Origin of the sequence: Mobilitalea sibirica (assembly GCF_015999265.1) — a bacterium.
Classification (GTDB): Bacteria; Bacillota; Clostridia; order Lachnospirales; family Lachnospiraceae; genus Mobilitalea; species Mobilitalea sibirica.
The window spans coordinates 56,721-114,391 of sequence record NZ_JAEAGR010000013.1 but is presented as its reverse complement, the minus strand read 5'-3'; the positions used below and the strand labels follow the sequence as shown (position 1 = coordinate 114,391).

The window sequence follows — 57,671 nt, the reverse complement described above, 5'->3', positions numbered from 1 at the left end:
GGGAACATTACCAAAGATACTTAAAGCCAGTTCGGTTCTGCCGGCCCCCATTAATCCTGCAATGCCAACGATTTCACCTTTACGCACATTAATATTGATATCATGTAAAATCTCCCGTTCGGACACCGGATTATATACGGTCCAATTCTTTATTTCCAAAAATACAGGCCCCGGATTTTTTTTCTTTCTTTTTGGATATATGTTTTCTATGGCCCGTCCAACCATATTTTTTATAATTTCGTGTTCTGATATTTTGGTTTTTTCGGCATCCATTGAGGTTATGGTAGCACCGTCCCGTAAAACAGTAATCGTATCTGCAATTGCAACCACTTCCTTAAGTTTATGGGATATCATAATACAGGTGACTCCCTGATGCTTTAACTGTATGAGTAGCTCTAAGAGATTTTCGCTGTCATCTTCATTTAAAGCTGCGGTAGGCTCATCCAACACCAATAGTTTTACATTTTTGCTTAATGCCTTTGCAATCTCGACCAGCTGTCTTTTACCTACCGATAAGTTCTTTATTTTCATGGAGGGATTTACATTAAGTCGTACCTTTTGAAGCATTTCTCGTGCCTGTACAATGGTTTGATTCCAGTTAATTATCCTTCCCTCTGTAACTTCATGTCCAAAGTAAATATTCTCATAGATACTTAACTCAGGTATCAATGCCAGTTCCTGATAAATAATTGCAATACCTACCGCCTCACTATCCGCTATGGATTTAAACTTTTGTTCTTCATCGTTATATATAATTTGTCCGCTATAGGTGCCATAGGGATGAACGCCGGATAGTACCTTCATTAAGGTAGACTTACCGGCACCGTTTTCACCAACCAGACAATGGATCTCTCCTCTTCGGACTTTAAAGTTCACGTTATTTAGTGCTCTAACTCCGGGAAATTCTTTTATGATACCCCTCATTTCCAGAATATTCTCACTCATCAGTTTTCCTCCTTTAACGCAAGACCGGTTTAAATAAATTCGATTTGCATTAAACCGGTCTTCGATGAGTTATTGCTTCGTTTCGTCAGCCGTTATTCTAATCCTGTAAAATCATCTGCATTATAATATCCGGAATCTATCAAGGCTTCCTGTACATTATCTTTCGTAACAACAACGACAGGGGTTTGCTTGGAAGGTACATCGATAATTAAATTATTATAGGTGGTATCCGTAGCCGGAGTATTACCCTCAATAATACTGATTGCCATATTCATGGCATCCGTTGCCAGAGTTCTGGTGTCCTTAAATACCGTCATGGACTGTTTCTCATCTATGATATATTGGATGGAGGCTTTTTCGGCATCCTGTCCTGTTATATAATATTGTTCTACATCATTATCAGCAGCAAATACATCCGCTATAGAACGAGCTGTACCATCATTCGGCGCTAAGATATAGCAAGTACCTTTTTGCTCGGTTGTAGCTGCAGTGAGGTGAGCCTCAGCCTTCGACCTTGCCTCATTAAAATCCCAGTTTGTTGTAACCTGTCCGATAATACCGGACATCTCATCTCGGGTAAGGGTTGCTTTATCTTTAAGACCTACGGCAGCAGAGGAATTAATAATTTCAAAAGTGCCATCTGCAATTTTTGGCTGTAAGACATTCCATGCTCCTTCAAAGAATAAAAATGCATTATTATCTGTGGCAGCGCCGGCATAGAGATACAAAGGATTACCGGTACCGGTTGCATTATCAACCAGATATTGTCCCATTGCTTCACCAACTGCAATGCTGTCAAAGGTTACATAATAGTCAAGGGCATCTGTATCGGTAATTAATCTGTCATAAGAGATAACAGGGACTTCAGCATTCTCTGCTGATTCAACGGAGGCTGCGGCTGCAGCAGCATCATGTGCACAGATAATCAACACTTTTATATTTTTTGCAATCAAAGTTTCTACATTTGTCTTTTCATTCGCCGGGTTACCTTGGCTGAATAATACTTCAACTGAATACCCGGAGTCTTTGATTGCTTCCTCAAAGCTGGCCTGATCCTGAAGCCATCTGGGTTCATCCTTAGTTGGAAGAACAATACCAACATCAATGGATCCTCCCTTACCGTTTTGATTTCCATCATCGTTTTGATTACAACCGGATAGGGATAAAAGTACTACAATACATAGCAATATAGAAATAATTTTTTTCATAAATCACATACCGCCTTTTTCTTAGATTTAGTAAATCATACATACTAGTGTTTCAAATTTCTGCCACGTTATGCAAATTAATAAACTTGATATAACGGTTGCAATTTATTTCTGTGTAGGTTTATAATAACAACATTGGTTGTAAACAATAAATTCAAATTATTACATGTAAGGAGGTTTCAACTTTGGAAACCGTAATAGAAGTTTTCGGATATCTGGCATCCGGTCTAGTCGCTTTATCCTTTTTGATGAAGTCCATGAATAAGTTAAGATTTGTAAATATGATTGGAGCTGCTCTCTTTGTGATATATAGTGTAGCTATTAAAGCGTGGCCGGTAGCCCTTATTAATTTATTCGTTGTGGGGGTTAATATTTTTCATTTGAGAAGAAGCGGAGATGGAAGCAAGGCAGAATAATGCGGATGAGATTATGATAGAATTTTCTTTTATGCGAGGTTGTTACAGGATGTAATCAGATTCTGTAGCAACTTTTTTCTTAACTAAATAGGATAAGTAAAATGGTTTATTTGGAAGTAATATTATTTTTAGTAAAAAATCTTATAGAGCTAAATTGTTAAATTAAAGAATAAAAATTAGAATGAAAATGTTAGAATAATTTAAATAATACCTATTTTAAATTTCTCCTTCCTGTGCTAATATAAATTTACAATATATGGAAGGAGGATATTATATGAAAAGATTAATATCTGCTTTTATAGCAGGGCTACTAATGATTACGCTTGTGATAACAGTACCGGTAGAGGAAGCCAATGCAGAAGCTAAGGTAAAACCGGTCTGGAATGAGGAGTATTATGGCGACCGTCTTGACATTGACGGACACTTAAGTTATCTGGATAAGGATGAGGCCTTTTTAAATCGCGCAGAAGAAAAAATTAAGGGACAAGCAGACTTAATTAGTGATGAGACTATAACGGCGCAAGAAGATGCTGCGGACAGTAACTTTACATATGATGGAGGTACAAAGTATTTCCTAAACAGAGATTTGGATTTTAAAGCCTTTACCCTTCGAAGTGAAGGAACCAATGTAGAGGTATGGGTTGCTGATGAGTTGGCATTTCCGGAGGGCGATCCCAGACCGGTACCCCAGATTAACCAAGAACAAGTGGACAAGCTTCGGGATGAGTTTGACAGTAACATCTATCCGACGGCAACCGCATTCTTTGGAGACCCTGATATGCATGACGGATCGCAATCTTTACTGACTGAGTGGGGACTGTTTCCGGAAGGATATTATGAAGGAAGTGAAAAGGTAATTATTCTGGTGGATAATATTATCGATGAAAATTATTATATGCCGGAATATCCTTTCTTTGTAGCAGGGTTCTTTTGGCAGACCTTAGAAATGTATATTGACAGAAACATGATAACCATTGACACAAACACCTGGGAGGAACGTTTAGAATCTACATTCTATCCAACCACCATTCATGAGCTTCAACATCTGATCCATTCGGATCATGATCCCCATGAAGAAAGCTGGATTAATGAGGGAATGTCCACCTTTTCAGAGTTTTTGGGAGGTTACGGATTGGATGCAGGTTCTGTTAATTTTTATCTGGATCATCCGGAGAACTCACTGGTAAAATGGGATGATCATTATTCGGCTCCAACAGGACCGGAGACCATAGCAGATTATGGACAGGTTTATCTGTTCACCATGTATATGAATGATAAATTAGGACAGGATTTTATCCGTGAACTTGCCGTAAGTCCGCTACAGGGAATTAACAGTATTAATAACGTATTAAGCAGACATCAGGCAAATCTGGACTTTACAAAGATCTATCAGAATTTTATCACTGCATTAGTAATTGACAGTGATAATCCCGGAAACGGTGTGTATAACTTTGACAGCATTAATCTTCGCGAAATACCAATTAATAAGGAGGGTACAATCAGAGGGAAAACCGTTGACTTCGAAAGTGCCTTAACCTATGAAAAAGAGGGTGTTCCTGCTTGGGGCGGAGATTTTAAGGTATTAGACTTCCAACAGAAAATTCATGGCATCACCTTTGATGGTGTAGACTTTTTACCAATTCCATGGATTACTGTGGGTGATCCTCTGGGATCGGATAATCAGGTTCTTTGGGGTAACGAAGGCGATGAAGCAGACAATATGCTTATCTTTGAAGCAGATTTAACCGGAGTATCAACGGCAACGCTTTCCTTTGATAACTTATTAGACATTGAGGAGCAGTGGGATTTTGGATTTGTTCAAGTTTCCACGGATGGAGGTTATAATTGGACCAGCCTTGCCAATGAAAATACCAGATCCGATCTGGTGGAAGAAGGTTATCCGAAGATAAGGGAGAATCTGCCCGGCTTCACAGGGTATTATGATAATTGGCAAAAAGAAAGTTTTGACTTAAGTTCCTATGCCGGACAGAAGGTGTTAATCTCCTTCCGATATATAACGGATTGGGGCTATAATGATTTAGGTTGGTTTGTTGACAATATTGAGATCCCTGAAATAGGACTTATCTTTGATGGAAGTTCGACAGAAGGCTTTGTGTCTCTCAGTTCGATCTTAGGTCAATATGTAAACTATACGGTTACCTTTATCAATGAGACTGAGGTAGGTAATAAGAAGGGCAGGAAAACGCAGTTCAGAGTAATTACTGTGGATCCTTTTGATGTGACGCAGGAGGATGCATTACAAATCAGAAACTTATTTCAAAAAGGAAAGAATTACATGATAACAACCTTTGCGGCACCGCCGGGGGAAAGAGATTCCGTTTCTTTTACCTATGAGGTTATCATTAAAGGAAACCAACATAAAAATAATGGTAATAGAGATCATGACAATAAGAGAGATCAATGGAGGAATAATTGGAGAAACAATAAAAATAATAACAATAAAAATAACGGTAGAAATAGCAGAAGATAGCAGAACCGGCCCAGAGATTCGTTAATCATGGAATGAGACGGTAACATATTTAAATTAGATTAAGATGGAACATAGGGATTACCTAAATACATCATAAGGAGATTAGTATCTTTACTTGTTTGTCTATTATGAACATGTATATTCGAATGAGACGAACAAAGTAAGGGTATGTACTCCGGTGAAAGTGTATGGTGATCCTTATGTTCCTCTTTATTATGAAACGGATCATGTAAACACTGTCTTGATTTATATCCTCTAAAAATAAGTGGAACCATTTCCCTTTTTCTGTTGTCTAATTAATATAAATTTTAAATGGCCATTTAAAATATAGGAGTTAATCTTATAAAATGGGAGGACATTTTTATGGAGAAAAGAAAAATATCAATTATATTGGTGTGTATATTAATTATGACAGTAATATTTACCGGTTGTTCAAAAGGAAATGATTTATCGGTTGAAACAACAAAAGAGGAAGATGCAGAAACTAGAGATACAGTGATGAAATATGGTTCGGAGAATAGGGATGTAAGTAGGAGTTCCAAGGCGGATGACCTTGATGCCACAGGGGTAACCGAGGATCAGGAAATATTCGATATTGAAGTTACAGAGAGTAGTATTAACACAAATGAGATTATGATAGGAGACAGTTATAAAATGACTGATTCCAGTGCTATCTTAAATAGTGTGGAGAGAGATAAGGCATATGGGTATCAATACGATGGTTTGTACCCAAACACAGAAGAGTATACTAAGATATTTGAAAAAGGCTTTATGGACACTTTACAAAGTCCTTTATCTACTTTTTCTATCGACGTTGATACAGCATCCTATGCTAACATTAGAAAAAATATTAACTATGGATTATTGCCTGAGATGGATGCGGTTCGAATTGAGGAAATGCTGAATTACTTCAACTATGAGTACGATGAACCAACCGGGAAAAATCCGTTTTCAATCAATACGGAAATTGGAAGATGCCCATGGAATCAGGATAACTACTTATTGATGGTAGGTGTTCAGGGAAAGGATGTCGATAAAGCCACCTTACCAAAGAGTAATTTGGTGTTTTTGATTGATGTATCCGGATCTATGGATCAGGAGGATAAATTGCCACTCCTTAAAAATGCATTTTCACAGCTGGTAGAGCAGCTCACAGAAGATGACAGAGTATCCATTGTGGTTTATGCCAGTAAATCCGGAGTCGTTTTAGACAGTGTACCGGGCAATGAAAAACGAATTATCTTAAGTGCTTTGAAGGATTTAACCGCCGGAGGATCAACCGCCGGTGCAGGAGGAATTGAGAAAGCTTATGCCTTAGCGCAAGAGAATTTTATAGCAGGAGGAAATAATAGGGTGATTTTAGCCACAGACGGTGATTTTAACGTAGGGCCATCTTCCCCTAAGGAATTGGAAGAACTCATAGAACAGAAGAGGGAGAGCGGTATATTCTTAAGTGTATTGGGCTTTGGAATGGGGAATATTAAGGATAATCGGATGGAGCTTCTTGCTGATAAGGGAAACGGAAATTACGCATATATTGATTCTTCGATGGAAGCTAAGAAGGTTCTCGTCGATGAAATGTCAGGGACACTCTTAACCATAGCAAAGGATGTAAAGATTCAATTAGAGTTTAATCCTTATTCGGTAGAATCTTATCGTTTAATAGGATATGAGAACAGGGCGTTAAATAATGAGGATTTTAAGAACGATAAGGTGGATGCAGGAGAACTGGGTGCCGGTCATAGCGTTACTGCAATTTACGAAATCGTTCCTAACAGGAAAGACTCTTTATTATATGGACGTGAATCCTTAAAATATCAGACGAAAGAGCAGGTTATAAATAAAGAGTATCAAGATGAGATTACGGAAGTGAGACTACGTTATAAACTTCCGGATTCGAACAAAAGTAACGAAATCCTTCAGGTGGTTTCTTATGATAATACACCGGTGAATAAGATTTATTTATCAGAGGATTTTTACTTTGCAGCGGCTGTTGCAGAGTTTGGAATGCTACTTCGGAACTCGGAATATAAGGGAACTTCTTCGATCGAGAATCTTCTTATGCTAGCTGAAAAAGGTCTTGGAAAAGACGAGGATGGATATCGAACAGAGTTTATTAATTTAGTTGAGAAGTATGAGGAGCTGATAAATAATCGCTGGTAGAAGTTATAGTATCTTATCCGTAGTGCGAATTATAAAAAAATTGATAAATATAAAACAAAGAGAGATGTTTTATGATATTGGTTTTTGTTAATCCATGTAAAACGAATATATAGATGAGTTATACCTAATACATTATATGACGGGGCAGTTTCAAAATAAACTGTGGGAATATGATTTACCTCACACACAGATTGACGGACATATTTTCGATTTTGTATGCCTAGTTCGAACACTTCAGTTCGCACTAGGCATAACAAAATCAGCAACATATCCGTCAAACAGTGCATTACGGTAAAATCATATTTCCAGTTTAACTATTTTGAAACTGCTCCGTCAATATTTCTTAGAGAAGTTATATTCTCAAGGAAAGGTATATGAGTTAGGAAACTTATGCAACAGCCTCATATTTACAAAAGAAAAAGGAACAATGGGTATACTAACATTATCATTGAAGGAAGGCTATTAATGGGTTATTTACACATATTCTTTCTTTATTTATTTTTATATGATAATAAGTGATAAAAAAATAACATAAAATAAACTAATTGACATATATATAGTGTTTTTGTATAATTTAAACACAAGATATAGTGTCTGTGTGCGTACATATAGTTATATAACAATTTTGTTGTTTACTTTGGGTATTCTTAAGTAATGCTAGGCTCATGATAACAAGTAGGAAAAGACGGATGATATCGCTTAATTTCGATTTCATGTTATAAATATGAACCTATTGAACGAAAGAAAAGGAAAATCACTCCTATAATTAGGAGAGTTTTCAAAAAGACAGGAGGAGCAATCCTCCAAAAAGACAGGAGGATTGGGATGAAACACATATTATCAGAAGAATTTTTAAGTCAATATAAACATTTAAATAGTCCACTCAGCCATATTGGTGAGTTTGTATATCTTAGAACTTATTCCAGATATCTGGAGGAAAAGAAACGGAGAGAGACCTGGTATGAAACGGTTTATCGGACTACGGAGTATAATATAAATTTGGGTTTAAATTATAAAAAAAGAAACGGGCTCTTAATCACGGATGCGGATACAGTGAAAGAGGCGGAGTTTTTATTCGACAACTTATTTCATCTTAGGACCTTTACATCCGGAAGAACTTTATATATGGGCGGAACTAAGATTGTCGAAGAATATCCCCTTTCGAATTATAACTGTGCGTTTACCAATATAGAGAAGTTCAGAGATTTGGTAGATGTATTTTATCTGCTTATGGTTGGTAGTGGAGTAGGTATCCGTATTGATCGGAAGTTTATGGACCGTTTTCCTAAGGTAAGGTTTGCTAAGCTTGAAGGTGTATATAAGGTGGAAGTACGCCAAAATACCTCTAAGGAAGATATGGAACATACGTTATGCGATATTGATTCCAAGGATAATACGGTTGCAACGATTACCGTGGGAGACAGCAAAGAGGGTTGGTGTTCTGCCTTGGAGAAATATTTTAATCTGCTTACACAGCCAGAATATAAAGACATTAAAAAAGTAATCATCGACTACAGTTTTGTAAGACCGGAGGGTGAACGACTGAAACGTTTCGGTGGAAGAGCTTCCGGACATAAATCAATACAAAGAATGTTTGAAAAAATGAATCGAGTATTTGGTCGTAGAGAAGACGGTCAGCTGACAACCCTTGATATTCTGGATATCGCTACCATCATTAGCGAGAATGTGGTATCCGGAGGAGTAAGACGGAGTGCTATGATGGTAATCTGTGACGAGGAAGATGAAGAAGTTATTACTGCCAAGAGAAATATATACAGAGTAGTTGATGGGAATTGGATTGAAGATCCGGAGATATCCCATAGAAAAATGAGTAATAATTCCGTATTATATACGCATCGTCCTTCACTTGAGAGGATTAAAGAAATTATCAATTCCATTAGAATAAATGGAGAACCCGGATTTATTAATGGCACGGAAGCATTCAGACGAAAAGAGGCTTTTCAGGGTTGCAATCCCTGTGGTGAGATTTTATTGCAGTCGAAACAATGTTGTAACCTTACAACCAATAACCTAATGGCATTTGTCAATGGAGATACTCTGGATACGGACAGACTGGAAGAGGTACTTAGACTATCTACCCGTGTGGCTATCAGAATGACCCTGGTTGATGTTGAGCTACCGGAATGGAATAAGGTGATGCAGGAGGACAGGATTATCGGGATCTCCTTAACAGGAATGATGGATATGGTAAATAAAACGAATATGAGTTTTAAAGAACTGGAAACCCTTCTAAAAAGACTGAGAGAGGTAGTTCATACAGAGGGTAAGAGATACTCTGAAGAACTGGGTATAGAAGCACCGAAATTAATGACTACAATTAAACCGGAAGGCAGTCTTTCGACACTACCCTGCGTAAGCTCGGGGATTCATTTTGCTCACTCGAATTACTATATCCGCAGAATAAGAATATCAGCTACAGATCCTTTGTTTAAAATGATAGAACAGCAGGGTTGTTATCCTATCTACAATGAAATAGGGCAAACCGATGATAATTGTTCAATTAAGGTAATTGAATTTCCGATTAAAGCTCCGGAAGGAAGAACCAAATATGAGGTAAGTGCGATTGAACAGCTGGAATTATACAAGATGTCTATGATGCATTGGTCAGATCATAACACCTCTATTACCGTTCATGTAAGGGAGCATGAATGGGAAGAAGTGGCTCATTGGGTATATGAAAACTTTGATTATGTTGTGGGAATCACTTTCCTTCCCTTAATGGAGGAGACCTATCCGTTGTTACCTTATGAAATTACAACGAAAGAGGATTATGAGCACAGAATTAAGCAGGTGAAACCGATCGATTATGAGCTTTTGGCCAGATTTGATGATGATGAGGAGCATAACATCATTGATGCGGAATGTGATACCGGTGTATGCCCGGTAAGATAAGGTGATAAAGATAACCAGTTGCCTAAAGTTACATGCAAGGATCTTGCGTAATAAATGAAACGAATTACGTTTATTTAAATATGCTAGCATAAAATATTTATTATATAGAAAACAGATAGCAAATTATGTTAATAAAACACTTGACAATACCGTATACTGTAGCTATAATATCCTTCATTATAATATAATATCTATAATCCATATATGCCAATTTGTAGTGACACAGGCGTCTTAGAGAAATCTAAGGCGCCTTTTTTTATATAATAGGAAAGTCCTTTGGATTTCCTATTATATAAAAAGCACTCCGTGCAGGATACGCACTCGCGCGTATAGAAATTATCTGCCTTTGGTAGGATGCACACTCGCACCTAAGTAATTTTGTCGGTTTTACCGAGCGAGCCAGACGCGAGAGTTTGCCAAGGCAAATTCTTTGTTCTGTTTCTAGGATGGAAAGGGAGATGCTAAATGGAAAGGTTTGCAAGAAAAGCAATCATATTTATATTACTCATGATGATTATTATGTTACCTACTTCATTAACTGGTTGTGAAAAAGAGGATAATAATAAAAAAGAGATCTTGATTGGAGCTGCTGCCAGCCTGAATACAATAATGGAGGAAGTAAAATTGTTATATCAAGAACAGTATCCGGATATAACGGTTAATTTTACTTTTGCAGGATCCGGTTCTCTGGAACAGCAGATCAGACAGGGTGCTCCGGTTGATCTTTTTATATCAGCAGCTATGAAACAAATGGATAATCTGATAATGGATGGATACATACTTGCGGATACGATGGTGGAACTATTAGAGAATCAAATTGTTTTGATTGTTCCTACTAAGAGCAAGTTTGGCATAAGCTCATTTGAAGATATTATTAAGGCTCAGGTCATTGCTGTTGGAGATCCGGACATTGTACCGGCAGGGAAGTATGCCTTCGAAATTTTTGCATCTATGGATATTCTAGATGAAGTAAATACAAAAGCCAATTATGCCAATGATGTGACCGAAGTATTGGCTTGGGTAAGCTCCGGCAATGCAGATGCAGGTGTTGTATATTCAACGGATGCAGCTCTTAGTAAGGAGGTCACGCAGATAGCCTATGCACCGGAAGGGAGCCACAACAGAATCGTTTATCCTGCAGCCGTTGTTAAGGATGCGAAAGAAGAAACAGCAAGGGCCTTTCTTGAATTTCTTACTACAGAAAAAGTTCAGAAGATATTTACGGAGTATGGATTTAAAACGCTTCCATAAAGTCAGGGATCTATGCATAATCCAATAAAATAAATTAGGGAACTGATGTATAAAGTGATATCATGGGTTACACTGTGGATTTATACTGACGCCAAGATTTAAGATATTTTTAAAAGAAATTTTATCTTCTAAATGGGAGGGATGGAGATGAATTGGTCACCCTTATGGATTTCATTAAGTGTAGCAATACCGGCTACTATGATTACCTTTTTTCTGGGAATATTTATTGCCAAAAAGGTAATCAGTGCAAATGCGCCTGTTTCCAAACTTCTGGATGTGATTTTTACATTGCCATTGGTACTTCCGCCAACCGTTGTAGGATTTCTTCTTTTAATTCTTTTTGGTAAAAATGGATTGATTGGACGGTTTCTGTATTCGGTTGGAATACAAATTGTATTTACCAGATTAGCTGCAATAATAGCAGCCATAGTGGTATCGTTTCCTTTGATGTACCGTTCTGCAAAAGCGGCTTTTGAGCAACAGGATGGGAATTTGATACAGGCAGGAAGAACGCTGGGGCTGACAAAAATTCAGATTTTTTGGCGGATTGAGATGCCTCTTGCAGCACCGGGTATTCTATCAGGTACAATTCTAACCTTTGCCAGAGCATTGGGAGAGTTTGGTGCTACACTTATGATTGCCGGAAATATACCCAAGATAACACAAACTATGCCAATGGCGATCTATATGAATATTCAGAGAGGAGAGACTAAGATTGCTTCTGTTTGGGTATTGTTGATGATTATGCTATCCTTCTTTATGATATTATTTTTGAATTTCATTAATATAAAGAAAGAAGAAAAGGGCATACATAATATAACTTCGTAGAGGAGGTCGTTCCTATAAGCCTGTCAGTTAATATCAAAAAAAAATATAAGAATTTTGTCCTGGATATTCATTTTAATAGTAATGAGAGGTGTCTGGGGATATTGGGGGCATCCGGTTGCGGAAAAAGCCTGACATTAAAATGTATAGCAGGGATAGTGACACCGGAGGAAGGTAAGATTGTCCTTAACGGGAAAGTATTATTCGATTCAAAATTAGGGATCAATATACCTCCTCAACAAAGAAAGATTGGACTTTTGTTTCAGAACTACGCATTGTTTCCCAATATGACAGTTCGGGAGAACATCGGAATAAGTTGTAATAAAAAGAACAGGAAAAGTATAACAGACCGCCTTTTAAAAGAATTTCGGTTAAATCAACTGGAAAGCAGATACCCCGGACAGTTATCCGGCGGAGAACAACAGAGGGTAGCAATGGCAAGAATACTGGCATATGATCCGGAAGCGCTTTTGTTGGATGAACCGTTCTCGGCACTGGATTCCTATCTGAAGGAGGAGTTACAGCAGAATCTGATCGATTTTTTGCGTAAGTTTAATAAAGATATTCTCATGGTATCCCATAGCAGAGGAGAGCTATATCGTTTCTGTGACTATATAGCGGTAATCGATCATGGCAGTCTTATGGAGACAGGTAATAAACGAAAGATTTTTGAAGATCCGGAAAAATTTATTACTGCCAGATTAACCGGATGCAGAAATATTTCCAGAGCAATCCGGATTTCAGATTATGAAGTGAGAGCAATTGATTGGAGCGTTAATCTTCACACAAACAAGCGAGTAGAAGATAACATACGCTACGTTGGAATTCAATCTTGTTATATAAAACCCGGTGAACAACATGAGGAAAATACAATCCCAATAAACCTTTCAGATTCTTTGGAGGGACCGGATCAAGTAAAGTTTGTATTAACAAAACAGGAAGATGCAAATTATAGCCATAACAGTAATTTGCTATGGACCGTTGCAAAACAGGAATGGAGACATCTTTACCAGCTTAAATTTCCGGAATATATACAAATTCCAAAAGAACATATTCTGTTATTAACAGAGAGTGAAAAAAGAAAGATTTGTTAAATTGTTCAAAAAATAATCGATTTCATGATAAATATTTGACAATTCAATGTATTGAAACCTTTATCTGTAAATGATAGAATGTCACCTATAGTAATCGTTGGCAATGATTGTTAATTCCGACCGATATAAAATTATAGAAACAGATAGATATTCCTATTTTATGAACAATGCCGTTCCATGGACGACATTGTTTTTTTCGTAGAGATATATTCGCACAATGTGAAACTCACACATAGATATGGCTAACTTGAAGGAAAGGGAGGGAACCCTTGGATTTTAGATACATCCATACTATGATTTAGGCGAGTGATAAAATTATATGTTAATAAACAGTCAGTGTTATACGGACAGAGACGTCATTACTTTTATCAGTAATGACGTTTTTTTATAAAGATAAGGAGGGATATGTATGAGACAGGTTGCGATTTACGGAAAAGGTGGTATTGGTAAGTCAACCACCACACAGAATTTAACAGCCGGATTAGGTGAAATGGGAAAGAACATTATGATTGTCGGTTGTGATCCAAAAGCTGATTCTACAAGATTAATTCTGGGAGGGTTGGCTCAGAAGACAGTTTTAGATACCCTGAGGGAAGAAGGAGAGGATATTGATCTGGAGCTGATTATGAAGCGAGGATTTGCAGATATCCGTTGCGTTGAATCCGGAGGACCGGAGCCCGGGGTCGGATGTGCCGGTAGGGGTATTATTACTTCGATTAATCTGTTGGAGCAGTTGGGAGCTTATACCGATGACCTTGATTATGTCTTCTATGATGTATTGGGAGATGTTGTATGCGGAGGTTTTGCAATGCCGATTCGCGAAGGGAAGGCACAGGAGATTTATATTGTTGCCTCCGGTGAAATGATGGCCCTTTATGCAGCAAATAATATTTCAAAGGGTATTCAAAAATACGCCTCCACAGGGGGTGTAAGATTGGGCGGAATTATCTGTAATTCCAGAAAGGTTGATGGAGAAGCAGAATTGGTAGCTGCATTTGCGAAAGAGCTGGGTTCACAGATGATTCACTTCGTACCAAGGGATAATATGGTACAGAGAGCTGAGATTAATAAGAAGACGGTTATTGACTATGATCCAACGGCAAATCAGGCGGACGAATATCGTGCCTTAGCACAGAAAATAGACGGAAATGATATGTTTGTTATCCCCAAACCAATGAAACAGGAAAGACTGGAAGAACTGTTAATGGAACATGGAATTTTAGACATATAAATAAGTCAAAGCAAAGAAAAGTAATATTATTTTAAGGAGGTGCTCTTATATGGTACTGGTTAGATCAATCATTCGCCCGGAGAAAGTGGGGATTGTATTATCGGAATTATTATCCGCAGGTTTTCCTGCAGTTACGAAAATGGATGTATACGGCCGTGGCAAACAAAAGGGTGTTAAAGTAGGCGAAGTCTTTTACGATGAAATACCGAAAGAGATGCTTTTGATGGTAGTAGAAGACAAGGATAAGGATGATGTTGTAAGAATTATCATGAAATATGCAAGAACCGGTGAAGAGGGACATTTTGGAGATGGCAGAATTTTTGTTAGTCCGGTAGAAGAGGCATATACCATCAGTACAAAGAAAAAAGGATTATAAGGGGGGTTGGTTATGAAGGAAGTTATGGCCATTGTGAGACAGAATAAAGTAAACGTAACCAAGGAAGCCTTAGCCGAAGCAGGAATGCCTGCATTTACCTGTAGAAAAGTTCTTGGAAGAGGGAAAAAGCTGATTGATATGACACTACTCAGATCCATTGTTGATTCCGGAGAAATACCACTTTCGGCTACCGGTGAACATCTTACAGAGTCGAGCCGTTTGATACCAAAACGGGTGTTTACCTTAATGGTAGAGGATGAAGATGTAGATGTGGCAGTTAATACGATAATGGATGTAAATTCCACAGGTAATCCGGGAGACGGTAAAATCTTTGTCCTTCCGATCTATGAAAACTATAGGGTTCGTGATGGTGAAATGACGACAGAAGCGTATTAACTATATGAGGTTCAACGAATCCATCGACTTTGTAAAAATTGAGATGCTGCCCGATTTCACGGGTTGGCACTAGAATGGAGGGATTACAATGAAGGAAATGAACAGAGTGCTTGACCACTATAATTCCAAGGTCTATAAAAACCGTAAGGAGCATATGGTCGCGGTAGGGAACAATGACAATAATAATGAGATTTTAGCGAATGTACGAACCATACCCGGTATTATAACACAAAGAGGGTGTTGCTATGCAGGCTGTAAAGGGGTTGTACTGGGGCCGATTAAAGATGCATTTATTATTACCCATGGACCGATCGGGTGTGCCTATTATTCCTGGGGAACCAGAAGACATAAAGCAAAAAAAGGAGAAGGGGAAGATAACTACCTTCAATATTGCTTTTCCACAGACCTTCAGGAGTCGGATATCGTCTTTGGAGGGGAGAAAAAGTTAAAGCAGTCCATAGAAGAGGCGATGGATTTATTCCATCCCCATACGATTTTTATCTGCTCTACCTGTCCCGTGGGTTTAATCGGGGATGACATTCATGCGGTAGCGAAATGGGCGGAGAAGGAATATGGTATCAAATGCATCGCCTTCAGCTGTGAGGGATATAAAGGCGTTAGCCAGTCAGCCGGTCATCATATTGCGAATAATCAGTTGATGAAATATGTTATCGGAGAAGGGGACCGGGAGATTACGAATAAATATTCTCTAAATCTGCTCGGGGAATATAATATTGGCGGTGATGGCTGGGAAGTTGAGCGGTTGCTAAAAAGAATTGGTTATGAGGTGATTTCCACTTTTACCGGAGGCAGCAGTATGGATGATTTAAAGAATTCTCATCAGGCAAACTTAAGTCTGGTGCAATGTCATCGGTCCATCAACTACATTGCTGAGCTGATTGAGACAAAATACGGAATTCCATGGATGAAAATTAATTTTATCGGTGTGGAGGGTACAATTAAAAGTCTCAGGGACATAGCGAAATATTTTAATGATCCTGCGCTAACAGCAAGAACAGAGGCTGTTATAGCAGATGAGCTTGATTTTATAGAGCAGGATATTGAGTATTATAAAAGTAAGTTAAAAGGTAAAACAGCTGCCATCTATGTAGGTGGTTCCAGGGCTCACCATTATCAGTTTTTATTAAATGACTTCGGGGTAAGGACTATTTTAGCAGGATATGAATTCGGACACAGAGAGGAATATGAAGGGCGGGAGGTATTACCTTTTATAAAACCGGATGCAGACAGTAAAAACATCGAGTCAATTACAGTGGAACCGGATCCTAAGAAATACCATTTATATCTGTCAGAAGAGGATATCAATAAGTTAAAAGAGGAGAAGCTCATTGGATATTACGGCGGCATGGTAAAGGATATGAAAAACGGTACGTATATGGTGGATGATTTAAATCATTTTGAAACTGAGGAATTCTTAAAAATATTAAAACCGGATATCTTCTTTTCCGGTATTAAAGATAAATTTGTTGCACAAAAGGCAGGGGTTTTATCGAGACAGCTACATTCCTATGATTACAGCGGACCATATTCCTGTTTTCGGGGGGCTGTAAATTTTGCAAGAGATATTGCGATGGGAATTTACACTCCGGCCTGGAGTTATGTGAAAGCCCCTTGGAAGGCTGCTCCCATTTTAGAGGGCACGGTAGGAGGTGAGGAAGCATGCTAGACTACACAAAAAAAGAAACCTATGACAGAAATGCCTTAAGAGTAAATCCGGCAAAAACCTGTCAACCGGTCGGTGCCATGTATGCCGCATTAGGTGTTCATGGTTGTATGCCCCACAGTCATGGTTCCCAAGGCTGTTGTGCATTTCACAGAATGTTTTTAACACGACACTTTAAAGATCCGGCAATGGCGTCCTCCAGTTCCTTTACTGAGGGCGCTTCTGTTTTTGGAGGAGGTTCGAACCTAAAGACCTCTGCTAAGAATTTATTTGATATTTACAATCCCAAGATCATTGCTGTGCACACCACCTGTCTTTCAGAAACGATTGGCGATGACTTGAATGCATTAATTCAAGGTATTGATATACCGGAGGGTAAATATATGGTGCATACCAATACACCCAGCTATAAAGGTTCTCATATTACCGGTTTTAGCAATATGACAGCCAGCTTTATACAGTACCTGTCAAAGGCATCCGGTAAGACGAATAGGAAGGTGGCTATACTACCGGGATTTGTAAACCCGGGAGACATGAGAGAAATGAAACGGATTGCCAGTGTCATGCAGATACCATATACGATGCTGCCAGATACGAGCGGTGTTATGGATAGCCCGATGACCGGTAAATTTGAACTCTATCCGAAGGGCGGAACCAAGGTGGAGGAGATTAAGTCTCTTGGAGATTGCGAGCTGACCTTAGCCTTTGGGAAGATTACGAGTGAAATGCCAGCAGAAACCCTTTATAAGAAATGCAATGTACCTTTTAAGATACTTCCGCTACCGATCGGCATCGGTCGGACAGATGAATATATTATGGCATTACAGAGCTTGACCAAGGCAGAGGTGCCGTATGAACTGGAGGAGGAACGGGGACAGCTGGTAGATATCTTAATTGATATTCATCCCTATACCTATAATAAGAAGGTAGCAATCTTTGGTGATCCCGATACTGTACTCAGCTTAGCGGAATTTGTACTAGAGATGGGAATGGTACCGAAGTATCTTGTAACCGGTACGCCTGGGGAATATTTTCAGACAGCGGCAGAGGATTTGTTCCTAAAGTTTGGAATGAGTGGGTGTAAAGCAAAAGCTTCCGGTGACTTATACGAATTACATCAATGGATTAAAGAGGAAGGTGTGGATTTACTCATAGGTGGAACCCATGGGAAATACATTGCCAGAGCGGAGGATATACCGTTTGTCAGAGCCGGTTTTCCGATAATTGACCGCTATATCCATTCCTACTTGCCCCTAGTGGGCTATAAGGGTGGTATGAGATTGGCAGAATTAATTACCGGTGCATTGATGGATCGTATGGATCGGGATAGTGCAGAAGAAGATTTTGAGATGGTTATGTAGAGAAGCCCCCTTTTGTAGCGTCGGCGCACCATGTTTCACATGATGCGCCATAAGGCGCATTTATTTTATATAATAGGAAAGTCCTTCGGATTTCCCTATCATATAAAAAGCACTCCGTGCAGGATGCACACTCGCGCGTAATGAAATTATCTGCCTTTGGCAGAACGTGCTCGGTGCGAGAGTCTACCGAGACAGACTCTATGTTCTAGAAAAGAAATATTGGTATTAATTTATGAGTGGAAGGAAGTGTATCGGTATGATGAATTCAATAGTCTTGGAGGAGAGAAAGGATTTTATATTACAAAAGCAGGAAGGTTGCCAAGGGAGCAGTATGCGTTGTGATGCAAACAGTATATCCGGTGCCGTAAGCCAGAGGGCCTGTGTATATTGTGGAGCCAGAGTCGTATTAAATCCTATCACCGATGCATTTCATATTGTTCATGGGCCGATTGGATGTGCCAGCTACACCTGGGATATCAGGGGAAGCTTAAGCAGTGGAGATGATCTATATCGCAACAGCTTTTCCACGGATTTGAGAGAAAAAGATGTAATATTTGGCGGGGAGAAGAAATTGACGGCTGCGATAGAAGAGATAGCCAAGAAGTATCATCCGAAGCTGATTTTTGTTTATGCTACCTGTATTGTTGGGGTAATCGGAGATGATGTTGAAGCTGTATGTAAGAGTATGTCTGCCAAGTATAAGATGCGTGTAATTCCGGTAAAATCGCCGGGTTTTTCGGGGAATAAATCGGTAGGCTATAAGATGGCTTGTAATGCTATTATGGAATTAATGGGACCGCATCGTCCGGAGAAAAAGAATGGCGTCAATATTCTGGGAGATTTTAATCTTGCCGGAGAAGTATGGATTGTTAAGGATTACTTAAAAAAAATAGGAATTCCGGTAATAAGTACGATTACCGGAGATTCGAATTACGAAAGCCTAATCAATGCTCCGGCAGCACAGCTAAATATTGTTCAATGTGCCGGCTCCAGTACCTATCTTGCGACTAGGATGGAGGAGGAGATGGGGATTCCTTATATTAAGATTAGTTTTTACGGAATTGAGGATACCATTGATTCTCTGGTACGAATTGCCGAGGCGATGAAAGAGGAAGCGGCAAGAAGAAAAGCTGTGGAATTTGGAGAGGCTGAAAAGGCAAAGCTACGAAACTTTCTGGAGAGCTACCGAAAAAACCTGGTGGGAAAGAAAGCAGCAATATATGTCGGTGGAGGTTTTAAGGCGATCTCCTTAATAAAACAGTTTCATTCTCTAGGGATGGAGACGGTTGTTGTTGGAACGCAAACCGGGAAAAAGGAGGATTATGAGGTTATTGAAAGCATGGTGAATGAGAATACCGTTATCTTAGATGATGCTAATCCGGCCGAGCTGGAGACCTTTATCCGTGATAAGGGAGCAGATATCTTAGTAGGAGGGGTGAAGGAAAGACCTTTGGCTTACAAACTGGGAATTGCTTTTTGTGATCATAACCATGAAAGAAAGCACCCTTTGTGCGGCTTTGAGGGTGTTGTAAATTTTACAAAGGAAATCAATCTGAGTTTACTTAGTCCCGTATGGAAGTATATCAAACAGGAGGTGGTTGTATGAAAGGAACATTGGTGAACTTGAATGTAAACCCCTGCAAGATGTGTATGCCTATGGGAGTTGCAACGGCATTCTACGGTATTAAAAAGTGCATGACGATCCTTCATGGTTCCCAGGGCTGCAGCACTTATATAAGAAGACATATGGCAACCCATTATAATGAACCGGTGGATATAGCCTCCTCATCTTTAACAGAAGAGGGAACGGTATACGGAGGAGAAAGGAGTCTGATACTGGGTTTACTTAATCTGATTAAGGTATATGAGCCGGAGGTGATTGGAGTAGCAACGACCTGTCTGGCCGAGACCATAGGAGAAGATATTTCTCGCATTATTAACAAATTTTATGAGCAATACCCTGAGCACAAAAAGGTTACAATTATACCGGTATCCTCTGCGGGTTATGGCGGTACCCAGTTTGAGGGCTATAGCAATACGCTCTATCAGATTATCAAATCAGTACCCATGGATACAAGGAAGAATGGTAGGGTAAATATAGTCACCGGGATGCTTTCACCGGCAGATATAAGATACTTAAAAGAGGTATTAGAAAGTTTTCAGATTGACTATATCTTATTTCCCGACCTGTCGGAGAATTTGGATGGAGGATATCATCCTAATTACGATAAATTGCCTCAGAAGGGAACGGATATCAAAGACATCGCGCAGATGGCAGGAGCGGATTATACAATAGAATTAACGCCATTTGTAGAGGAAAGTATATCGGTTGGTACCTATCTCCAAGAAGTTTACAATGTACCCTGTAAAAAATGTAATCCTCCGGTGGGATTAAGAGATAACGATTATTTTATTCAGCTGTTATCCGTAATAACCAAAATACCGGTACCAAGAGCTCTAAAGGAAAAGAGAGCCCGGTTGTTGGATGCCATGATTGACGGACATAAATATAACAGTGAAGCAAGGGCTGTGATCTATGGAGATCCTGACTTTGTATACAGCTCAGTCAGAATGTGCGTAGAAAATGGAGTTGTGCCCATCGTTACAGCCACAGGCACCCTATGCAGTGGCTTCAAGGATATGATTTTAATGGAAATAAAGGATTTAATGGACCACTATTTCATTGACAGGTATGACATTCTTGAGGATGTGGATTTTCAAACCCTTGAAGAATTAGCTAAGGAGAGAAAAGCGAATGTTTTTATCGGAAACTCTGATGGTAGAAGAATGGCTGAGAAGCTGGGTGTCGATTTAGTTCGAAGAGGCTTTCCTATTCATGACAGGGTAGGAGGTCAGAGGCTTAGAATGGTAGGTTATGAGGGTTCTCTCACATTTCTTGATGATATTACCAATGTAATAATAGGAAGAAAGGAAACCGGTTTTCGGGAAGAATTATTGAAACTTTATTATAAACCGGAGGGGACATATCAAGCCAAAGAGTTAGGATACGATGAACTAGAAGATAGCATAGCATTAACGAATGGAAAAACTGTAGAGAGCGAACAGAAAGATATAAACAGTTCGGCAATAAAAGCATCAGAAAACAGAGACCGGGATCAGGACGCATTAGTACATAAGAATACGAATAGAAATATGAAAGAAAAGACAATTGAAGAAAAGACAGCTACCCATCCATGTTTTTCTTGCGGTGCAGCGCATCAATATGCAAGAATGCATCTGCCTATAGCACCAAAATGCAATATAAGCTGCAATTATTGTGTAAGAAAATATGATTGCCCGAACGAAAGCAGACCTGGTGTTACTACTCACGTCTTAAACCCGATGGAAGCCCTTCACAAGTTCTTGGAAGTCAAAGAAAAGGTTTCGAAACTATCTGTTATCGGTATAGCGGGCCCCGGAGATGCATTGGCTAATTTTAAGGAAACCAAGAGGACTTTAGAGCTCATTCGGGAGAAGGATGCGGATATTACGTTTTGCTTATCTACCAATGGTCTCATGCTTCCCCAATATGCAGATGATCTTGTTAAATTAGGGGTATCCCATGTAACCGTTACAATGAACGCGATTGATCCGACAGTCGGAGCACAGATATATAAGTATGTAGATTATATGGGAGTGAAATATTATGGAGAGACCGGTGCTGCTATCTTGTTATCAAACCAACTGGCAGGGATAAAAATGCTGACAGAGCAAGGAATCGTCTGTAAGGTAAATATCGTTATGTTAAAAGGTATTAATGATTATCACATACCGGATATCGTTAAGAAAGTAAAAGAACTGGGGGGCAGTATAACTAATATAATGCCGCTAATACCGGTAAAGGGCAGTGTCTTTGAGAATCTGCCTTTAGTCAGTAAGGATGAATTAATGGCAATGCGATCAAATTGTGGTGAAACCTTGAAACAGATGTTTCATTGCAGGCAATGCAGAGCGGATGCAATCGGTACCCTTGGAGAAGAATTATCTACCATCAAAAACCCGTCAGTTCATATTGCAGTTGCCACAAAGAATGGTACGCTTGTAGATCAGCATTTTGGCCAGGTATCAGAATTATATATCTACGAGTATAAAAACGGTGCCTCATTTTATAAGGAAAGAAGGCCGATAAAGAAGTACTGCGATGGTGCTTCGGAATGTAATAACAATGAGTATAAAATAAAAGCCATTATGGAAGCAATTTCAGATTGTACCGCAGTAATTACGATGCGAATTGGAGAAGGTCCGAAAAACCAGTTAAAACAGCAGGGTATTAGGGTGTTTACTATGTATGACAGGGTCGAGGATTGTGTACTTCAGGCGGCAGCTTTAATTACCGATGGGATAAAAAACAGAAAGAAAGATAAGGAGGTTCTTTATGATAAAGCTTAAATATCATGTTTTTGTCTGTACCAGCTGTAGGATTAACGGGCAGCAAAAAGGGCTATGTTATTCGAAAGATTCGGTAGACATTGTACAGAAATTTATCGAAGAGATTGAAGATTGTGAATTGTCCGGTGAGGTTATGATTACCAATACAGGATGTTTTGGAATCTGTGAGAAAGGGCCTGTAGCCGTGGTATATCCTGAGGGAGTTTGGTATGGAAACCTTACCGAGGAGGATGTTGAAAAGATAGTGGAACAACACTTAATTCAAGGAGTGCCTGTTGAGGAGCTGAGGATATAAGAGTGTTACCGCTTTGAACACTTTGTATGGATAAGTAAGCGATCTGTATTAGTAGGCTATCTACTGCATATTATGTGTACTCAGATAAGTTCTGAGTAAAATGTGATGAAACAGGGGGGAGAAATTTGATTCAAATAATCGATAATACGCTTACGGCTATGGATCAGTTTCTACCAACCAAGGAGGATCTGCATAGCTTCTGTGAGCTACTAATTACCATTGGTGTTGATATGATTGAAATGTCCGTGACAGCATATAAGCGGATGGAGTTTCTTCCGGAGGAAGGGAAGTTCCTACTTAATATATCAGATAGAGAGGATAAAAATCCTTATCCCGGTTTTTATCGATATATCAGCCGTTACGGGGAGGTCAAGGATGATTTCATACCTGAGATACAATTGAATGATGTCAGAGAAATAGTAAAGCTTAGAGAATTTCATGGACAGAAAGATATACGTATTGTCGGTTTGGATGACTTAATCTGTTACTCCTATGATAAAGTCATGAAGGAAATAACACGAAGTCTGCCCGGCTGTAATATTATTTTTTGTCCAGAAAACTCGTATCAATGTGCCGGTGCATTAGCAATTCATTGGGCTATGAATTATGGTAAATCCTTAACCACAAGCTTTGCAGGTTGTAAAAACAATGCTGCTACGGAAGAAGTCATTATGGCATTACGCTTAGCAGCCAGGCATAAACCAAACCGCAATCTGACGGTTTTGCCCCGGTTAACTGCGCTTTATGAAAAAATCACAGGTCAAAGAGTCGGCAATAAAAAACCAGTCATAGGGGATAAAATTTTTCATGTGGAAGCAGGAATACATGCGGATGGTATTATCAAAAATCCGAATACCTATGAAGCATTTTGTCCCTTATGCGTCGGAAAGAGTTCTAAGATAATTATTGGGAAGCATTCCGGTACCAAAGCCATTAAATTAAAATTAGCGGAAATGAAACTTCCAATACCGAATGAATCAGGGATACATAGTATTCTAGGAGAAGTTAAACTAAGATGTATGACGGAAAGAAAAAGCCTAAGTGATCAAGAGTTTTATAATCTGGTTTTGGAGGTGACATCCAATGAAAGAGGTCAAACATATCGTTGATACTACCTTAAGAGATGGAGAACAAAGCCCCGGTATTGCATTGCAGGTAGAAGATAAGGTTAAGATAGCAAAGCTACTGGATGATATCGGTGTCTATGAGATCGAGGCGGGAATTCCGATGCTTGGGGAAGCAGAGGAAGAAAGTATCTATCGAATCATGGAAAACAGAAGAAAAGCTAAGATATCGGTTTGGAGTCGTATGAATATTAACGATGTCAAACGCTCCCTTATCTGTAGACCGGATATTATTCATATCGGAACTCCGGTCTCCTACATACAGATATATAGTAAACTAAAGAAGAATAAGGGATGGGTGCTAAAAAACATTCTTGAATGTGTCATGGAGGCAAAAAATCAGAATGTAAGTGTAACGGTAGGGTTTGAGGATGCCTCAAGGTCAGATATCGGTTTTTTGTTAAGCTTAACCAAGGAACTCAAAAAGGAAGGTGTTGATACCATCCGGATCGCAGATACAGTAGGGGTGTTAACACCCTCAAGGACGAAGGAGTTGCTCGAAACCATTCGAATGAATACAGATATGAAATTAGAGATACATATTCATAATGACCTTGGGATGGCTGTATCCAATTCTATCGTAGGTGCGAAGTATGGAGCAGATCTTATTGATTGTACTCTATTCGGTATCGGTGAAAGGGCCGGTAACTGTAATTTATATGACTTTGTCCATAGCAGTGAATCCATATTTCAATTTGCCATGAGTAAGAAAGAAATCCGCTTTGTTGAAAAGCAGGTTTTGGAGGAACTAAAGGGAGCAGTATAACGAAAAAGACAACGCTAGTTCAATTTTTAACAAAAAAAATAAAAAATGTCTTGACAAATCAGAAAATGGACAGTATACTTTGTCAATATAAATAATAGCAAAGGCGCAGTAGTAATAACTACCGCGCTTTTTCTGTTTGGCAATAAAATGTCCGCGGCATTCTATTGCACCATAATGACGCAAAGACGTGTAATCAGTGATGAGATTTTCATCCCGATAACACGTCTTTCTTATTATATAATAGGAAAGTCCCTCGGATTTCCTATTATATAATAAGCACTCCGTGCAGGAGGCGCACTCGCGCGTATTGAAATTATCTGCCTTTGGCAGAACGCGCTCAGAGCGAGAGTCTGCCGAGGCAGACTCTTTATTCTTAAGTATTAAGACACAATTTTTCTTGAGAGGAATTACTGAAAATTGCTTCCTGGAATGAAATAAGAAGAGAAGCTTAACAAAAATAATAGGAGGGATAATTATGTTTTCATCAGTTAACACAATGTGGGTTCTAATTGCAGCAGCGCTTGTATTTTTTATGCAGGCAGGATTTGCAATGGTAGAATCGGGTTTTACCAGAGCGAAAAACGCCGGTAACATCATAATGAAAAACCTTATGGACTTTTCACTAGGAACAGCAGTTTACTGGCTGTTAGGATTTGGAATTATGTTTGGAGGAAGCAATCTTTTACTTGGTAGCTTCGATCCAATGGTAAGAGGAGATTATTCAGGAGTTTTACCTGACGGAGTTCCGTTAATGGCATTCTTAATCTTTCAGACGGTATTTTGTGCTACAGCAGCGACGATTGTATCCGGTGCTATGGCAGAAAGAACCAAGTTTTCATCCTACTGTATCTATAGTATGGTGATCAGTGCTATCATCTATCCCGTATCCGGTCACTGGATCTGGGGTGGTGGCTGGTTGGCACAGAGAGGCTTCCATGACTTTGCCGGATCCACTGCTGTACACATGGTTGGTGGTGTGGCAGCCTTGATTGGAGCAAAGATGTTAGGTCCCCGTATTGGAAAATACGACAAAAACGGTAAGTCAAAAGCAATCCCTGCGCATAGCTTAACGCTTGGTGCTTTAGGTGTATTCATTCTATGGTTTGGATGGTTCGGATTCAATGCAGGCTCCACAGTTTCGGCAACCGGAGACAGCGTGATTGAAGCTATGTCAAGTATCTTTGTTACTACGAATATGGCAGCAGCTATGGCATCCATAGCGGTTATGGTAATAACCTGGATCCGTTATAAAAAGCCGGATGTATCCATGACCTTAAACGGCTCTCTGGCAGGTTTGGTTGCAATTACCGCCGGTTGTGATGCGGTGTCACCCTTTGGTGCTGCCATGATTGGTCTACTGGCAGGTGTTGCAGTAGTATTTGGTATAGAGTTTGTAGATAAAGTATTAAAAATTGATGATCCTGTTGGTGCTGTAGGCGTTCATGGTATATGCGGAGCGTTAGGAACAATTTTAGTCGGATTGTTTGCTTTGGACGGCGGTTTATTCTATGGCGGAGGAACTTCTTTGCTGGTTACACAGGTCATCGGTGTGATTGCCGTAGCAGCTTGGGTAGCAGTAGCGATAACAGTAACTTTCTTAATCATTAAGTATACCAATGGACTTCGTGTATCAAAAGAAGAAGAGATTAACGGTCTTGATATCCATGAACACGGGTTGGTTAGTGCATATGCAGATTTCATGCCGGTTGTTAATGTAACATCTTCCATATCTTCGGTAGCTGCAGCCAAGGATATGATGGCTACGGTTCCTGTTACAACGATCACAATGGACAGTACAAACAGCACGAAACCTAAGCTTACCAAGATAGTAATTATAACAAAACAAAGTAAATTTGAAGCACTAAAACAGGCTATGAATGCCATTGATGTTACCGGTATGACGGTTACTAACGTACTGGGCTGTGGTATGCAAAAGGGTATTACAGAATATTATCGTGGTGTTCCGATGGAAATGAATCTGTTACCGAAAATACAGGTAGAGATTGTAGTAAGTAAGGTGCCGGTTGAGACAGTTGTCAATGAGGCAAGAAAAGTCCTCTATACCGGTGAGATCGGTGACGGTAAGATCTTTGTTTATGACGTAGAAAATGTCATCAAGGTACGTACCGGTGAAGTTGGTTATGATGCTCTTCAGGATGAAGATGAGATCTAAGAAACAAATATAAGATAATAAAATGTGATATCTTTCTCTTTATAAATAATGTATATAAATAAAATCCCAAAACCCATAAAAATTAGTATTGTATAAAACAGCTGCCGATGTGGTGGCTGTTTTTTCATCTTCCTCGGTAAGAATAACGGCTATAAACGGTGCATATGATATGCTAAAGGATAACCTTTAGAGGGGGGATGAATAATTGAGAAATCATGTTTTTATTAAGGAAAAAGTGATTCAACAGAATATGTATTATAAAGATCACATTATAATGAAATACACGATTAAATATCCTCAATTTATATCAGAGGATTATCAGGTGTTATTAAACAAACTCAACTCCTACTATCGGACAAGGGCTTTGATGTATGAAAGATCCAATGTAACCAATTTATATCAGATGGCCATGGTGGAATATGAATATTCTATAGCAAATAGTTATCCGATTAGAGAGTTTGAAGCTTATGTAGACTATACCGTTACATATAATCAAAATTGTGCCATCAGTCTATACTTTGATCAATATGAATATGCAGGGGGAGCCCATGGATTAACGCTGCGATATTCAGATACCTGGAGCCTGACAAATAGTAAAAGAATGGAACTAAATGATATCTTTCCATATACTACGAAATGTAAAGAGCATATAATCAATAATATAATTGAACAAATTGAATCAGGAAGAGAGATGGATAACAATCCATACTTTGACGATTATTATACCCTTGTCTCAAAAAATTTTAAGTCCAATAACTACTATTTAACAAAGGATGGAGTCATTTTTTATTTTCAGCAATACGATATTGCACCATATGCCAGTGGTATTCCTACATTTCTAATTCCCTATGGTTGTGATGGCGCTATTGAACCGAAATGTTAAATAATACCATAGGAAACTATTTGTAAATAATATTACATATCTTAAGAATAGGAAAGCCATGCGTACATATTTTCGATTCGCATTGAGTTAGCCAAATTTCTATGCTACAATTACAGTATGCTCATTCGCTTCTGGCTGGATGGGGGAACACAGATAATTTATAATTTTGATTGAGGAATTTTGCAAAAATCTCCCTGCGTCATACTAAAAATCCCTTTACGTCACCTGTTGCTCGTGACGTAACGTAATGCCCTATTCTTGGGGCAAGGAGGTGAATTCTATGTCAAACTACACGACTGGAGAAATGGCAAAAATGTGCAATATTTCGGTGCGGACAGTTCAGTTTTACGACCAAAAAGGTGTACTGCATCCGTCCGCCGAAAGCGAAGGCGGCAGGCGTATATACAACAACGATGACCTAACCAAGCTACGCCTTATTTGCACACTCAAATCAATCGGGCTATCACTTAATTCAATTAAAAGCGTTATGGAGAGTGAGCTATCAGAAAAAATCCTCACGCTCTTGCTTAACGAGCAAGTAAAAACACTTTCTAACGAAATTGACGAGCGGCAGAAACAGCTTGAAAGGATAATTGTAATAAAAGAAAGTATCACAGGTAAAGCCAGTGTTCCAGCAAATACAATCCTTGACGTAGAACATATTATGGAAAAGAAGAGTATTGTTCGCAACAAGAAAAAGCTAACCATGATTTATGTTGGAGTGGGAATTGCAGCAGCTTTAGGGCTTTTGTTCATGGTGTGGCTCGTAGTATCACGTATCTGGTGGGGGCTTGCGATATATATATCCGTCGCAATAATCAGCCTGTTTATTTCAGCTTTTTCCCTAAAAGATACTGAGTTTATTTGCCCTAAATGCGACTCCGTTTTCAAACCATCCCTAATACGGACATTCTTTAGCACCGGCGGTAATAAAGTCCGTTGGATGACTTGCCCTGAATGTGGGTATAGAGATTGGTGCGTTTTACGGAAGAAAAAGTAAGAATATCAAAAGAATGCCTTCGAACGGGCATATTAATATCCATTCAACAAATTATTATTTAGTGGTTTGGTTTACATTGATCATATTTTGCTTCGTATAAACAAAAAAGTAACCATGAACATAATATAGATGATGTTCATGGTTACTTTTCTATTACGGAATATTTTACTTTACATTTATGCTCCACCCGGGCCACTTCTGCTTGGTGAGTCATCAGGAACTTGAGCATGGGAGTCCTTGGTGGAGTTTCTCATCTGGTTGCGATTTGAATTCTTAGATGAATTTTTACCGCTATTTTTTAAGTTGTTATTCTTATTCTTAGCCATAGATATCTCCTTTCTCACATATAGTTACTGTTATTATGGCTCGAAAGGATATATTTATTCGTATTTTATGAAAAAATATTAAAGGGTTACACTACCCATATGAATTGATTTTAAAGCATTGTCATTAATTTTGAAATTATACTTGTTTTGAATATTTTCTTTATAATGTGTTTCGAAGGCTTCATTTTCAGCATTGGTAATTGCTGTTTCCACTTCTCTGTCGTAGCTTTCTGTTGAGTTGTTATTAATCATACGAACAACATAATAACCGTTCTCTTCTTCATAAATATCACTTACTGTATTGTTTTCCATAGCCATCATAACAGCTTCAAAATCCTCGGAAAATTTCGTATCACTTTCCAGAAAATAATCTTTTCGATGGATTATTTCTTCTTCTCCTTCCGGAATTAAGGAAGACCAATCTTGTGTTTCATTTGCCTTAGCAGATATTATTTTGATTTTCTCATAGGCAGCTGTTTTTTCATCTTCACTTAAATCAACCGTATTACCTTGTTCATCCGTTGTTTGGGTTGAGATGAATAGATACTCAATGTCGTATTGACGATAATCCTCGGGACTAATACCTGCTTTAATCGCTTCATCATCTACTTCAAGAGTCTCTATAATGTCAGTTCGGTAGCGGTTTGCTAAGGTGGCTTTACCGATTACTTCGGTTAAATAATCTTTCGTAAAACCGTTCTCTCTAATCTGTCTGTCTGTTAATAACCCATTACGCATGGATTCCACATCATTGGCTATGATTTCTGTTTCCTCAGATGTTAAAGCATATCCTGCTGCAACAGCTTCCCGATACATAATCTCATTATATAGAGCTGTTTCCACAGCCTCCTGCTTTGCGATATCTCTCATAGTAGTACCGCTGGCTTCATCATAGGACATATCCCAGTAAGTACCGCCAAACATCTGATTATAGTAGTCATACCTTGTCTCTACATTATAAAAATAATAACTGAGGTCATCCATAGAATACTTGTCCTCATCAATTGTTATAATGGTTGCTTTATATAGCTGATCGAATAAAACAGCACCAAATAAAAGCACAGCCAAAACAATGGAGATTGAAATCCATATTTTTGAGTCGATTGCCTTCTTTACGGTCTTTGCCTTTTGCGGAGCTTTTATTGATTTTTTTGATTTGTTCAATTTTGCTACCTCCTATCTATTCTCATGAAATTAATTGTAAACATTTCCGGAAATAAGTCAATAGGTTCCATGCAGTTCACAAAATATACTTAAATAATGATACCTCGTGTTTTAATAAAATTCAGACGTTGTCAGTTAAATACTATATTGCTATATTTGGATGAATTTAAATAATCATAAAATAAGTGAGGTTTTACAGTCATACAGCTACTTTAAATAAATCAATGTACCGGCTGTAACTTGGAAAACCTCACCTTTTTATCACAGGTGTTATCGTACTATATCCAAAATCTCATAAAAACATGGCTTGGGTTCACCCTTACTGTCAAATAACAGAGGATAACTGGTTTCCCGCTTAAAATTCGTCAACCATGTTTGTGAATCCAGAACACCCCAGAAGGTAACATTCGTGATATCAGCTATCTTTTCTTTCTTTAGTTTTACTAGTATCTCAAATAAACCTTTATACCGGGTTGCTTGTTTATTGAAAGCATCCTCCGTATTTTGGTTATTATGCATATCCAATTCGGTGATATGGATTTCCAAACCAAGCTCCCCGTATTTACGGATCGCAGCTTCGTAATCGCTTAAAGAAGGATAGCTCATGCTGATATGGGACTGCATACCGATACCATCGATTAAATCCTTTTCCATCAGCTTCTTAGCCATATTATATATTGCAGTTCGTTTGGAAGTTTCATAAGTGTTGTAGTCATTATAGAAAAGTCCGGCATCATCATATGCATATTTTCTTGCATATTCGAATGCTTTTTCTACAAACTCTTCACCAATAATCTGATACCAATAGCTGTCCTTGGACCGATAACCACCGGGCATTCCGTGACCGGTATCGATGGCTTCGTTTACTACATCCCAGGCATAGATTACACCGGGGTATTTTTTAGCATGCTGCATAATCTGCTTTATATAATTTTCCATACGTTTTAGCATGACTTCCTTAGATGCAAGCTTAGCACCGGGAGCAGTGGAATAATTCTCTGTAAAGAACCATGTTGGGGTTTGGTTATGCCATATCAGGGTATGAAATCTTACTTTCAAGTCATTATCATTAGCAAATTTTAGATATCTGTCCAGATTGTTAAGCTTTAGAGCAGGATTGGTATTATATTTTGTTAGATCAGAGGATGAAGTGGCGTAATCCAAAAGACTGGTCGGTTTCATCTCATTTTCCATGGTAATTGTATTGAATTGATAGGTCACAATTGATTTAGTTAATGGTGAAGATAATACACCATCTGATGTGGCGGCGCCGATAGAGAAATAATTCTTATAAGCCTCGGATATGCTTAATACATTATCAACCTCTATAGGAGCTTCTATGACTTCTATCAGTTCTACCTCATCAAGATAAAAATCATCTGTGGCTGAACTTGATTCAAAATAAAATTTAGCAGAGGTTGTATCCGACGGCAGGATGATAGAACCCTCCAGTTTTGTCCATTTGTCCTTCGTTGCGGTAACCGTTCCAAAGGACAGGTAGTTTGCACCGTTATTTTTGTTTATCTTACAATCAATTCGTAAGGACGATGCACCGGTTATGTATTTTACCCAAGCGGTTACTTTATAAGTTTTACCGGGCTTAAGGGTTCCGGTCAGGTCGATTTCGGCACCATGCCAGGTTTTGGAACGATTTGTTACTTTTAAACTGTAGCTACCGTATTTTGAGGTGCTGTTGGTTACCGATATGATTTCATCCTGACTTCTTCCTCTAAATCCATCGGTACCGTGTTCAAAACCGGTACTTATAATGGAGGTAATAGAATCCTGCTTTGCTGGTTTTGGAGTCGGAGTGGCAGTTGGTATAGGTGTTGGAGTCGCAGTTGGGATAGGTGTTGGAGTGGCAATTGGTATAGGTGTCGGTGTCGCAGTCGGCTTAGGAGTCGGAGCTTTTGTCGGAGCAGGAGTGATAGTTGGAATAGGGTTGATGGGTGAAGTAGGAACCGGGGTGGGAGTTGGCATAGGAGTCGGAGTCACAGTTGGTATAGGAGTTGGAATTGCAGTCGGGTTTGGAGATGGAACCGCAGCATCGTTAACTTCTGTGGTTTTCTCGGTTATATCTGCGGCTGTATCAGCATTAGTTTCCTCTGTAGTAGTTGATTCAGGTACTATGGTGGGTTCCGATTCCTTGAGATCCTCCTCTGGGTGGATAGGAGAAGCTGTAGGAGCTGTTACATCAGCTTCTGTTGTCATATCAACAACTTCCTTATCGGTTGATGCTTGATCTGATTTACATCCTACAAAGGACATTATCACTAGAAAGATAAGGGCTATTAGCAATCGCTTGTTTTTTTTCATTCGTCGTTTCCTCTTTCTTATTTTTTTGAGTAGGGAGTCAAAAGCTTAAAGTACTAAATAATACCAATTATAGCAAGGATTCCTAGGCATTACAATTGAATTTTAGTAAAATTATGTTATAATGAACAAGTAACAAATAGCAAAGGCGGGGTATGTCACATGAGACCATATAATGGAAAAGCAATACAAATAATGGATGAAGTGAATAAAGTAGTAATTGGTAAACGAGTCATAATCGGTAAGGTACTAACAGCTATCTTAGCTAAGGGACATATCTTGCTGGAGGACAATCCCGGGGTAGGGAAAACAACACTTGCTTTGGCATTTTCCAAGGCAATGGCACTTACCCATCGCAGACTCCAATTTACACCGGATGTCTTACCCACCGATGTGGTAGGCTTTAACCTGTTAAGTAAGGACGGGGATAGCTATCAATTTAAACCGGGAGCCGTAATGTGCAATTTGTTTCTCGCAGATGAAATAAACCGAACCTCCTCGAAGACGCAATCTGCTTTATTGGAGGTTATGGAGGAGGGTAAGGTTACGGTAGACAGTATTACTAGAGAGGTGCCAAAGCCTTTTGTTGTTATGGCGACCCAAAATCCAATTGGTTCTATCGGTACTCAGATGCTGCCCGAATCACAATTAGATCGTTTTATGGTACGTTTATCCATGGGATATCCGGATCGAAAAAGTGAAATTGGGATTTTGAAAGAAAGGCAGAATATAAACCCTTTAGAGAAAGTAATTCGTGTTGTTGATAAAGATGAGATCTTAATGATGCAGAATCAGGTAGAGGATGTATTTGTCCATGATTCTATCTATGACTATATCACCCTGTTGGTACAGCAGACCAGAGAAAATCCATTAATTGAGTTGGGTGTAAGCCCCAGAGGTTCATTGGCTCTCATGAATATGGTTAAAGCGACTGCTTTTTTAAGCGGGAGGGATTATGTAGTACCAATGGATGTGCAATACATCTTTAAAGATGTTACATCTCACAGAATGATTTTAAAGCCTAAGGCAAGAGTGAATAATGTGACAGTGGACAATCTATTGGATGATATCTTACGGATTGTCCGTCCCCCAAAAATTATATCAAAAAATGCTTAACAATTTAACAATGACTAAGCAGGAACATTGATAAGAAAAGATAAATTCTCCTGCAAATAACAAAAACAGGCTTAGGTGCGGATATGCTTCAAAACAAAATCAGATATTTGATGCTTTTAGCCTCAGTGGGGCTACTTTCCATTCTATATAATGAATACGTTATGGGAATCATCTTTTTAACGGTGGCCGTAATTCCGTTTATCATGTTTGGGATTCTTAGTTATATCTATGGGATGATTTCTGCTGAGCTGGTTTCAGTTGTACATGTAGCCGGAAAAGGTGAGACGATACCGGTAACAGTTCAAATAAATAATCCGACAGTATTCCCGATACCCAATCTGACGATCTATCTATCTTACCGTAATACATTCTCAAATAAGAAACATAGTAAGGATATTACAGTATCGGTTAATTGCAAAACCAGTACCGGAGTCATCTTTCATATCCAATCTGAACATGCCGGAAACCTAGAGGTTTCTTTGGCAAAATTAAGGATATTTGACTACTTAAGAATGTTTTCATTAAGAAAATCTCAAAAGGGTGAGGTAAAAATAGCAATTCTGCCCAAAATGCATGAAATCTCTGAGGAATATATTATAAATAGAAATAAAATGCTGGTGGAAAGCGATGTTTTTTCCCAAGTTAAAAGCGGTGATGATCCGTCTGAAGTTTTTGCAATTCGTGAATACAGAGAAGGGGACAGGCCCCAACGTATTCATTGGAAGCTGAGTGTAAAACAAAATCAGTTGATGATTAAGGATTTTAGTGAACCGCTTAATTGTTCGATCCTTATTTTTGCTAATTTAAGCGTTTCAAAAAATGAGGATACACTGATTTATATGGATGCATTATTGGAATGCGCTCTGTCCTTATCCTATTCCTTTATGTTGAAAGGGCAAATACATTATTTTTCTTGGTATGATGAAACCCATGGTATATGCAGACGAGTAAGGATTGTTCAGGAGAAAGACCTGTTTGAAGCAGTTGACGGATTATTACAGTCCGGCCCTTACACAGAAGGTATGGACGTTATACCGGCTTATCTGTCAGAGCATCCCAATGACCAGTATACGGATTTGTTCTATGTAACCGGTGAGGTATCCACTTTACAACTTAATTCCCTTTTAATGATGAAAGCCAGTGACAGGCAAGTAATTTATGTTCATGATACCTTTAAACTGTTCAACGATGATAATAAGAGACATAATAAACTTCAGGCTACAGAGGAATTACTGTCGAAAATGAAAGAAATGGGAATTGGATTTTTAACCGTTGATACAGGCAATGTGAAAGCAACAATGGAGCATATGAAGCTGGTTTAGTTTTATTTGTTCATGGAGGTTTAGATGAGCCAAAAAGTGAAAGATGGAATAACAATAGATAACACGGTATATTTGGCGGATGATAAACATACTGCTCTGCCATATTATATAAAGTTGGTTCAATTCTTGGCGATCATGGTTGGAGCCTACAATACTATATCGATAGTTGTATACTGTTTAAGCTTATCCGTATCAAACTATCATCTTCTAATCTCTGTAGCTTTTATTAGTACAGGGCTATTTTTTCTGTTTTTAAATCCTTTCCATGACATAATAAAAATGATTGGTATAGCTGTAATATATCTTTTGGTTCTATATAAGAGAATGGGACAGATATTGAATGCCTTTTTTATCATTGAAAATTCTGTGATTGATAAAGTATCGGATTATTATGGTTTTGCGGGAAAGCGGTTTTTGGCGGACTATACAACCCAAACCCAAGACATAACATTATTTGTTATAATGCTTCTAATACCTTTAATAGGTTTATTAACGGCTGCTATTTTACGGAACAGGTTTATAAGTATAAATTATATCTTGCTACTTATCCCAATCGCTTTTAGCTTAGCTGTTGGTATTATACCCTCTGAGAAACAACTGATTATATATATTCTTATTATGTTGTTTTTATCCAAAGCATATGGCTCTGGGAAAATCACTGTAACTAAGAATCAGAAGTCGTTAATACACAGAGTCAATCTAAGTTCAGCTTTCATAATATGCATGTTAAGTTTAGGTCTATTCTTTCTTATTAAACTGTTTGTTTCACCAAAGGATTATGAACGGATATATGAAATTAAGGATATAAAATCTGAGATTCAGACATTTCTTTATGATTTTTCAATTGAAGATTTTACGAATAAATATGGAGTATCAAATTGGAATATAACCCCGGACAGAAATATAGCAACGGGAGGATTGGATGGCGGGAAACTCGGTAGAGTCGACCAGATACAATATAACAATAGTCAACATCTGAAACTGACAATGCCGTTTTCATCCATATCGGAAGGGGTCTATTTGAAAGGTTATGTCGGAAGTGTATATACCGGAGATAGCTGGAACGGTCATAACAAAGAGCAGAGAGCCAATTATCAGAAACTTTTAAAAGAAATACCGTTAGGTAAATTTGAGGCGGTAAACCAAAGCAATCTCCTGTTTAAACAAATCTCAAAACTTGATTTATTAGACAGGGATTCCTTACCCAGTAATCCTTCTGCCTGGTATCATGAGAAGTACCAGATCATGCAAGGACAAATAAAAATTGATTATCTAGAGGCATCAAAGAATTATATCTATGCACCTTATCTTGCTGATTTTAGCATATTGGATGATGTTAGATACGAGTGGGATTTATATGCGAAACCGGAACATAGAAACGATAATTACGTTCTGGACTATTATTTTGGACTTTCACTACAAGATGAAATGTTACCTAATATAGAAGCTTTAGATCAACCTCTTGGTGATTATCCAATCTATGAAAAGTTATATCGTGACTATGTTTATGATGTATATACGAAATTACCGGAACACAATCTTAATAGATTGAAAGAAAATTTTTCTGGTAAAAATGAAGAACTTGGTACAACAACAATTCAAAATGCGATACAGTATATAAAAAATTATTTGCACAGTAATACGGACTATACCTTATCCCCGGGAAGGCTTCCAAAAGATAAGGATTTTGTTGAATATTTTCTGTATGATAATAAAGTGGGTTACTGCTCTCATTATGCTTCCGCTGCGGTACTTATGTTACGGGCTATGGGTTATCCTGCAAGGTACGCAGAAGGGTATGCGGTCAGTTCTTCTGACATAATAAAACAGACAGAGTATACACAGTCAGTTATAATTTATGCAGACGGAAGAGCCTCTTATAATGATTCAACCTTAGTAGAGGTTAGTGTAAATGATTATAATGCCCATGCATGGGTTGAGGTTTATCTTGACGGTTTAGGTTGGTTTCCAATCGAGTTTACACCGGGAGCCGGATTAGAAAATACGGAAGAGGTTGTGGGCGAATTATCCATAATTGGTGAAGAGATAAAAGAAGAGGAAGAGTCTGTTACGGTAGCACCAACTGAGACTCCTACTGAGACTAATCAAATGCCGGAAGAAGAAAAAGAGCATTCTACGAAACAGAATAAGGAGGGGGAGGAACCCGATACTGAAACTGATGAAGAGCTGATAGGAAAAGAAACGAAGGAGAAGGCTACCATCAAACCTTTGTTTATGCTTGCGATAATTATATTGGTTGGTACGGGCCCGATTATCTATTTTATTATTAGAATAAAGAATAGAAGGATTATGATGTCTATCAATAATAGCAATAAAGCACTCTTAATCTATGAAAAGTTGGAAAAGCTTTTTAAATCCTGCCGTGCCTTACCCAAAAGAGCCAGATATCTAGAAGATCATATTATACATGTTACAGAAAATTGTAGCTATGTAGATAGAGCTTCCTTTAAGCATTGTATGGATATTGTATGGAAAGCTAGATTTGGAAAAGATGTGATCAGCGTAGGTGAGCTTCTGGTGGTCGAACATTTTCATAGAGAGGTTAAAGACAATGTGTATCGGAAGGCTTCCTTTATCAAGAGATTTTATCTGAAGGTAGTTTTAAGAGTATGATAATAGAATTAATGAGAATAAGCGATAGACCTTAAGGAATTGAAATTAAAGTTAAATATAGTTTCTTAGCAGTCAGGAGCTATGATATAATATATATATATAGTATGGAAAAATTTAGATAGGAGTACCCAGTATGAACAGTATTATAACAATCAGCCGGCAATACGGCAGCGGAGGAAGAGAAATTGGTGAAAAACTTGCCAAAAGATTAGGAGTTCCGTTTTATGATAATGAATTAATTACAAGGGCTGCAAAAGAAAGCGGCTTTGCGGAAGCGGCATTTGAAAATGCAGAAAAAAAAGCAACCAACAGCCTTCTATATTCCATCGCCATGGGAATGAACGCATATGGTAATCAGGACATCGGGTTTACTCATCTATCCTTAGATGATCAGATTTATCTGGCACAATCCAATGTAATTCGTAAAGTTGCCATGGAAGGTCCGTGCGTAATTGTAGGTAGATGTGCGGACTATGTATTGAGAGACATGGATAATGTTGTGAATATATTTGTATGGGCTGATTTAGATTACCGTAGAGAAAGAGCGATAAATCATTATCATCTGCAGGAGAATAAAGCGGAGGATTCCATCTTAAAAATTGATAAACGCAGAGCAAATTATTATAATTATCATGCCAGTGAGAAATGGGGAAGAGCTGAGAATTATCACCTTTCCATAAAGAGTAATTATGTCGGTATTGACGGTGCAGTTCAGTGCATCATTCATTTTCTTGAAAATGGGGAAAGGAGATAACGGTTATTAATATGAAATGGAAAGATAAATACAACGGAAAATACATGCAGATATCTTTGTATGTTATCATTACATCAATTATCATTTATGCACTCAGCCGTATTGTAGAAAATGCACCGGCGATTATGCGGGAGATAATGGAGAGAATCGGTTGGGTGATTAAAGTGATTAAGCCTCTTATTTTAGGATTTGCTTTTGCATACCTGTTGGATCCGATTGTAAGCTTTTTTGAATCAAAATTTAAAAAATATAAGATATTTAAGTGGATTAAGACTCCTAGGACTTTTGCAGCCATTTTATCTGCTATACTGCTGGTTATGGCATTCTCAGGATTAATTTCACTTTTGGTATTTAGTGTAACTGACCAGCTAAGACTGGCGAATTTCGATGATATTGTGCGACTAAGTGAAGAGTATATGAATAGTTTGAATGAATTATATGACTCAATTATCACTAAGATGAAAGAACTAGATATTCAATCGGATGAGTTTGAGAAATATGTTCAGGATGCTACACAACTTATTCTTAATACGTTGATGAATTTCTCAAAATCCACGATAACATCGATTAGTAATATATCTGGGTATTTAACAACCTTTATCTTTAGTTTTATTATTGGCTTCTACTTCCTGATTGACGGCCGGTTGTTTATGGAATATGTCAGGAAAATCTCTGTTGCTTTATTCCCGGAAAGTGCCAATAAAAGAATGAGAAAAACAATACATGATTTGGACCGAGTTTTTTCAGGGTATATTAGAGGACAGTTAACAGATGCCTTTGTTATGATGGTATTAATCAGTTTAGTGCTTTCCATAACCGGAGTTAAGTTTGCAATTGTAATCGGCATTTTTGCAGGTATAGGGAATCTGATACCATATTTTGGACCGATTGTAGCGTATATTAGTACAACCATCGTCTGCCTGATTAATGGGGATATTAAGACGCTGTTAATTTCTTTAATTGCCTTAGCGGTAATTCAATTTATCGATGGCAATCTTATCGGCCCTAAGCTACTAAGCAAGTCAATTGAAATTCATCCTCTCATTGTCATTATATCCTTGATTTTCGGGAGCGCCCTCGGAGGGTTTTTAGGAATGCTTTTAGCTGTTCCGGTGGGTGCTTATATAAAACTGGTTTTTGCCCGTTTTATTAACCATAGATATGATCGTAAAGAGGCTACGAAGAAAGAAATGCCAATGAAAGAATATAAAAAAGAATAAGGGGATTCGTTATGATAGAGTATTTTAATAGAAATGTAAGAAAAAATTAAGAAATAATATAGTCATTATTTAAGATTTATGTTGTAGCATTATAAGGAAGATGCTTAATCACGTCCTAGTTTGGAAGGTGTTATATGAAGAATAAAGTTAAGAATGAAAATATAATTGAAGTAAAAAATGCAAAAAAGATATATCGGATGGGGCATGAACGGATTTGTGCAGTAGATGATGTAAGCTTTACCATCAAACGAGGTGAGTTTTGTTGTCTGTATGGTGCATCCGGTTCCGGTAAATCAACTTTACTTAATCTAATGGCTGGTATTGAGAAATTGACTTCCGGTCAGATTATTATTAAGGGCAGAAATGTACATAGAATGAGCGAAAAAGGATTGGCAAAGTTCAGGCAGAATAATTTGGGTTTTGTATTTCAATCCTATAATCTAATGAATGCCATGACTGCCTTAGAGAACGTGGAGTTACCTCTGGTTTTCAAACATATGGGTAACAAGAAACGAAAGAAACTGGCAAAGGATATGTTGGTAAAAGTAGGGCTGGGTTCCAGACTGAAGCATAAACCAAAAGAGATGAGCGGTGGCCAGCAGCAAAGAGTTGGTATTGCCAGAGCATTTGTTGATAATCCTGAAATTGTATTTGCAGATGAACCAACCGGTAATCTTGACTCAAAAACTTCGAAAGAAGTAATGGAGCTTATTAAAGAAATGGCTAATACCAATCATCAGACCATTGTTATGGTAACCCATGACAGCGAATTAACGAAATACGCAGATAAAATTATACATATTTTAGATGGGAAAATTGAAGAAATAGAAGAACTTAAAACGGATCATCTTAATGACGAAGATGAAGATTGTATCGAGAATAGCGATGAAGTGATTGCGGATATTTCATAGGAAGTTATCGCCCAATCCACCGGAGAATGCCTTGGGTAGACGTGGTTATTAAGAGTACCGGTAATACTCATAAAGATTCTTCTGTATGGATAAGAACGAAGTTTATATAGATAAAGATCAAAAATTGAAAGGAAGATGAGGGAATAAGTATGAAGTTAAAAAGGATATTCGTTGCAATCATAGCAATCGTTTTAATTGTATCAGGTATGATGGGAAATAGTAACATGGCTAAGGCAGCGGGTGAACCCAAGGTTATACTTGGAGATGGCTCGAATGATTATATTGCGAAAGCTGGAGAAACTGTAACTTTGAAGGTTCCGATTAAAGTAACAGAGAATGTAATTTATGATCCGAAAGTAACTCTTAAGGATAGTAATACAGATTCACCCTTTTCGTATTCACATCCAAAGCTCATGATGGAAAGTGGCGGAGACGTCATTTCAATTAATCCTTATAGCAAGGCCTTTGTTGAGTTTGATGTTACTGCAAAAGAAACAGCTAAAATCAAATCATATCCGGTACAGTTAGAGATATCCGGTATCTATTATTATTTTGACAAGGTCACTGTTACCTCCACCATAGACCTGGATATTAATATTTTGGAAGAGAAAATACCTGCTCAGTTAACTGTAAAAGGGGCCACTCTGAAAGATACGGTAGCAGGAAGTGATACTGATTTAGCCTTTGAAGTAAAAAATGAAGGTGAAATCATGGCAAGAAATACATACCTCAGTGTTCAATACGGTGAAAGCGGTATTGTGCAACGATATTCTGTGGATGATATGAAGATTGGTGATTTGAAACCCGGTGAGAAGCAGATAGTAACATTACCGGTAACCATACTTCCTACCACAACCACGGGAAAAAAATCCTTAACCATTAATTTTAGCTATAAAAATCTGGAAGGAGCAGAATTGACGGAGAGTAGGAATGTAACGATTGGGGTGGAAGAGAATCATAATGCTCCTAATATTGATATACAAAGCATTACCTATAAGGGTGAATTAAAGCCGGGTGATGATTTTATTCTGATTGCCTCGTTACAGAATGTAGGGTTGTCAACAGCTGAGGAAGTAGAAGTATCTGTAGATAATGCCAGCATTGGGGTAGAAAGTTTTATTAAGAACTATTTTACGGATGAATTATATGTCGGAACCATAAAAGCAGATAACACAAAGGATGCAAAGATACCGTTAATCGTATCGAAACAGGCAGCCGGTGGCTTTAAAGAGCTTAAAATTAATATTACTTATAAGGATGAGTTCGGTATCCTTTATAGCAGCACCAAGACAATTTATCCCGAGGTTATAGGAGGGGCATCGGGTGATAAACCCAGTATTGTCGTTAGTGGAGTAAAGCAAAGTCCGGCTGTACCGAAAGCAGGAGAAAAGCTTGAGGTTTCCTTTGATCTTGAGAATAAAAGCTCCGTTGATGTAACTGAGCTTAAAATCTTAACCGAATTATCCGGTAATACATTTATACCACAGGAATCTGTACCTTATCAATATGTTGAAATATTAAAAGGCGGAGAGAAGAAGAGGGTTACAATACCTCTAGAGGTTTCAGAAAGTATAACAGAAGGATTAAATCATTTAACATTAAACATTGCTTATACCGGTGGAAGTGATAAGGTGGACATACCAATTCTTGATGTTCAAAATGATATAGGTAGCAGTAGTAAGCCGAAAATAATTGTTAGTAATTATTATGCGGATGTGGAAGAACTGCGGGCAGGATCTATCTTTAACTTCACCTTTGATTTATATAACACCAATGCTGCGGTAGCAGCAAAAAATATGACGGTAACGGTTTCTCAGGCTGAAAATATTTTTTCCGTTACTAAGGGTAGCAACAGCTTTTTTATCAATAAGATAGATCCGGGTGAAACCGTATCTAACACCATTGAGCTTAAGGTAAAATCCGATGCCAGTACAAAAACGTATCCATTTAAAATAACAATAGAATATGAATATGACGGATTAGAACCTAATCCACAGACCGGTGAAATCGGTGAAACCAAAGAGTTGGAATTAAATCTTCAGGCGGTTGAGAATTCGAGGCCGGTGGTTGATTACGTTAATGTCTACTCCTATGACGGAATGGTAGTAGCAGGTAATCCGGCAACTCTATCCTTTGAATTTTATAATATGGGAAGATCACCTCTTAACAATGTGATAGCAACTGTTGAGGGAGACTTTACTAAAGCAGACGGTAATATGTATTTTATCGGTAATGTCCCGGAGGGAGGTTCCTCTTATGTAGAATTCGATGTGATGCCGAATATGGAAGGTATGGCGAAAGGAACCGTAATCATAACGTTTGAGGATAGCAATGGGGATGAGATTCAATATATTAAGGAATTTGAGACCATGGTAAATGGGGCTCAGGCATGGGACCCAGGTATGGGAGGCGAATTTGAAGAAGTATTCAATCCTGTCATGCCAACCCCTAAAAAACAGATTCTACCTACTTGGGTATTTATAATTATTGAGGTGGTTGTATTCCTTCTCTTTATCCCAATTACTTATAAATCTATTATTAGCATATATAAACGTAAACTCCGTAAAAAAGAAGAAGAGCAATACTAATTTGTTTGGCTTTAAGTCATGAGAATGGAGGATTATATGAGTAAAATCGTTGTATCAAAAAGTGAAAATATGGCTACAGCCAAGGTAAAAGAAAGAGAGTTAAAGATGAAGGAGCGGGAAGTTAGTAAAGCAACAACAACCACAGATCAGACGGAATTGGTAGTTGTGACGGATGAAAATGCAGATACAGTAGAAAGCGTTGTAGCAGATGAAGTTATAACTGATGAGAATAATTCGGCCGAGGTTTCAGAAACTAAGGCAGAAGAAAGTAATGCGGGGGAAAGTACTGATAGTGAAGTGGTAGAGGATACTATTACGGAAGAAGGAGTCATAGAAGAGGCGGTTAGTGTAGATATGGGACTTGAAAAAGACGTAGTTATGGAACCCGGTTTTGATGAAGGGATGATGGCAGACCCTGCATTTAATGAAGGTATGTTCGCTGAAACAGGTATGCCACAGGTCAAGGACCCGTTATTATCCTCTTGGCCCTTTGTGATAGGATTATCTTTGGGTATTCTTTTGATTAGCATCGCCCTTGGAGCTTTGCTGGCAAGAAGAAAAATTAAAAAAGGGATTGAACTTTATGAAGATTAGTGATTTGTTAAAGATGGGGCTTCGCAACTTACGGCGTAGAAAAGCCCGAACCATATTAACAATCTTGGGTGTTGTCATTGGTTCCTTATTCATCATAATCACGATATCCATTGGTGAGGGGGTTAAGCATAATTTTGATAAACAGCTGAAAGAATACGGTGGCTATACAACAATTACAATTAATACCCACGGTGATGTTTTTGATGAAAATGGTAACTATGTGGAGAGTAAGCAGCAAAAGCTGGATGAATCATTAGTAGAACAGCTAAAAGGCATGAAACATGTAAAAGCTGTAACACCTGTGATTAATATGAGTGCTAATTTATATTCAGGTAAATATCAGAGTTGGGCTCATATAACCGCAATGGACAGTGATACCTTTGAAGCCTTTGAATTCCCTGCTCTTTCCATGGGAGAGTATCCGACGAACGAAGATAAATCAGTTATTATATTTGGTTCCTCCCAACTATCGAATTTCTATGATCCGTATTCCAGATCACGGGTTTGGACTCCTATAGAAATTGATTTAAAAAAGGATAAAATTTCGCTGAAGTTTGAAGGACGTTATCAGCCTAATCCTCGAAAAAAAGAGTTTTCGTTGCCCCTTAAGAACATCGCTATGATGGAAGAGACGATGTCGGAATTTGATTGGAACACCTATATGGATTTGGATTACTTTAAGGAAATATACTTAAAGTATTGTAATACCTTATCCTTAGAGGATCGGAAAAAAGCAGTAAAAGAAATACAAGAGTTTCAGGAAATCAGGGTGGGTGTAGATAACATTGATAATGTTCAAGAGGTTCAGGATAAGATTACTGAGCTTGGATATACTTCCACTAGTAGGATGCAATGGATACAACCCTTGATTAAATCATCGGATTCCTTGCAGTTTATATTACTTTTTCTCGGTATCGTTACGATGGTTGTTTCAGCAATCAGTATTGCCAATACCATGGTGATGGCAATTTATGAGAGAATGAAAGAAATCGGAATTATGAAGGTATTAGGCTGTGTTATCACAGATATTCGTATGCTGTTTTTATATGAGGCAGCTCTTATCGGATTATTTGGTGGTATCCTGGGTAATGTCTTTGCTTATATAGCCTCTATAGTAATTAATAAATACGGAGCACCTCTGTTCAGTGCATTGTCTCCAGGGGGGATGGCATTTAACATGACGGAAGAAACGACTTATAGCATTATTCCTTTTTATCTGCCCTTTGTGGCTATGGGTATTTCCATTGGTGTTGCTCTGTTAGCGGGCTATTTTCCGGCGAGACGTGCTACAAAAATAAGCGCAATCGAAGCTATGAAGACAGAAGGTTAATGAATTAAAATAATACATAAAATATTATGTTGTACATTTATAAGGCTGTCGCACAGATAAGGGTTTATTAATTATTTTGGCGACAGCCTCTCTTTGTTTTTTGTGATCATTTATAACTTGTAATCTATAATTGATTTTTATTAAGGTTATGGTATAATGAAAAACAAATGCAAAGATGAGGTGAAAGCATATGGTATGTAATGCATGCGGCAGATTAACACAGAACGAAGAAGCGAATTATTGTGAATACTGCGGAAACTCCTTTCGAGAACACATAAATGTAGCGGTAAAACCGGAACCTCCTAAATATATTACAGCAATTACAGAAAATACGGACAAGCCTGTCCCTTTTTTAAATTGGTTGGGTACTTATGCATTGTTATTTATTCCTTATATCGGAGGTTTTGCATTTGTTGGCTTATTGATTTTTTGGTCCTTAAGCGGAAGTACGCCACAAAGCAAGAAAAACTGGGCTAGGGCAACCTTGATTTTTACTATCATCAGTTTCATTATTTTGATCATTGCTTTCATGAGCTTTTTTAGTAATCCGGCTTTTATGGATTATATGAACGGCACGATTGGAATGAATGAGCTGTTCGAAAGTGTATATTAGAGTATTATAGTGGTAGATCATGATAATGCTAGTTAAGATAAACGTTAATAATCAGAGAGGAAGATGGATATGAGCAAGATAAGAACAAGATATGCTCCAAGTCCGACGGGTAAAATGCATGTCGGTAATTTAAGAACAGCTTTATATGAATATTTGATTGCAAAGCATGAAGATGGAACCTTCATATTAAGAATAGAAGATACGGACCAGGAACGTTATGTAGAAGGGGCATTGGATATCATCTATCGTACCATGAAGGGAACAGGTTTAATTCACGACGAAGGACCGGATAAAGATGGAGGTTATGGCCCTTATGTACAAAGTGAACGCCAGGCAACCGGAGTTTATCTGGAGTATGCAAAGCAGTTGGTAGATAAAGGATCTGCATATTATTGCTTTTGTTCTAAGGAACGGCTTGCTTCCTTAAAAAGTACGGTAGGTAATTCTGTGAGTGAGGATGAGGATGAAGCCAAGGTTATTACAAAGTATGATAAGCATTGCCTTCATTTATCGAAGGAAGAAGTAGCTAAAAAACTGGCATCCGGAATTCCTTACGTAATTCGTCAGAATAATCCGACCACTGGCACAACAACTTTCCATGATGTTGTATATGGAGACATCACAGTTGAGAATGAAGAGTTGGATGATATGATACTAATAAAATCTGACGGTTATCCAACCTATAACTTTGCGAATGTAGTGGACGATCACCTCATGAAGATAACCCATGTGGTAAGGGGTAATGAGTACTTATCTTCAACTCCAAAATACACCAGATTATATCAGGACTTTGGATGGGAGGAGCCAGCTTATATTCACTGTCCTCTAATCACGAATGAGGAGCATAAAAAATTAAGTAAAAGAAGCGGACATTCCTCCTATGAGGATTTGTTGGAGCAAGGCTTTATATCTGAAGCGATTATTAATTTTGTTGCACTTTTAGGATGGAGTTCCACGGATAATAAAGAAATCATGTCGTTAGAGGAATTAATTAAGGAATTTGATTATAAACATATCAATAAAGCTCCTGCGGTATTTGATATGGTTAAGCTTCGCTGGATGAACGGTGAATACTTAAAGAATATGGAGCAGGACAGATTCTATCAGATGGCGCTACCATATATTAAGGAGGTTATTACAAAGGACCTTCCTTATGAAAGGATAGCGGCTCTTATAAAAACCAGAATAGAAACCTTTTTGGATATTAAAGATATGATAGATTTCTTTGAAGCGCTTCCTGATTATGATATCCAGATGTTTACCCATAAAAAGATGAAGACGGATTCTGAAAGTTCGTTAGCAGTTCTTGAGGAGTTGTTACCAAGATTTGAGGCTCTTGAGGATTATTCTGAAGCAGGCATTGAAGCGGCAATCATGTCCTATATAGCTGAAAAAGGAATAAAGAACGGTCAAGGCTTATGGCCTGTCAGAACAGCAGTATCCGGAAAGCAATCTACTCCCGGCGGTGCATATGAGATTATGAGCATTCTTGGTAAAGAGGAAAGCTTAAGAAGAATTAAGATAGCAATTGACAAATTAAAGGCATAAGAGTTTATAGGACATTAGAGTTAGTTACATTATAGCCCGAGAGCATGAAAGAAAATAAGAGTAACCTATTGATGAATTTGCTTCATGCTCTACGGGATAATGTGAATTATTATATTTTCACGAAGCAATTATGAGTAATGTATTTACATTTTTCGTAATCATAACATATAATATAAGTATCCTATAGATAAAAGAATCTGATAGTAGTAGCATTCAAGTCTTATTTACAATAGGTTGGTATAATCCTTAAGTGATTTTATATTATGTTCTGTGTCATCTTTTTTTTCTATTATATTGATCAAAAATCTAATCTAATGATCGAAAGATTAAGTCAGGAGAGATCCAAATGTATATGAATAAGGCTCAACAGCAGGCGGTAGTTCATAAAGAGGGACCGATGCTTGTTTTGGCAGGCCCGGGATCGGGAAAAACGCTGGTTATTACGGAGCGTACAAAAAGATTAATTGAACTGTATCAGATACAGGAAAGTAATATCTTAGTTATCACATTTACCAAAGCAGCAGCCAATGAAATGAAAGAACGGTTCTTAAAAAGCATAGGGAAAAACCGTACCGGAGCAAGCTTTGGTACATTTCATGCTGTGTTTTTTACCATATTAAAACATGCATATCGATTAAACTCCAAAAATATAATAAGAGAAGATTTACGGTTTCACTATCTAAAGGAGATTATTCATAGGTTGGAGCTGGAATTTGATGATGAGAAAGATTTTATTATGGATTTACTTAGTGAAATCAGTTTGGTGAAGTCGAATCGTATCAATCTGGAGAATTATTATTCTTCCAACTGTGGGGATGAGATATTTCGTATTATTTATAAAGAATACGATAGTAGGTTAAAACAATCCCACCTGATCGATTTTGATGATATGTTAATACTATGCCATCAGCTACTGAAGGAGAGACAGGATATCCTTAAACAATGGCAGAATAAATTTCAGTATATACTGATAGATGAATTCCAAGATATTAATCAGATACAATATGAAATTGTACGTATGCTTGCCGCACCACAAAACAATTTATTTATTGTTGGAGATGATGATCAGTCTATTTACCGGTTTCGGGGAGCAAAACCGGAGATAATGTTAAACTTCCCTAAGGATTATCCGGGCTGCGAGCGTTTGGTTTTGAGTACAAATTACCGTTCAACAAAAAATATTGTACAGACATCGATCCGGCTTGTATCCCATAATCAGAACCGGTATGAAAAGGAAGTCAATGCGATAAAAGATGAAGGCGGAAAGATTCAAGTGTTACAGTTTCAGAATTTAGCTGAAGAAAATCAAAGGTTATCTGAGGAAATCATAAAATTAAGAAGAGAAGGAATAGCCCTAAAGGATATGGCAATTCTGGTTCGTACCAATATGGGATTTGGTGCACTTCTTCATAAATTGATGGAGTATAATATACCATTTCAAATGAGGGATACGCTACCAAACCTTTATGATCATTGGATAACAAGGGATATTATAGCATATATAAAGCTTGCTATGGGGAGCGTGGAAAGAAGTCTATTTTTACAGATTATTAACCGGCCGAAACGTTATGTTAGCCGGGAATGCTTTGATACTCCTGAGATTAATTTCGAAGATGTAAAGAGTTATTATGAGGATAAGAGTTGGATGTTAGAGCGCCTTGAGCAGATGGAATACGATCTTTATGCGATTTCCAAGATGGGACCTTTTGCCGCTGTAAATTATATTAGACGGGGTGTAGGGTATGAGGATTATTTAAAGGAATACAGTGAACAGAGGAAAATAAAAACAGAAGATTTACTTGAAATACTGGATGAACTTCAGGAAAGTGCCAAGAGCTATCAAACCTTTGAAGCGTGGTTTGGTTATATGGAAGCATACAAAGAAGAACTAAAGCAACAGGCCGAAGAAAGCAAAAGAGATAACATTGACAGAATTACGATAGCTACCATGCATAGTTCTAAGGGATTGGAATTTGAAGTGGTATTTATTGTTGATGCCAATGAAGGTATTACACCCCATAAAAAAGCGGTTTTGGCAGCTGATATAGAAGAGGAACGACGATTGTTCTATGTGGCAATGACCCGAGCGAAAGAGTATCTATATATTTTAAGTGCAAAAGATCGCTATAATAAAAATATGGAAATCTCCAGATTTGTGAGTGAGTTAAAAGAAGACAAGAAGTAAATAAAATCAGTATATCATAGATAACAGTAAGCGCAGACATTGGTAATGGAACAAGAAGAATGGAAGTATTTTCCACAGGACGAGAAAAGACAGTCCTTAAATTTGTTGAGGGTATTATGGATAATCCTTATCATAACCTCAAATTTAAGAACTGTCTTTTTAAGTTACGTAATAAATCAATATGGTTGTTTCTTATAGGATGTTATTTCATTCCTTTTCTTCTTCCAATTCATCCTCATCAAAATCTTCATCAAACATTTCATCGTATTCCTGTGAATCTAATATTTCTTCAAAAGCATCAGCAACTGCCTCGAATTCATCATCATCTTCAATGTTTAATAATTCGGGATCACCATTTTCATCTTGGATGTAGCGATACAAAAATACATTATCATCATCTTCTTCTCCTTCTTCCGGTTGAAGAGCAATGTAATCTTTGTCATCGACAGAGAAAATATCTAACACAATACAATTTAACTCTGTACCATCGTCTAATGATAAGGTGATTGAATCATGTTCATACTCATGATCATGTCCACAGCCGCAGCTGTCACTGTGAATGTGTTCGCTCATAATACTACTACCTCACTTTTTAAAATTTACCTCAAAAAAATGATAGAGGAATATAAGTAGAATGTACCAGATTGAGGAAAAAAATGCAAGGGAAAAAACTTAAATAAATTTAAAAATAAATATTGACTTTAATCTTAAATATCATAAAATAAATACGTGGAAACTTAGTTAAATGTGTAGAGAGGGGTACATTTTGGTGGCTGCAACCAATGCAAATGAGAGCAAAATAAAAACAGATTATAGGTTTGAACTTAAAAGTAATACCGATTATCAAACCAAAGATAATTATAAAGTAAGAGAGAATCAAACATACAGAGATAACTTTAAGCCGAAAGATAGTTATAATACGAAACACACCTATAAATCAAGTGAAAGCAACTTCCGACCGGAAAATAATTCTAAGAACAAAGAGACTGTTTCTTATGTGGGTAAACAGGGAGAGGGCCGGAATAAAAACTCCGGTTGGAAAAACAAAGAGTTTCAGAGAAGCGTCTTTATTGATAAGGATGAAGATACAGATGGTAAAGGATCAAGAAACTTCCGAACAGGAGATACAAGAACAAAAAGCTCTCAGAATAAAGAAAAAGAACAACAACCGGATAAATTCGAAACAATTAAGAGATTAGAGCGGGAAAAAAAGGCGATGCAAAAGAAATATAAGGATGAAGAGCCAAAGAAGCCAAAACGCCCCGTAATGAAAGAAAAGAGAAGTTCAAAAAATGAATGGACAAAGAGCTATCAATTTGGTCTGCTCGATGAAGAGGATGATTACTTTTCTTTTTAATTGAACAACTCTAAAATAGGGTTTTTCATACATCTGATAATATATGAAGTATTACTTTTGTATAGCTTGGCAGTCGAATAGAGCTATGATATAATTAATATAATTATTTTGGAGCTGTTTCAAAATAATCAATGGGAATATAATTTACCTCACACACAGATTGAAGGACATATTTTCGATTTTGTAGGCCTTGTTCGAATATTTCTGTTCGCACTAGGCATTACAAAATCAGCAACATGTCTGTCAAACAGTGCATTACGGTGAAATCATATTCCCTGTTTGACTATTTTGAAACAGCCGCTTTTATGTTTGGGAGATTTCTATGTTAGATAGAACAAAGAATGTTAAGATATCAGTGCGTAATCTGGTTGAATTTATACTTCGCTCCGGTGATCTTGATAATACCAGAGCTAGAAGCGATGCAGATTCAATGCAGGCAGGAAGTAGAATTCATCGTAAGCTGCAAAAACAGATGGGACCTAATTATACAGCAGAAGTACCGCTTATAATAACAGTACCCGTTACTTGGGATGATATCTCCTTTGAACTTACGGTAGAAGGTAGGGCAGATGGGGTTATTAATAATAATACGATAAGGGATGACTTTTCTGTATTGCTGTTCGAGGAGAAAGACCTAAATCCTCCTGAGATTATAATCGATGAAATCAAGGGAGTCTATAGGGAATTATCACATTTGTCTGAACCTATAGGGGTTCATAGAGCACAGGCAATGTGTTATGCTTACATCTATGCTACGAAATATGACCATGCAAAGATAGGAATTCGAATTACCTATTGTAATATTGAAACAGAGAATCTGAAATATTTTGATGAAACTTTTACTTATGAGGAATTAAGTATATGGTTTGAGAAATTAACAAAGGAATATGGTAAATGGGCGGTCTGGCAGTTAAAGTGGAATGAAAAACGGACAAAAGCAATTAAGACGTTGGACTTTCCTTTCTCATACAGAGAAGGACAGAAGGAGCTGGTAACCGGAGTATATAAGACAATTCTGCGTAAGAAGAAGCTTTTCATAGAAGCTCCTACGGGAGTTGGGAAAACGATATCCACTGTATTTCCCTCGGTAAAAGCCATGGGAGAGGGCATTGTAGAAAAACTATTCTACCTTACAGCGAAAACAATTACAAGGACCGTAGCCGAGGATACCTTTCGAATTCTTCAGGATAATGGTTTACATCTGAAGGTAGTTACAATTACAGCGAAGGAAAAGATCTGTATCTTAGATAAACCGGACTGCAATCCCGGAGCCTGTCCTAGAGCAAAAGGTTATTTTGATAGAGTAAATGACGCGGTATATGATCTGCTTACCAATGAAAATGATATTACGAGAGAACTGATTAAGGATTATGCTACGAAGCATTGTGTCTGTCCTTTTGAGATGTGCTTAGATGTAAGTTTGTGGGCAGATGCTATTATCTGTGATTATAATTATGTATTTGATCCCAATGTTTATTTAAGAAGATTTTTTATGAATGATAAGCAAAACGATTATGTATTTTTGATTGATGAGGCTCACAATCTTGTTGAGCGGGCAAGAGAGATGTATAGCGCAGTATTGTATAAAGACAGTTTTCTGGAAGTAAAGAGATTAATAAAAGATAAAAGTATGAAACTGGCTAAGCACCTGGATCATTGTAATAATGATTTATTAAAGCTTCGCAGGGATTGTGATGAATTTGAGGTGCTGGATAATATTAATGGCTTTTGCATGCATTTAATGGGGCTTATGGCTGAATATGAGGTGTTTTTACAAGAGAATGTAATTATCGAAGGGAAAGATGAAGTTTTAAAGCTTTATCTGGATATCAGACATTTTCTGGGTATGCATGAGATACATGATGATAATTATACTATATATACTGATTATGATGAAGGCGATCAATTCAGGATTAAATTGCAGTGTATGGATCCTTCGAGAAACTTAAATAATTGTTTGATCAGAGGAAGAAGTGCGGTACTTTTTTCGGCTACCTTACTTCCGATCGGGTATTATATGGAACAATTGGGAGGCAGTAAAGATGACTATGCGGTCTATGCTCCTTCTTCGTTTCTGCCAGAGAACCGTCTAATCTTAATCGGAGCTGATGTAAGTACCAAATATACCAGAAGAAACGAAAGAGAGTATAAGAAAATCCTTGGTTATATTAAGGATTTCACGAAGGCCAGAACCGGGAATTATATGGTATTCTTTCCCTCTTATCAGATGCTTCAGACCATAGCAGAGCTAGCCGGTGATGAAATTGAGGGTTTGGTGATACAAAGTAGCAGTATGACCGAGACAGAGAGAGAACTATTTTTAGAGGAGTTTGTGGAAGAACCTCAAATAAGCCGGGTGGGCTTTTGCGTCATGGGAGGCATCTTTAGTGAAGGGATTGATCTAAAAAGTAATCGTCTGATTGGTGCTGTGATTGTAGGTACCGGATTACCAATGGTATGTAATGAGAGAGAGCTGTTTCGAGGATATTTTGATGAAAAGAACGGTAAGGGTTTTGACTATGCATATCTGTATCAGGGTATGAATAAAGTCCTCCAATCCGCAGGACGAGTTATACGGACTAAGGAGGACCGTGGAGCGATACTTCTATTAGATGAAAGATTTACCCAGCAACAATATATTAATTTGTTTCCAAGGGAATGGTTCCCGAACCTATGTGTTAATCAGACAACTATGCCTAGTACTTTATCTGAATTTTGGGAGAGAGTGACGGGGAAGCATAAGAGTAAATGAATAAGAAATATCATATTTTACAATTTATAAAAACGGCACACTTGTATCAAAACAAGGGTGCCGTTACTTATTGTCTTGTGATATGACAACTTTAAAAATGTAAGGAGCTATTCGAATATCTAAAATCTGATTCTTTAGCGAGAAAATTCTTGCCGGATACAGCCTTAAAAAATTGATTGGTCAGATGGAACCATAATGCACCGACGATACCACCAATTACTGCAAAAATTACGTCATCAATATCGGTACGAGCTTCAAATAAAAAGTATTGTACTACTTCAAGAGCCAGTGGGACGAATAATAAAGAGAGGGCTCTAAGGATACGAGAACGTCTGCGTAGTACCAGTATGATATAAAATCCATAAGGGACATATAATAAAATACGGCTAAGTAAATATGTGATAATATCCTTTATAGGAATTAAATCATTAAGATAATCTTCAATGAGTGAAGATACAGACATGAATGGAGTGAAATTTATATCTTCAACCACATATGGATAAGCCCAGGGAAATGACCCATCAGTAAAGTATCCGTAAATCATAATTCCTATATAAAATAATAGTAAGATAATACTGTTATTACGATAAAAATGATGAAAGCCTTCTATTCTTGATCCATAATCAAGCATATTACGAAAGAAACAATGGATGGTAGGAATAAACCAATTAACCGCTACAATACCGAATAGATAGATAGTATAAGGAATAAAACTTTGATCTTTTCCATAATAAGTTAATACAGTTATAATCAAACTAATAAATACAGTTAAAACAGAATAGATAAAACTTGATTCATAAGTAAGGGATTGCTCAATCAAGATATGAATACATATGATTGATATCAAACAGGAAATACCCAGAAACAGATAAACGGATGCAAAGAAGTAATATGCCGCAAACTGTACTAGGATTGTTATGATACTTAAAAATACGATTAATGAAGATATTCCGGTATAGGAACGTCTTTGCATCATTTCACCAGCTTTCTTTATAATATCATCCTTATCTGCCCGGGAATACAGCTTACTTTAATATGGGAGCAGACTGCCGGAACTTCTCCGTCTGTATGAACAGCGGAAGTTTGGCTTGCTTTAATTTCGATCTCTGAACAGTGAAAGGCTTCCACGCCTTTAAAGTAGATATGTTTACCAAAAAGAATCGTTGGCAGTAGAAGTGCAATTTTACCACGGCTTAATCCATGTACCAAACAGATGCTCAGTTTTCCGTCGGAGGGATCTGCATTCGGTGCCATTAAAAGTCCGCCACCTTCGTACTTATGGATCATATTGGACACTAACAGAATGTTTTTGTAGGTGTCTTTTTTCATGCCGTCAACCATTACGGTTCCATCCAGATGCTTAATTCCAATCAGTTGTTTAATGGCAATTGCCAGATAAATGAATTTACCTGCACCAAAGCGATTGAGTTTCTTTTTTAATGGAGATTGTTGCACCTCCATGCAGACATTTGCATCATATCCAATACCACTGGAACAGCAAAATTTACGAGGCGCCTGATCTGTATCAATAAAGTTTATTATACCTAAATCTAAATACTTAAAATTCGTAGGTTTTAAAATTCTTTCAAGAGATTTTAATGGATCCTTTAAAATTCCTAGGCTTCTTGCTAAATCATTACTGGAACCGGAGGGAATATAACCCAAAAGCACATCGTTAAAATCAGGGATGCCATTGATTACTTCATTTAAGGTTCCGTCTCCGCCTAAGACAACAATGTTCTTTATTTCTAAGGTTTTATTGCATATTTGCTCCGCAATTTCAGAAGCATGTCCAACATACCGGGTAAAGTAAGCGTTATATGTTATGTTTTTATGATCCAGCTCGCTTTTAACTGCCCACCAGAAACGAATTCCTTTACCGGAGCTTGATTTGGGGTTAACAATGAAATGATACATGAAGTTATCTCTCCCTTGGTCGCAACATAACCAGATAATTATTATTTTATATATTATAAATATTATATTATATTGTTTTTATTGTCAATCATTTGAAAAGGATAATTCCTTTAATTCAACAAAATATTTAATTTGGTTTCTGTCAGTCCATGAACAGGCACAGTTCTGTCCTTCAATCATAATATATATAGAACAACAAAAGCGCTCAGCATGTTGCTCATTTAATATGTGAAAGGAGAGGCTATTTTATGGATAGACGAAACTATCGTAATATGGGAAATGGCTATGGATGCAGAGGAGTTTCACCATATAAATCAAAAGAACCTGTTTGCAGTGATGTCATTGATGATTATGGCCGGAAAGATGTATGCGAAAGAGATGAGGTTTTTGAACTTGACCGTTTTCCCATCGGAATGTGCTATGTACCATGGCAATGTTTTAGGGATCTGTATGAAAATGAATTTGTTGCACTAGATAATGGAACACTTTTTAAGGAGTTGGATTTAGACTGGTATGGAAGGGGTTGTAAATAATATGAGTATGGATGTAACGAAAAGAGATAAATTGTTTGCTTGTATTATGGCAACAAGTTTTGTCCTGGATGACCTTAGACTGCTCCTGGATACCCATCCTACAGATCAAGCAGCTCTTGAATACTGGGAGAAGTATGAAAGAGTGAGAAATGAAGCTGTTAAGGAATATACCAAGTGCTACGGACCAATTAATATGTATGATGTGGATGTTAATAATTATTGGACCTGGGTGAATGAGCCTTGGCCTTGGGAAGGAAGGTGCTAGTGTATGTGGAGCTATGAAAAAAGATTACAATATCCTGTAAATATTACTCATACAAATCCGAAGCTTGCTATGGTTATTATGAGTCAATTTGGCGGACCATAATGCAACAACCTATAACCTATGAGTAATATAAATAAACGTCAATATGTTCTAGTTTTTTATTGTATACTATTTTCTTTACAGCGCTTCTAATTGCGTTGCTTTTTGCTTCTTTATCTGCATCAGAAATTAAAATAGCGTAAACAGTTTTTAGATTGTAAATCATTTGATCCTTGGTCTTGTCTGTCTTTTTAATATTTTTGATTGATTTCATTTGCTGTTGTAGATATTCTCTTTCCTTTTGGATATTATTTTTGTTTGCTTTGTATTCATCAATAGAATCAATTCCGTTAATATAAGCATCTTTAATTCGACTTTCTTTTATTTCAAGTCTTTTAACGGATCGCTTAAGCATATCTAGCTTATCTTTATTTTCATCAATAACTAATATTTCATAGTCAAATTCACCTGTTTGAATCAGTTCTTTTAATGTTTTAATAACAGCATTTTCGATCTTGTTATAAGATACATAATGAGATTCATTACATTTACCTTTTGAATACGAATTGCACTGATATCCTCCAGATTTACTTCCAGAGGAAACTAAAGCGCTATTACAGTTACTACACACAATAAGTCCACCTAGCCAGTGAGCTAGAACTGAATTTGGCTTGGATTTTCTTGATCTAAACTCACTTAATAGCTTTTTGTTAGCCTTGTCCCAGGTGCTTTCAGATACAATAGGGTTATGATCACCTTTTTTTATTATGATATCGTCTAATATGTTTTTTTGTTCTCTTAAATCTGTTTTACCATTTGGGTTCCATCTAACAAAACCTTTATATATAGGGTTTTGGATAATATATTTAACAGTTCTATTTTCAAATTGATTTCCTCTATTTGTTTTAACGCCCATATCATTAAGCATACGAGCAATAGAGAAGAAATTTTGCGAATGATTTAAATACAAATCATATATTTTATTTACAATCAGCGCTTTTCCCTCATCTATGAGTAATCGTCCTTCGCTCAAAGTATAACCAAACGGCGCTCCAGCTTGGTATTCGCCTCGCAATGCTTTTTCTGTCATTCCTTTTTTTACTTCTTCAGATAGTCTTATTGAGTAATATTCATCCATCCATTCGATAATTCGTTCGATTAATGTTCCAAAAGGTCCATCAATAATGGGCTCAGTTATACTTATTA

General features: G+C 37.6%; 45 protein-coding genes and 1 pseudogene (2 of these 46 cut by a window edge). 37 read left to right on the top strand and 9 right to left on the bottom strand.

Annotated features, from left to right (window positions below; genetic code table 11):
- Together I5677_RS12550 and I5677_RS12545 are read right to left on the bottom strand one after the other, a co-directional pair.
- Positions 1 to 945, bottom strand: the 5' portion of a protein-coding gene (locus I5677_RS12550) for a sugar ABC transporter ATP-binding protein (protein WP_197661968.1). It extends 597 nt beyond the left edge of the window; only the first 945 of its 1,542 coding nucleotides appear in the window; the start codon lies at positions 943 to 945; its stop codon lies beyond the left edge, outside the window.
- 92 nt (positions 946 to 1,037) lie between these two features.
- A complete protein-coding gene (locus I5677_RS12545; RefSeq protein ID WP_197661967.1) occupies positions 1,038 to 2,153 on the bottom strand; it encodes a substrate-binding domain-containing protein in 1,116 nt (371 codons plus the stop codon).
- 152 nt (positions 2,154 to 2,305) lie between these two features.
- Here I5677_RS12545 and I5677_RS12540 point away from each other — a divergent pair, with 152 nt between their 5' ends.
- The 20 genes from I5677_RS12540 to I5677_RS12445 all read left to right on the top strand — a co-directional run bounded on the left by I5677_RS12540 (position 2,306) and on the right by I5677_RS12445 (position 28,984).
- Positions 2,306 to 2,569, top strand: coding sequence for a YgjV family protein (locus tag I5677_RS12540; protein ID WP_330617918.1), 264 nt, complete (start codon positions 2,306 to 2,308; stop codon positions 2,567 to 2,569).
- Positions 2,570 to 2,843: 274 nt separating this feature from the next.
- Positions 2,844 to 5,060 carry a M6 family metallopeptidase gene (locus tag I5677_RS12535; RefSeq protein WP_197661965.1) on the top strand — a complete coding sequence of 739 codons (2,217 nt, stop codon included), beginning with the start codon at positions 2,844 to 2,846 and terminating at the stop codon, positions 5,058 to 5,060.
- Between the two features lie 363 nt (positions 5,061 to 5,423).
- Positions 5,424 to 7,223 carry a vWA domain-containing protein gene (locus I5677_RS12530; protein WP_243456596.1) on the top strand — a complete coding sequence of 600 codons (1,800 nt, stop codon included), beginning with the start codon at positions 5,424 to 5,426 and terminating at the stop codon, positions 7,221 to 7,223.
- Positions 7,224 to 8,048: 825 nt separating this feature from the next.
- Positions 8,049 to 10,136, top strand: a complete 2,088-nt coding sequence (gene nrdJ, locus I5677_RS12525) for a ribonucleoside-triphosphate reductase, adenosylcobalamin-dependent (RefSeq protein ID WP_197661964.1) — start codon at positions 8,049 to 8,051, stop codon at positions 10,134 to 10,136.
- Between the two features lie 465 nt (positions 10,137 to 10,601).
- Entirely contained in the window at positions 10,602 to 11,387 is a 786-nt protein-coding gene (modA, locus tag I5677_RS12520) for a molybdate ABC transporter substrate-binding protein (protein ID WP_197661963.1), read from the top strand.
- Between the two features lie 147 nt (positions 11,388 to 11,534).
- Positions 11,535 to 12,215 carry a molybdate ABC transporter permease subunit gene (gene modB, locus I5677_RS12515; protein WP_330617917.1) on the top strand — a complete coding sequence of 227 codons (681 nt, stop codon included), beginning with the start codon at positions 11,535 to 11,537 and terminating at the stop codon, positions 12,213 to 12,215.
- Between the two features lie 14 nt (positions 12,216 to 12,229).
- The gene (locus I5677_RS12510) at positions 12,230 to 13,306 is read left to right on the top strand and encodes a sulfate/molybdate ABC transporter ATP-binding protein (RefSeq protein ID WP_197661994.1); all 1,077 of its coding nucleotides are present in this window, start codon (positions 12,230 to 12,232) and stop codon (positions 13,304 to 13,306) included.
- A gap of 409 nt (positions 13,307 to 13,715) precedes the next feature.
- Positions 13,716 to 14,537: a nitrogenase iron protein gene (gene nifH, locus I5677_RS12505; RefSeq protein WP_197661961.1), complete on the top strand. Its 822-nt coding sequence runs from the start codon at positions 13,716 to 13,718 to the stop codon at positions 14,535 to 14,537.
- 49 nt (positions 14,538 to 14,586) lie between these two features.
- The gene (locus tag I5677_RS12500) at positions 14,587 to 14,913 is read left to right on the top strand and encodes a P-II family nitrogen regulator (protein WP_197661960.1); all 327 of its coding nucleotides are present in this window, start codon (positions 14,587 to 14,589) and stop codon (positions 14,911 to 14,913) included.
- A 12-nt stretch (positions 14,914 to 14,925) separates the two neighbouring features.
- Positions 14,926 to 15,309: a P-II family nitrogen regulator gene (locus I5677_RS12495; protein ID WP_197661959.1), complete on the top strand. Its 384-nt coding sequence runs from the start codon at positions 14,926 to 14,928 to the stop codon at positions 15,307 to 15,309.
- Between the two features lie 88 nt (positions 15,310 to 15,397).
- Complete coding sequence (nifD, locus tag I5677_RS12490) at positions 15,398 to 16,996, top strand: nitrogenase molybdenum-iron protein alpha chain (protein WP_197661958.1); 1,599 nt, start codon at positions 15,398 to 15,400, stop codon at positions 16,994 to 16,996.
- Entirely contained in the window at positions 16,990 to 18,354 is a 1,365-nt protein-coding gene (locus tag I5677_RS12485) for a nitrogenase component 1 (protein ID WP_197661957.1), read from the top strand. Before nifD ends, I5677_RS12485 begins: the two co-directional genes overlap by 7 nt.
- Before the next feature lie 256 nt (positions 18,355 to 18,610).
- Positions 18,611 to 19,960 carry a nitrogenase iron-molybdenum cofactor biosynthesis protein NifE gene (gene nifE / locus I5677_RS12480; RefSeq protein ID WP_197661956.1) on the top strand — a complete coding sequence of 450 codons (1,350 nt, stop codon included), beginning with the start codon at positions 18,611 to 18,613 and terminating at the stop codon, positions 19,958 to 19,960.
- The gene (gene nifB, locus I5677_RS12475; protein WP_197661955.1) at positions 19,957 to 22,743 is read left to right on the top strand and encodes a nitrogenase cofactor biosynthesis protein NifB; all 2,787 of its coding nucleotides are present in this window, start codon (positions 19,957 to 19,959) and stop codon (positions 22,741 to 22,743) included. The genes nifE and nifB overlap by 4 nt, the downstream gene beginning before the upstream one ends.
- Entirely contained in the window at positions 22,730 to 23,038 is a 309-nt protein-coding gene (locus I5677_RS12470; protein ID WP_197661954.1) for a 2Fe-2S ferredoxin, read from the top strand. Before nifB ends, I5677_RS12470 begins: the two co-directional genes overlap by 14 nt.
- A 125-nt stretch (positions 23,039 to 23,163) precedes the next feature.
- The gene (locus I5677_RS12465) at positions 23,164 to 24,147 is read left to right on the top strand and encodes a homocitrate synthase/isopropylmalate synthase family protein (protein ID WP_197661953.1); all 984 of its coding nucleotides are present in this window, start codon (positions 23,164 to 23,166) and stop codon (positions 24,145 to 24,147) included.
- Complete coding sequence (locus I5677_RS12460; RefSeq protein WP_197661952.1) at positions 24,122 to 24,928, top strand: beta/alpha barrel domain-containing protein; 807 nt, start codon at positions 24,122 to 24,124, stop codon at positions 24,926 to 24,928. The genes I5677_RS12465 and I5677_RS12460 overlap by 26 nt, the downstream gene beginning before the upstream one ends.
- Positions 24,929 to 25,403: 475 nt before the next feature.
- Entirely contained in the window at positions 25,404 to 27,101 is a 1,698-nt protein-coding gene (locus tag I5677_RS12455) for an ammonium transporter (RefSeq protein ID WP_197661951.1), read from the top strand.
- A gap of 205 nt (positions 27,102 to 27,306) precedes the next feature.
- Positions 27,307 to 27,984: a DUF3298 and DUF4163 domain-containing protein gene (locus tag I5677_RS12450; protein WP_197661950.1), complete on the top strand. Its 678-nt coding sequence runs from the start codon at positions 27,307 to 27,309 to the stop codon at positions 27,982 to 27,984.
- Positions 27,985 to 28,264: 280 nt separating this feature from the next.
- Entirely contained in the window at positions 28,265 to 28,984 is a 720-nt protein-coding gene (locus tag I5677_RS12445) for a MerR family transcriptional regulator (RefSeq protein WP_197661949.1), read from the top strand.
- 176 nt (positions 28,985 to 29,160) lie between these two features.
- On the opposite strand, the gene I5677_RS12440 is transcribed toward I5677_RS12445, so the two are convergent.
- From I5677_RS12440 to I5677_RS12430, 3 genes are all read right to left on the bottom strand, one after another.
- Positions 29,161 to 29,310 carry a hypothetical protein gene (locus I5677_RS12440; RefSeq protein ID WP_197661948.1) on the bottom strand — a complete coding sequence of 50 codons (150 nt, stop codon included), beginning with the start codon at positions 29,308 to 29,310 and terminating at the stop codon, positions 29,161 to 29,163.
- Between the two features lie 78 nt (positions 29,311 to 29,388).
- Entirely contained in the window at positions 29,389 to 30,474 is a 1,086-nt protein-coding gene (locus I5677_RS12435) for a peptidylprolyl isomerase (RefSeq protein WP_197661947.1), read from the bottom strand.
- A 270-nt stretch (positions 30,475 to 30,744) separates the two neighbouring features.
- Positions 30,745 to 32,790, bottom strand: a complete 2,046-nt coding sequence (locus I5677_RS12430; protein ID WP_197661946.1) for an endo-1,4-beta-xylanase — start codon at positions 32,788 to 32,790, stop codon at positions 30,745 to 30,747.
- 159 nt (positions 32,791 to 32,949) lie between these two features.
- On the opposite strand from I5677_RS12430, the gene I5677_RS12425 reads away from it, so the two are divergent.
- From I5677_RS12425 to I5677_RS12370, 12 genes are all read left to right on the top strand, one after another.
- Positions 32,950 to 33,903 (top strand): AAA family ATPase, encoded by a 954-nt coding sequence (locus tag I5677_RS12425; RefSeq protein ID WP_197661945.1) that lies wholly within the window; start codon positions 32,950 to 32,952, stop codon positions 33,901 to 33,903.
- Between the two features lie 83 nt (positions 33,904 to 33,986).
- The gene (locus I5677_RS12420) at positions 33,987 to 35,225 is read left to right on the top strand and encodes a DUF58 domain-containing protein (RefSeq protein WP_197661944.1); all 1,239 of its coding nucleotides are present in this window, start codon (positions 33,987 to 33,989) and stop codon (positions 35,223 to 35,225) included.
- A gap of 24 nt (positions 35,226 to 35,249) precedes the next feature.
- On the top strand, positions 35,250 to 37,859 hold the full coding sequence (locus tag I5677_RS12415) for a transglutaminase domain-containing protein (RefSeq protein ID WP_197661943.1): 2,610 nt from the start codon (positions 35,250 to 35,252) through the stop codon (positions 37,857 to 37,859).
- A 133-nt stretch (positions 37,860 to 37,992) separates the two neighbouring features.
- Positions 37,993 to 38,613, top strand: coding sequence for a cytidylate kinase-like family protein (locus tag I5677_RS12410; protein WP_197661942.1), 621 nt, complete (start codon positions 37,993 to 37,995; stop codon positions 38,611 to 38,613).
- Positions 38,614 to 38,624: 11 nt separating this feature from the next.
- Positions 38,625 to 39,833 (top strand): AI-2E family transporter, encoded by a 1,209-nt coding sequence (locus I5677_RS12405; protein WP_197661941.1) that lies wholly within the window; start codon positions 38,625 to 38,627, stop codon positions 39,831 to 39,833.
- Between the two features lie 134 nt (positions 39,834 to 39,967).
- A complete protein-coding gene (locus tag I5677_RS12400; RefSeq protein WP_243456594.1) occupies positions 39,968 to 40,744 on the top strand; it encodes an ABC transporter ATP-binding protein in 777 nt (258 codons plus the stop codon).
- 149 nt (positions 40,745 to 40,893) lie between these two features.
- Complete coding sequence (locus I5677_RS12395) at positions 40,894 to 43,332, top strand: COG1361 S-layer family protein (RefSeq protein WP_197661940.1); 2,439 nt, start codon at positions 40,894 to 40,896, stop codon at positions 43,330 to 43,332.
- Positions 43,333 to 43,368: 36 nt separating this feature from the next.
- Positions 43,369 to 43,926 (top strand): hypothetical protein, encoded by a 558-nt coding sequence (locus tag I5677_RS12390; protein WP_197661939.1) that lies wholly within the window; start codon positions 43,369 to 43,371, stop codon positions 43,924 to 43,926.
- Positions 43,916 to 45,256 (top strand): ABC transporter permease, encoded by a 1,341-nt coding sequence (locus I5677_RS12385; RefSeq protein WP_197661938.1) that lies wholly within the window; start codon positions 43,916 to 43,918, stop codon positions 45,254 to 45,256. Before I5677_RS12390 ends, I5677_RS12385 begins: the two co-directional genes overlap by 11 nt.
- Before the next feature lie 190 nt (positions 45,257 to 45,446).
- Positions 45,447 to 45,869 carry a hypothetical protein gene (locus I5677_RS12380; RefSeq protein WP_197661937.1) on the top strand — a complete coding sequence of 141 codons (423 nt, stop codon included), beginning with the start codon at positions 45,447 to 45,449 and terminating at the stop codon, positions 45,867 to 45,869.
- A 69-nt stretch (positions 45,870 to 45,938) separates the two neighbouring features.
- A complete protein-coding gene (gene gltX, locus I5677_RS12375; RefSeq protein WP_197661936.1) occupies positions 45,939 to 47,417 on the top strand; it encodes a glutamate--tRNA ligase in 1,479 nt (492 codons plus the stop codon).
- A gap of 346 nt (positions 47,418 to 47,763) precedes the next feature.
- Positions 47,764 to 49,602 (top strand): ATP-dependent helicase, encoded by a 1,839-nt coding sequence (locus tag I5677_RS12370; protein WP_197661935.1) that lies wholly within the window; start codon positions 47,764 to 47,766, stop codon positions 49,600 to 49,602.
- A gap of 207 nt (positions 49,603 to 49,809) precedes the next feature.
- On the opposite strand, the gene I5677_RS12365 is transcribed toward I5677_RS12370, so the two are convergent.
- On the bottom strand, positions 49,810 to 50,175 hold the full coding sequence (locus I5677_RS12365; protein WP_197661934.1) for a DUF1292 domain-containing protein: 366 nt from the start codon (positions 50,173 to 50,175) through the stop codon (positions 49,810 to 49,812).
- Positions 50,176 to 50,371: 196 nt separating this feature from the next.
- On the opposite strand from I5677_RS12365, the gene I5677_RS12360 reads away from it, so the two are divergent.
- On the top strand, positions 50,372 to 50,959 hold the full coding sequence (locus I5677_RS12360) for a hypothetical protein (protein ID WP_197661933.1): 588 nt from the start codon (positions 50,372 to 50,374) through the stop codon (positions 50,957 to 50,959).
- Between the two features lie 322 nt (positions 50,960 to 51,281).
- A complete protein-coding gene (locus I5677_RS12355; RefSeq protein ID WP_197661932.1) occupies positions 51,282 to 53,711 on the top strand; it encodes an ATP-dependent DNA helicase in 2,430 nt (809 codons plus the stop codon).
- A gap of 91 nt (positions 53,712 to 53,802) precedes the next feature.
- Here I5677_RS12355 and I5677_RS12350 read toward each other — a convergent pair whose 3' ends face one another.
- Together I5677_RS12350 and I5677_RS12345 are read right to left on the bottom strand one after the other, a co-directional pair.
- Complete coding sequence (locus tag I5677_RS12350) at positions 53,803 to 54,687, bottom strand: VanZ family protein (protein ID WP_197661931.1); 885 nt, start codon at positions 54,685 to 54,687, stop codon at positions 53,803 to 53,805.
- 14 nt (positions 54,688 to 54,701) lie between these two features.
- A complete protein-coding gene (locus I5677_RS12345; protein ID WP_197661930.1) occupies positions 54,702 to 55,628 on the bottom strand; it encodes a diacylglycerol/lipid kinase family protein in 927 nt (308 codons plus the stop codon).
- 248 nt (positions 55,629 to 55,876) lie between these two features.
- Here I5677_RS12345 and I5677_RS12340 point away from each other — a divergent pair, with 248 nt between their 5' ends.
- The 3 genes and pseudogenes from I5677_RS12340 to I5677_RS17495 all read left to right on the top strand — a co-directional run.
- Positions 55,877 to 56,161 (top strand): spore coat associated protein CotJA, encoded by a 285-nt coding sequence (locus I5677_RS12340; protein ID WP_243456593.1) that lies wholly within the window; start codon positions 55,877 to 55,879, stop codon positions 56,159 to 56,161.
- Between the two features lie 7 nt (positions 56,162 to 56,168).
- Positions 56,169 to 56,426: a spore coat protein CotJB gene (locus tag I5677_RS12335; RefSeq protein WP_197661929.1), complete on the top strand. Its 258-nt coding sequence runs from the start codon at positions 56,169 to 56,171 to the stop codon at positions 56,424 to 56,426.
- A gap of 3 nt (positions 56,427 to 56,429) precedes the next feature.
- Positions 56,430 to 56,525, top strand: a pseudogene (locus I5677_RS17495) (manganese catalase family protein); the annotation flags it as partial.
- Positions 56,526 to 56,544: 19 nt separating this feature from the next.
- Here the strand turns inward: I5677_RS17495 and I5677_RS12325 are convergent.
- On the bottom strand, positions 56,545 to 57,671 hold the 3' portion of the coding sequence (locus tag I5677_RS12325; RefSeq protein WP_197661928.1) for a recombinase family protein. 316 nt of this gene lie beyond the right edge of the window; 1,127 of the gene's 1,443 nt are visible here — the last part of the coding sequence; its start codon lies beyond the right edge, outside the window; the stop codon is at positions 56,545 to 56,547.

What these genes read in the sequence shown, in the direction of transcription:
- I5677_RS12335 (WP_197661929.1), top strand. Translation starts at nt 56,169, where the DNA reads ATGGATGTAACGAAAAGAGATAAATTGTTTGCTTGTATTATGGCAACA.
- I5677_RS12365 (WP_197661934.1), bottom strand. Translation starts at nt 50,175, where the DNA reads ATGAGCGAACACATTCACAGTGACAGCTGCGGCTGTGGACATGATCAT.
- I5677_RS12420 (WP_197661944.1), top strand. Translation starts at nt 33,987, where the DNA reads ATGCTTCAAAACAAAATCAGATATTTGATGCTTTTAGCCTCAGTGGGG.
- modA (WP_197661963.1), top strand. Translation starts at nt 10,602, where the DNA reads ATGGAAAGGTTTGCAAGAAAAGCAATCATATTTATATTACTCATGATG.
- I5677_RS12440 (WP_197661948.1), bottom strand. Translation starts at nt 29,310, where the DNA reads ATGGCTAAGAATAAGAATAACAACTTAAAAAATAGCGGTAAAAATTCA.
- I5677_RS12380 (WP_197661937.1), top strand. Translation starts at nt 45,447, where the DNA reads ATGGTATGTAATGCATGCGGCAGATTAACACAGAACGAAGAAGCGAAT.
- I5677_RS12530 (WP_243456596.1), top strand. Translation starts at nt 5,424, where the DNA reads ATGGAGAAAAGAAAAATATCAATTATATTGGTGTGTATATTAATTATG.
- I5677_RS12425 (WP_197661945.1), top strand. Translation starts at nt 32,950, where the DNA reads ATGAGACCATATAATGGAAAAGCAATACAAATAATGGATGAAGTGAAT.
- I5677_RS12460 (WP_197661952.1), top strand. Translation starts at nt 24,122, where the DNA reads ATGAAAGAGGTCAAACATATCGTTGATACTACCTTAAGAGATGGAGAA.
- I5677_RS12445 (WP_197661949.1), top strand. Translation starts at nt 28,265, where the DNA reads ATGTCAAACTACACGACTGGAGAAATGGCAAAAATGTGCAATATTTCG.
- I5677_RS12545 (WP_197661967.1), bottom strand. Translation starts at nt 2,153, where the DNA reads ATGAAAAAAATTATTTCTATATTGCTATGTATTGTAGTACTTTTATCC.
- I5677_RS12485 (WP_197661957.1), top strand. Translation starts at nt 16,990, where the DNA reads ATGCTAGACTACACAAAAAAAGAAACCTATGACAGAAATGCCTTAAGA.
- gltX (WP_197661936.1), top strand. Translation starts at nt 45,939, where the DNA reads ATGAGCAAGATAAGAACAAGATATGCTCCAAGTCCGACGGGTAAAATG.
- I5677_RS12400 (WP_243456594.1), top strand. Translation starts at nt 39,968, where the DNA reads ATGAAGAATAAAGTTAAGAATGAAAATATAATTGAAGTAAAAAATGCA.
- I5677_RS12345 (WP_197661930.1), bottom strand. Translation starts at nt 55,628, where the DNA reads ATGTATCATTTCATTGTTAACCCCAAATCAAGCTCCGGTAAAGGAATT.
- I5677_RS12495 (WP_197661959.1), top strand. Translation starts at nt 14,926, where the DNA reads ATGAAGGAAGTTATGGCCATTGTGAGACAGAATAAAGTAAACGTAACC.
- nifD (WP_197661958.1), top strand. Translation starts at nt 15,398, where the DNA reads ATGAAGGAAATGAACAGAGTGCTTGACCACTATAATTCCAAGGTCTAT.
- modB (WP_330617917.1), top strand. Translation starts at nt 11,535, where the DNA reads ATGAATTGGTCACCCTTATGGATTTCATTAAGTGTAGCAATACCGGCT.
- I5677_RS12430 (WP_197661946.1), bottom strand. Translation starts at nt 32,790, where the DNA reads ATGAAAAAAAACAAGCGATTGCTAATAGCCCTTATCTTTCTAGTGATA.
- I5677_RS12385 (WP_197661938.1), top strand. Translation starts at nt 43,916, where the DNA reads ATGAAGATTAGTGATTTGTTAAAGATGGGGCTTCGCAACTTACGGCGT.
- nrdJ (WP_197661964.1), top strand. Translation starts at nt 8,049, where the DNA reads ATGAAACACATATTATCAGAAGAATTTTTAAGTCAATATAAACATTTA.
- I5677_RS12405 (WP_197661941.1), top strand. Translation starts at nt 38,625, where the DNA reads ATGAAATGGAAAGATAAATACAACGGAAAATACATGCAGATATCTTTG.
- nifH (WP_197661961.1), top strand. Translation starts at nt 13,716, where the DNA reads ATGAGACAGGTTGCGATTTACGGAAAAGGTGGTATTGGTAAGTCAACC.
- I5677_RS12390 (WP_197661939.1), top strand. Translation starts at nt 43,369, where the DNA reads ATGAGTAAAATCGTTGTATCAAAAAGTGAAAATATGGCTACAGCCAAG.
- I5677_RS12340 (WP_243456593.1), top strand. Translation starts at nt 55,877, where the DNA reads ATGGATAGACGAAACTATCGTAATATGGGAAATGGCTATGGATGCAGA.
- I5677_RS12535 (WP_197661965.1), top strand. Translation starts at nt 2,844, where the DNA reads ATGAAAAGATTAATATCTGCTTTTATAGCAGGGCTACTAATGATTACG.
- I5677_RS12395 (WP_197661940.1), top strand. Translation starts at nt 40,894, where the DNA reads ATGAAGTTAAAAAGGATATTCGTTGCAATCATAGCAATCGTTTTAATT.
- I5677_RS12410 (WP_197661942.1), top strand. Translation starts at nt 37,993, where the DNA reads ATGAACAGTATTATAACAATCAGCCGGCAATACGGCAGCGGAGGAAGA.
- I5677_RS12455 (WP_197661951.1), top strand. Translation starts at nt 25,404, where the DNA reads ATGTTTTCATCAGTTAACACAATGTGGGTTCTAATTGCAGCAGCGCTT.
- I5677_RS12355 (WP_197661932.1), top strand. Translation starts at nt 51,282, where the DNA reads ATGTTAGATAGAACAAAGAATGTTAAGATATCAGTGCGTAATCTGGTT.
- nifB (WP_197661955.1), top strand. Translation starts at nt 19,957, where the DNA reads ATGAAAGGAACATTGGTGAACTTGAATGTAAACCCCTGCAAGATGTGT.
- I5677_RS12500 (WP_197661960.1), top strand. Translation starts at nt 14,587, where the DNA reads ATGGTACTGGTTAGATCAATCATTCGCCCGGAGAAAGTGGGGATTGTA.
- I5677_RS12350 (WP_197661931.1), bottom strand. Translation starts at nt 54,687, where the DNA reads ATGATGCAAAGACGTTCCTATACCGGAATATCTTCATTAATCGTATTT.
- I5677_RS12415 (WP_197661943.1), top strand. Translation starts at nt 35,250, where the DNA reads ATGAGCCAAAAAGTGAAAGATGGAATAACAATAGATAACACGGTATAT.
- I5677_RS12370 (WP_197661935.1), top strand. Translation starts at nt 47,764, where the DNA reads ATGTATATGAATAAGGCTCAACAGCAGGCGGTAGTTCATAAAGAGGGA.
- I5677_RS12470 (WP_197661954.1), top strand. Translation starts at nt 22,730, where the DNA reads ATGATAAAGCTTAAATATCATGTTTTTGTCTGTACCAGCTGTAGGATT.
- nifE (WP_197661956.1), top strand. Translation starts at nt 18,611, where the DNA reads ATGATGAATTCAATAGTCTTGGAGGAGAGAAAGGATTTTATATTACAA.